The following is a 57,671-nucleotide window of genomic DNA, read 5'->3' as shown; positions in this document are numbered from 1 at the left end:
TAATTGGGGTTCGGTTAAGACTTCTTGGACTTTAAGCGGTGAGGCTGTATTTGCTGTAGGATTGAAATTTACCCAACGATTGGCAAATTCTATCCAAAAATCAAGCACTTGCTCGTGATAGACCTCAACACTCATGTTCTGTTGGACGGCAAGGGCATTTAACTTTTGTAAAATTTGCGGTGAAATATGGTTTAAATTGGCTTGTATCATGCTTGTTCCCCTTGATTATTTTTAACATAGGTGTATTTTAGCAGAAGTTTCAATGAGGTAAAAATCTACAATATTTTAATCCATAAAATTACTCAACACGACTTTCATCGCTGACAATTTCCGCACGATTTCCTCATACTCATCCTCAGCATTCGAGTCATACACATTCCCACCACAAGTCTGAGCATACGCCTGTTCACCTTTCATAAACAACGACCGAATCGGAATCGCAAAAATACAATCGCCATTAAACGAAAACTGCCCCAACGCCCCACCATACGCCCCACGCCCATCGGGTTCTAGCTCATTGATAATCTTAATCGCCTCAATCTTAGGCGCACCCGACAACGTCCCCGCAGGAAAATTACTGGCAAGGGCAGTAAACATATCATGCTTGGGGTCAAGAATCCCCACGATTTCGCTCGAAATATGCTGAACGTGCGAAAACCGCTTAATATCCATGAGATTTCGCACCTTGACCGTGCCGAACTGTGCCACACGCCCAATGTCATTGCGGTGCAAATCCACCAACATATTATGCTCGGCAATTTCTTTGGGGTCATTCAATAACGCCCTTGCCAATTGACGGTCTTGTGCCTCGTCCTTGCCACGTTTGGCTGTGCCTGCTAATGGAAAGGTTTCCATCTCGCCATTTCGCAGACGGAACAGCAACTCTGGCGATGCACCGATGATTTTCTGCTCACCAAATTTGACAAAATACATATGCGGTGACGGATTGACCTCACGCAGTTTGGCATAAATCGGCAAGCTATCGCCTGTGATGTGATAATGCGATTTAAAGCCCACTTCACATTGAAAAATCAGCCCTGCTTTGATGTCTTCTTTGACCTTTGCCACCGTGCTGGCGTGTTGGGCTTTGTTCATGCCATCGCCCAAAAATGCGACCGTTGGACGTTCATAATTGGGCGTTGGCGTGTCCAATAACGCCTTAATCTCGTCCATGCGGTTGCTTTGTTCAGGGGTATCATAATAAAAATAAAAAATTTCCCCAGTCATTTTGTCAAAACTTAAACCGTCTAAATATACGCCAAATTTAAACGGCTCAAACAGCTCGCTACTTTGCACGGTAAGGCTTGGCTCAAAAAAGTTAATGCTGTCAAAGCCCATAAAGCCCACCAAACCGCCTGTGTGATTGCGAGCGATGACGTGCTGTGGCGTGATGTCACGGAGTAGGTGATAAGGGTTATCACAAGGGTAGTTGAGCGTTTCGCCTGTGTGATTGTCGGTAATGGCTAAAGTATGGTGGTCACGAGCAAAAATGGTCTTGGCAGGGGCAAAACCAATGGCATGGTGGCGTGAGATATGGCTGTCTTCGCCCAACGATTCGAGCAAAAAACAAGTGTCGTATTTGGCTTCGATACGCTTGAATAACTCAAAAAAATCAATGTCTTGGGCGAGTTTTATAAGATTGGGTTTGCTAGGGATTTGCAGTTTGTTTGGGGATAAATGATTCATAAAAAATCGCTTGTTTCAGTGTTCTAGTATGTTGAAATATACTATTTATTGTAGCGGTATTTATGTATTTTAGCAATTTTTTTTGTGAAGGTTTGGTGAAAATAAGCCAAAAAAATAGCATGGCGTGAATCCATGCTATTGGGAATTTGATTCACGATACCTTGCCAGTCACAGAGGCGGTCGCAGTGGTTGTGCCTTCGGTTGACCCCATCCATTTTTTCTCAATATCAGTGAGTTTTCCTTGCTGTTTGAGTTTGGTTAGACCATCGTTGATTTTGCTTTGTAGCTCGGTGTTGCCTTGTTTCATCAAAATCACAGTTTGGGTACTAGGCTCATTAGCAGATTCTAAAGGTGTGACTTTAAGCTGATATTCTGGGTGATTTTTGACCATATAAGTCCATACAGGTTGGTCATAAATCGCCACATCTGCTTCTTTACGAGCGATTTTTTGTAATAATAAATAGGGCGTGGTTTCTTGCAGGACGGTGGCATTTTTGGCACTTTGAGCAATTTTTAGTGATTTACCACCATCGACAGCGGCAATTTTTAGGCCCACTAAATCATTAACCGATTGGATGTTATTTTTTGGGGTATAAACTGCAGACGTGGGGTTGTAAAAATACGATTGTGATAGGGCGTATTTTTGGTTACGTTCATCACTGTATGAAATGCCGGATACCGCTAAGTCGCTTTTGCCTGTTTCAACCTGTTGAAACATACCGTTCCAGCTTTGGGTTTGGAAGGTGACATCAAAGCCTTCCAACTCACCAATTTGCTTAATTATATCAATATCAATACCTTGTGGCTTGCCCTTTTCATCCATAAAAGCAAAGGGTGGGGTATTCCCTGTGATAGCGACCTTTAGCGTTGATGAGCCAGATGTGGGTTGGCTAGCCGTGTTTGAGGCTTGTTTTGAATGCTCATTTTTTGGTGCTTCGGTTTGGTTTTGAGGCTGGCTACAACTGGTAACAAGCATGGTCAAGCCAATGGCGATAGGTAATCTAAGATGTGCAGAAAATTTCATGTGATTACCCTTGACTTTGAAATAATAAGTGACGAAAAAATGGTGGCAAATTATAGCAATTTTAAATACTTAAATAACTATCTATCAAACGCATAACAGAGAACTGACTAGTTTATTTTTAAGTGTTGTAAAAGAGAATAAAAATTAAAAAGATTCTTATTAATAGAATTCTTTCCAAACCGCTGAGTAGCATGGGTGAGTAAAGCGTTAACCACGATATATTGTGGCAAAAGTTGGATATGGAAAGAGCTTTAATATTTTATTGAGTGGTAGGCAATCCCAAATCTACCTTTACTGAACTAAAATTAAATTAGGTAGTAACTCAGCAACTTGATGTTGGCTATACGCCTTCGCCCCTCGTGACACGGTAGCAATACCCACGCCCAGACGCTCGGCAATTTCACGTTGGGGCAAGCCTTGCTGAAGCAGTGCAAAAATTAACACACGGTTGGCAATTTCCAGTTGTTCTTTATCACTTAAAATCGCTGAGAGGATGTCGGTAATTTGATTGGTGGACTGGGTGTTGGCAATGAGGTTGATTAAATAATCATAAGCAATGGACTGGCGTTGGGCTGGCATGAATGTTCACTCCAAAAAATAAGGTAGTTAACATATCATGTTCTAGTACAATGATAAAGTAAAAAATAAAAAACCGCCCCCATCTGAGAGCGGTTTTTTGTAGCTAAAATCAACTCATTCTTAATTTATCAAACACCAATTCATTATGAGCATCGACATCCACTTTGATGGTATCCCCTGCGACAAATTCCCCTGCCAACAGTTTCACCGATAGCGGATTTTCGATTTCTTGCTGAATCGCACGTTTTAGCGGTCTTGCCCCAAACACAGGGTCATAGCCCACTTGCACCAACTGGCTCATCGCCTCATCCGACAGCATGATATTCATTTCACGTTCTTGCAAACGTTTACGCAGACGTGCCAACTGAATATCGGCAATACCTGCCATTTGAGCCTGTCCAAGCGGATGGAACACCACGATTTCATCAATACGGTTGATAAATTCTGGGCGGAAATGCTGATTGACTGAATCCAATACCGCCTCTTTGATGACCGCATAGCTTTCACCCTCTTGGGTGAGTTCTTGGATACGGTTTGAGCCAAGGTTACTGGTCATGATAATCACGGTATTTTTAAAGTCCACCACACGCCCTTGGCTGTCGGTCAAACGTCCGTCATCCAACACTTGTAGCAAGATATTAAACACGTCTGGATGGGCTTTTTCCACTTCGTCAAATAGCACCACGCTATACGGTTTACGGCGGACTGCCTCGGTCAATACCCCACCTTCTTCATAACCGACATACCCTGGAGGTGCACCGACTAGACGGCTGACACTGTGTTTTTCCATAAATTCTGACATATCAATGCGAATCATGGCGTTTTCATCGTCAAACAAGAAGCTGGCAAGCGATTTGGTCAGTTCGGTTTTACCCACGCCTGTTGGCCCTAGGAATAAGAACGAACCGCTTGGACGATTGGGGTCAGACAGCCCTGCACGGCTACGGCGTACCGCATCGGCAACGGCTTTGACCGCCTCATCTTGACCGACCACACGTTCATGCAGTTTGTTTTCCATAGTCAAGAGCTTTTCACGTTCGCCTTGCATCATTTTGGCAACAGGAATGCCAGTCGAGGCACTCACCACTTCGGCAATTTCGTTTTCGGTGACTTTGTTACGCAACAATTTAACATTGCTCATATCGCCATTTTGCTCGGCTAAATCCGACTCTTTGATACGTTTTTCCAGTTGCGGAATGGTTTCGTATTGTAGCTTGCTCATGGTTTCATAATCGCCCTCACGTTGGGCTTTGTCATAAGCAATACGGGCTTTGTCGAGTTCGTCTTTAAGCTGTTGGCTACCTTTGACAAGGGCTTTTTCAGCTTGCCAAACTTCATTCAAATCGGCATATTGTTTTTCTAAGTCGCCAATTTGATTATCCAATAATTGCAACTGCGATTTTGCCCCTGCATCGTCTTCATTTTTTAGGCTTTCTCGTTGCATTTTTAGCTGAATCAGACGGCTATCGAGTTTGCCCAATGCCTCTGGCTTGCTATCGAGTTCCATTTTTAGACGGCTGGCAGCCTCGTCAATCAAGTCGATGGCTTTGTCGGGCAACATACGGTCGGTGATATAGCGGTTACTCATCCGAGCGGCGGCGATAATGGCACTGTCTTGGATATCCACGCCATGATGTAACTCGTACCGCTCTTTTAGCCCACGCAAAATCGCAATGGTGTCTTCCACGCTTGGCTCATCGACCAAGACTTTTTGAAAACGGCGTTCAAGGGCGGCATCTTTTTCGATATATTGGCGGTACTCATCAAGTGTAGTCGCCCCTACACAGTGCAATTCACCACGAGCAAGGGCAGGTTTTAGCATATTACCTGCGTCCATTGCTCCGTCTGCTTTGCCTGCCCCAACCATGGTATGAATTTCGTCAATAAACAGGATGATTTGTCCGTCTGATTTTGCCAAATCATTTAACACGCCTTTTAGACGTTCTTCAAATTCGCCACGGAATTTCGCCCCTGCAATCAATGCCCCCAAATCAAGCGACAACACTTGTTTGTTACGCAGTCCTTCGGGTACATCACCATTGACGATTTTTTGGGCAAGCCCCTCGACAATGGCGGTTTTACCCACCCCTGGTTCACCGATAAGGACAGGGTTGTTTTTGGTGCGTCTTGACAATACTTGAATGGTACGGCGAATCTCGTCATCACGCCCAATCACAGGGTCAAGTTTGCCACTTTCCGCTCGTGCGGTGAGGTCGATGGTGTATTTGTTAAGTGCATCACGTTGGTCTTCGGCATTTTGTTGGTTCACTTTGTCACCCCCACGAATAAAGTTGATTACTTGGCGAAGTTTCGGCTCGTTTACCCCTGCTTTGCTCAAGATTTTGGCAGTATCGCCTGTTTCGGCAAGGGCGACCAGTACCCAGTCGATTGCCAAAAAGTTGTCGCCTGCTTTTTGGGCGTGGCGTTCGGCGAGGTTTAGCACTTTGACCGAGTTTGGACTAAGATTGACTTCGCCTGTGGGCGTGCCAATCACGGCTTGGCTGTCGAGTGATTTTTGTACTTCGGTTTTGAGGGTCGCAAGGTTCGCCCCTGCTTGCTCGTAGATGTTGGCGTTGCTTTCGTCACCGAGCAGAATCGAGAGGAGATGAATCGGCTCAATGCTGGTGTTGTCACGCCCAACGGCAAGGCTTTGGGCTTGCTGAACGGCGGATTGTAAGGCGTTGGTAAATTTGTCGAATTGCATTTGTTATTCCTTATTATGTTTTGATTAACTTTTATATGGTGTTGTGGGAATAACTTTCAATGTTAAAAATTAAAATTTTTTGTTTGTCAATGGGAATTTTGGTTAAAAATCAGTTACATTTCGCTACATTTTAATCCTTAACAATGTCATGGATTTGCAATATTCAATCGGTATTATATCAATCAAAGGAAAACAAAAAACGGCAAATAGCCGAATAAAAACGGACAATAATAACAAAATAACCATTACAATAAAAAACTCAGCTTGTCACCCAAAAGGATTTAATTCCCCCAATTAAATCCTTTTTATTTTTTTAAATTCTACTATACTAACCACTACATCATCCTCACCCATCCAAAAATTGCATGAAAATCTTGCGTTTACTCTCATCCTTACACCATAACGAAGACGAGCGAAGCATTCTGAAGCTCACTCGCTCGCTGGTCAAACAGGGGCATCAATCGCTTATCATCGCTAGCACTGACCCAAACCATGAATTTGCCGAGCGTCTAAAAGAGCAGGGCAGTAGCTACACTCAGCTATATCTTGAGAAAAATTCGTGGCTGACGCTGATTTCGGTGTTTGGTGTGTGGCGACAAATACGCCAATTTCGCCCTGATATCATTCACATTCATTCTCGTACGCCTGCATGGATTGTCAAATGGGCGTTAAATTTGATTGCCGAAGATTATCGCCCAATCACAGTGGCGACTATTTATGGTTATTATCCTGTTAATGCCTACAATAAAGCCATTTTTGATGTTGACCATCTGATTAGCGTGTCAAATAGTGTATCCGCCCATATCAAGCAACATCATAAAGAATACGATGATGGCAGGATTACTCGTATTTATCGAGGGGTCGATAGCCAAAAATACGTGTATCGCCACCAGCCGTCTGTGCATTGGTTGCATCAAGTTTTTGCGGAATACCCCGAGTTGGAGCATAAAAAATGGCTGATTTTCCCCTATGAAATTGATGGTCAGACAGGTCAACATTGGTTGATTGATATCATTGGTAATCTCAAGCACACCATGCCAAATCTTCACATTGTTATCATGGATGATGATAGCAATCCCAGTATGTATTTTGAGGAATTTGTTCAACGTTTGACAGCATTAAATTTGCAAAAATATATGACATTTATTGGCAAACGTGATGACGTGCGAGAGTGGCTATGCTCGGCAAGCTTGGTGCTAGGTTTGGCAAATGAGCCAGAAAGCATTGGCATGAGTGTGTTAAAGGCGGTGCATTTGGGTACGCCTGTAGTCGCATGGCATCATGGGATTTATAAAGAATTATTAAGACAACTGTATCCGCAAGGTTTGGTTCACCAACAAACCGCCCATGCGTTATGCGAAGTGGTGCAAGCACGGCTTGATGCCAAAGAACGCCCTGCATTGACCACCCAATTTAGCCAAAAACAAACGGTGGAACAAATTATCGCTTTGTACGAGCGGTTATTGGCGACACGTGAAAATTCTAAATAGCGTGTATAGTCGTTTAAACTAGAAATAACAGGACTTACGCATTTCACCAAATCGTAGGTTGGGTAGAGCTTGTGATACCCAACAATTTGAATGGTTTATGTTGGGTGTCATTCTTCCACCCAACCTACAAATGGCATTTTTGCGTAAGTCCTAAATAAGACAGTTTTGTAGGGGCGTATTGCATACGCCCAGAATTTCAAAGTCTTATTTTTGATTTAACTCACTATAAATAACGTGAGTTAGCTCGCTGGCACACTGGCAACCGTTTGCGTGGTTTGCGGTACAGGGATAGGTTTTAGGGTCTTTTCAAATTCTGGTAGCATTTTTTGCATTTGCTCACCGATGACAAATTGCGGTTCTGACGGCTCAAAGCCCATCATTTTTTCACGCCCAGCGATGGATTTTTTGGCTTCCTCAAAGGCAGGCAAAAACCGCTTAAGTTTTGGCAAACTTTCGGCAAAAAATGCCTGCCCAAAGTAAGTGAATTCGCTTTCATTATTACAGCCAAATGAGGATTTATCCTTGGCAGACGCCGTGATGACTAATGTGGTGGGCGACTGCAATTCATCAATAAACGACCCAGAATAACATGCCGAAATCACAATCACACGCCATTTTATCCCTGATTTATCAAGGGTTTGGCGTAACCAACTGGCATCGACATTGTCCAGTTGTAACGGTGGGTTGGACATTTCAAGGATATTATCCGCCCCATGCGAAGACAGCGTCAAAAACAGCACATCCTCCTCACGGTTCATCTTATTCGCCACCCCTTGCAAAGTCGTTTCAATACTGGTTTTGCTTGCGACTGGCAACACCTGCATGGTCATCGGATTATTGATGAGATTGAGTGACCGCCCTGCCATGCCCAGTTGTTGATTAAGCATTTCGGTGGTCAGCTCGATTTCGGAACGAAACACATCTTGCTCATGCCCTGCCACGCCCACAAAATACCAATCCGCCACCCCTTGACGCTGTGGAGCAAGCTGATTAAGTAAGGTTGGGAGCATGGTTTGTTGGGCATAAAATGCCGATTCGGTAATGAAGGGTTGTTCAGGGTTTTGTTGAAAAATCGGCTCGGATTGCACGTTTTTTTGCCACACGCTAAACACCGCAAATGCCCCTAGCATGATTAGCACACGCTCAAGCCACGACCAACGCAACTGATTACCAAAAATCCATAACAGCGACAAAGCTTGCCACACAAACAACAAAGTAAACAGCGTGGGTAAAATCTGATACGTCCATTCGGGCAACCAACCAAACTGCCCAAACCATTGAAACAGGCTTTGAAGCAATGCCATAAAGGTATCAGCGACAAGCCATAAAATCGCAGGGACAAAAATCAACATGGCATTGTGATGGCGTTTGGCAAGAATCAGCCCAGCCACTAACATCACCGTGGGCCAGACTAGATAGCTAATCAACCCTTGTTGGTTAAAATAGGTGGATTCGTCCGAAGCCATCCAAGAAAACAAAAAATTACTGGCAAGGGCAGTGATAGCAAATAATAAAAACTGCCAAACGCTCGGCTTGACCCAATAAAATGCCCGTTTTGAGCCAATCAACATAAAAGCGGTGGCTCGCAGATTGGCAAACACATTTTGCCAAAAGCGTTGAAGCGGACGTAAATCAAGATTGGATAATGAGGTGGGCAAGGGAGCTACACTTTGGACATGCTTGTCCAGATAAAAAGTCAATAATAAACCGCTTTCTAAACCACCATGTAGCGTGGGTTAGCAAAGCGTTACCCACGCTATATAAAAAAATTTTGGTTTGGAAAGAGCCTTAATCAGAAAATGCAAACTATTATAGGACTTACGTATTTAATCAAGTCGTAGGTTGGGTAGAGCTTGCGATACCCAACAATTTAAATAGTTTATGTTGGGTGTGATTCTTTCACCCAACCTATAAATGGCATTTTTGCGTAAGCCCTATATTATAAGGAGTTTTGCAGTGGCGTGCAGAAACCTTGACAATTTTATACAAAATCTTTGGGATAAACAATAAAAAAGATATCTTTTTATACCATGCTTTATATCAAAGACACTGGATTCCTGCATTCGCAGGAATGACGAATGTTTTTAATTACTCGTCACCCCTGTGAATACAGGGGTCTAGCGTCTTCAATAAGAAAGATAAAATTACAAATTACATAAATCTTCATTTAATGGCAAATTAAAATCTTGAAATAACCACTGCGGTGGCATAGCTTGATAATGAACCGCTTGTCGGCTAATGGCTTGGGTCAGCCATCGAATTTGCTCATCCAAAAATGCGGTATCATTCGCCAACGCATTAAACACCACCATGTCAACCGTCAGTCCTGCTTGCCAAATCGCTTGTAGTGTAAGCATGGCATGGTTAAGGCTACCTAGTTTGATACCCACCACCATGATGACAGGTAAGCCCAATTGCATGGCGACATCCGCCAACGTTTCACTCGCATTGATGGGGGTAAACCATCCACCTGCCCCTTCGATTAGTACCGTATCGGCAGGGTAAGTTTGCAACGTGGTTTGAATGGCGTTGACAATCGTATCTGCTTGTAATTCGACATTGTCTAGTTGACTTGCGATATGCGGTGAGCAAGGTGTGGCTAGGCAAATGGGGGCAATGGCAGACATCGGCAGTGTGACGGTGGCAAATTGGTTAATTTGCCGTGCGTCTTCGCTATATGGTTCGCCATTTGCATCGGTGGCTAGTCCTGCGGTGACAGGTTTGATGGCATACACGGCTTGACCTTGCTTGGCTAGGGCTTTGACAAGATTGGCAGTCGTGGTGGTTTTGCCAATTTCGGTGTCTGTGCCTGTGACAAAGTATGCCCCAATCAAGTTGAGTGGGGCGGTGTGAATCGTTGGTAATGCCATTATTTTTTGCCAGTTTTATGTTTAACAGTTTTGGTGGTTTTTTGCGTTGATTTGGTGATTTTTTCGATTTTTTCCATTAAGACAGGTAGTTTGGTAGTCATTAGGCGTTGTTGTGATTGTTGAGTAATTGCCATGACTTGTTGCATATTTTTGATATTAAACTGGGTTTGCTTGGCGACAATTTGTTGTCCCATTGGTGAGCTATAAAACGCTAACATCGCATCCACTTCTTGTTGGTTATACACCACTTTGGCGGATTCAATATACGCATTTTTAAACTGCTGACGCATGGCAGGGGTGTTTTGTTCGCTAATCAATTCTTGGGTAAATTGTTGTACGGCTTGTTGCATTTGTTGATTTTGCTCATCGGTTAATTTGTTATCTTTTGGCATTTGGGCAAAGGCTTTTTTCATCATATCTTCGACCATTGCAACCGACTGCTGATTCATTTCATCAAGAGATTTATCAAATTGCATGACTGTCAGCAGTTTTTCTAGCGACTCGATTGATGGCATTTGACTGACAGTTTGAGTAGCTAATTTGGTAGTTTGCGGTAAAATAATATCAGCTTGAGCCACTTGTGATAGGGGCATGATAGCGATAATTGACGTTAATAATGCAATTTTTGAAAATTTCATTTTGTTTCCTTTTAAGTTTTTGTATAAAAATCTGCTAAACTTTAGCACATATTTTCGCTAATTTAAAATAGGATAACCATGAAGATACAAAAAAACCAACCCACTATCGCTATTATCGGCTTTGGGGCATTGGGGGCATTATTTGCCAGCCTTATTGCTCCGCATTTACCCTTTGATAATCTTCGCATTGTCGCAGATAGTGAGCGTGTTAAACGCTACCAAACAGATAATTTATTGGTCAATGGCAAACCGTTATCGCTTAATTATATTACACCCAATGATACTTTTAAGAAAACCGACACGCCTGCTGATTTGGTGATTGTGTGTACCAAATTTTATCAATTAACAGACGTTTTACCATTAATTCAAAGTCAATTGGGTGAAAATACGCTAATCGTATCCGCACTCAATGGCATTGCCAGTGAAAAGGTATTGGCACAGCATTTTGGCAAACAGCGGATTGTATATTGTGTCGCCCAACAAATGGACGCTCGCAAAGTCGGCAATGAACTGATTTACCGTGATGCAGGGCAGTTGGTGATTGGGGCGATGAGCGATGATAAAGAAGAAGTCGTACGAGTGGCAAAAGTCGATACGATGTTTAACCAAGTCGATTTCCCCCATTCGGTAAGTGCGGATATGCCTCGCCAACTGTGGGGCAAGTTGATGTTAAATACAGGGGTCAATCAAACCGTTGCCCTGTATGAAGGCACGTTCAAAACCGTACAGGATGAGGGCGAAGCTCGTGAGATGTTTAAATCCGCCATGCGTGAGGTAATGACGGTCGCCAATGCCGAGGGCGTGGCGTTGACTGAAAGTGATTTTGAAATGTGGGTGACTATTATGGATAATCTTGACCCCAATGCCATGCCGTCCATGCGACAGGATTTAAAAGCAGGGCGACCCTGTGAGTTGGAGCTATTTGCAGGGACGATTCGAGCATTGGGTGACAAACATGGCATTGACACACCTGTTAATGACAGACTTTATCAAGGCATTAGCGAGTTGATGGCAAAACAACCGTCAAATAGCAAACCTTGCGATACGCTGATACATATTCATATTCCTAGCCAAACCTTGACGTTGACTCATCACGGTCAGTCCAATACCTATCCGATTTCGACTGCCAAAAATGGCGTGGGCGAACTGGAAAACACAGGCTGTACCCCTCGTGGACAGCACCAAATCAGCGAAAAATTTGGTGCAAATTTACCTATCAATAGCGTATTTGTGGCACGTCAAGCGACAGGCGAAATTTATAACTCACAACTGGCAGCAGCCTTTCCCAATCGAGATTGGATTTTGAGTCGGATTTTATGGTTGGCGGGTTGTGAAGCAGGGATTAATCAAGGTACAAACGAGCAAGGCGTGTGCGACACCAAAGCCCGTTATATTTATATTCATGGCACGCCAGACAGCGAGCCAATGGGTGTGCCGTTATCGCATGGTTGTATCCGTATGCGAAACCATGATGTGATTGATTTATTTGATAAAGTTAAAGTCGGTACACCTGTGATGATTGAGAATTAAGGATTAAGAATTAAGAGGATAGCTGTAGGGGCGTAATGCTTACGCCCAACCCTACAGCCTCATTATTGAATTTGCATCACACTCAACACCACAATCACCGCAAATAGATAACGTCCCACCCACACATTGTCCAAAAACGCCTTAAAGCATAATGCTCGCTGATAAGTGGCACATTGTTTATTTTGGCGATAAAACATCACCACCACAGGCAATAGGGTGGCTATTGCCCATAACCCAAAATAATGCCAAAAAATCATCGCCATACTTACCAAAAACACCGCTTGTAACAAGCTAATGATGGCAATATCATATTTACCAAACAAAATGGCGGTAGACTTTACCCCAATTTTCAAATCATCTTCACGGTCAGCCATCGCATACTGCGTATCATATGCCACCGTCCACGCCATATAGCCTGCAAATAATAACCAACACCAACCGCTTACCTGTACCTCAGGCGTTAGCACACTCGACACCGCCACATACGCCATCGGAATCGCCCAACCAAACGCCGCCGCCAAAAAAAACTGCGGTAAATGGGTAAAGCGTTTCATAAACGGATAAATAAATGCCAATGCCACCGCACCCCACGACCAAATAAACACAGGAATCGGCAAAAATACCAACAAACTGGCACTGACCCACGACAAAATCAAAAACACCCACACCGCCTCACGCTCGGTCAGCCGTCCCTCGGCAAGCGGTCTGCCCTTGGTGCGGTCAACATGACCATCGACTTTGCGGTCGGCATAGTCATTAATCGCACAGCCTGCTGCTCGCATCAAGGTCGCCCCCAATGCGAAAATCAGCACAATATGCCACGGTGGTAAACGCCCAAATTCTAACCCTGCCAAAAACACCGCCCACAGCGTTGACCATAGTACCAACTCAATGCCAACAGGCTTGTCAAAACGAGTAAGTTGAATATAGGCTTGGATTTTTTGGCGAGAAAAGTGTTGCTCAAAGAAAGTCAGTGTTGTCATGGTGCGGTAGGGTAGCTGATAGAAATAAGGCAATTATAGCGATTTTGAGGGAAAATAACATCTGTACAAATACAAGTCATGTTATGCCAAATCCAATCATTGTAGGGGCGTAATGCTTACGCCCTATTTGGGATTGTGTAGCCTTTGGGCGTATTCAATACGCCCCTACGACTTGAAATTTAGGGTTAAGTATTATAACGCCACGCCCACCATCAATATTTGATAATCCAAATCAATCGGCAAAGGGTTGTTCAAATATTGGCGTAATACGCTTGGACTCATCGCTGACTGTCCACTGACAGCACCGCCCATCTGTTTAAGTTCGGCAAGAAGGGTTTTTAGATTGGGATAAGTATGATGAAATGAACGCTCATCAAAAAATTGTACTTTGCCTTGTCGCTGTTGAATGAGTTGTTCAATCGCTAGTTGCCAATCTTGACTGGGTAAAAATGGATAAATCGGTAATTGCGGAAAACGCTCACTGACTTGGCGAAACGAGCCTGCCACAGGAATCGCCAAATATAAATAGCCACCTTTTTTTACCACTCGCCCCAATTCAAGGATGACTTTTGGTGTCGCCCAGTGTAAGGCAAAACTACTCATCACCACATCAACCGCATTATCAGCAAATGGCAGATTTTGCATATTTGTCAACATTGGAACAAAATTAGGCGACCTTAAATGGTTATCAGATAAGGGTGTATGCAATACCCCCATACAAGGTGTTAAATTTTTTACCAGATTTTGACAATTATTTTGCCAAATATCTAACATATTTTGACTATTGTCGACACCAATCAAGGTAGCTAGGTAGGGGCGTATTGCATACGCCCAATATCCATTATGTCTTACAAAGGGCGTATTCAACATGCCCCTACTCATATTATTTTCTTGCAAAACTTGTTGTAAAACCGCTTGGCTTAATTTACCAGTACCACAGCCGATATCTGCCCAAACTTCTTGCTGATGACCGTCATTGGCAAATGCCCTAATTTGCTGTGCCAAAGACAAAGCGACCTCAGATTGAATTGGGGTCGCTTGGTCATAAGAATTGGCAAATTTTTGAAATTGAGGTGCTAGCATGGTATTTTAGGGGTGAAAATTAGGGATGAACAGCATGAAATCAGCCCACTTTAACACTATTTACCAAACCTGCATAGTTGTAATTATCTTGAGTAAATAAATCCACCCCACAAGGTAAATTTTCAATCCAATCCAAAAATTCATTAATCATGGCTTTACCGACAAATGCTTTGCCATGCTGAGGGACAATCATTTCGACATCCAATTGACGTACCGCATTTGCCCAAAACTTGGTGACTTTATTACTCACCATATAACGCTCGTGAAAGCCTTTCATGGTTGGTAAATGGGCTTGAAAATTGGTCACTGGCACATGCGGGTCACCCATGACCGAAGCCCCCATGTCGCCTGAAAATAAAATCTTGCTGATGGGGTCATAAAATTGGAAATTACCTTCCGAATGCAAAAAGTGGGCAGGCAAAGCAAATAAATAGCTTTCGCCCAACCGCAATACCGCCCCTTCATCAGGCAAGGCAATAAGGCGTTGCAGATAACTCGATTGTAATCGACCTGTGGTGAAGGCAGAGTTTAGGTGGGGTAAAAAACGCTCCCACAATTTAGAAATTACCACGGTAGCTTCGGTGTGAAGCAACCAACGAGGCAATGAAGCGATGATATCTGGGTCTTGATGCGAGCCGATGACATAGCGGATATGACGCATATCGGTATGTTTGAGCATGGCAAGCGTCAAGGGGGTATACGTCAAATCACCACCAGGGTCAATTACTGCTCCGTTGGTTTCACCATTGTCGGTGTTGAGTACCAAAAATTGGTTTGACTGAATACCATCACCTTGTACAAGGTCGCTAAATACGATAACTTTGTGTTTTCCATTATCAAAGATTGTTTGTCCACTCATTGTTATATCTCATAATCAAAAGGCATTAAATACCATTCATTATATATCAAAGTCGATGAATATGCTGATTAAAACCCCATGTTCACATAAAATTTCTACTATGATAACATGAGTGATTCTAAAAATCCCTACTGTCATTAATGTTATTTTATTAGCCCCTTAATATTAGATAGTTTAACTAAAATAAGTTACAGTGTTATAAGGCGTTTAATGCTATCATAGCACCCAATTTTTTTGGGTATTGATGAGGCTATTTGAGCATGATTTTGGCATTAGAAACCGTGTTTGAGCAATGTTCTGTCGCCTTGCTTGAGCAAGATGGCAGGGTAGTGGGCGAGGCGACTGAGCTAGGTAATCGCTTACAAACCCAACAGATTTTACCCATGATTGAACAGTTATTGTCAACGCATGCGGTCAGCTTTGCCAATCTCACTGCCATTGCCTTTAATCGAGGGCCGGGAGCGTTTAGTGGTATTCGCATTAATACCGCTGTCGCTCAAGCCATCGCCTTTGCCCATGACTTGCCGTGTTTGCCTGTGTCTAGCCTACAAGCCTTGGCTCAACAAGCCTTCATGTTAAATCAAATGTGGGAGTCTGATGAGCAGTGTTATGCGTGTATTGATGCTCGGATGAATCAAGTGTATATGGGTGAATTTTATGCCCAACCTGTCACCCATCAACCATTAAAAGACCATGTATCTTCGGTAATGCTAGCAAGGGATGCCGAACAATTGCATGACTATGGCTATACTACTGCCAAAAACCACCCTGTTGTGGGGGATGGTGGGCAATTATTAACGATTAATGAAGGGCAAAAGGCTTTTTTGTATAATGAATCTAGTCGTCCGAGTGCTAGCATCATTGGGCAATTAGGGGCTTATTATTGGGCAAATGGTGAAGCGGTATCTGCCGAAAATGCCTTGCCTGTGTATTTACGCCACAATGCGTGGAAAACGTTAGCCGAGCAAGGTAAACGTTAAAAATTATTGTTTAAAAATTATTGTTTAAAAATATTGGAATGTTGTATGGATTTTTCATTGTTAATCAAAGCCGTTATCATGGGTATCGTTGAGGGTATCACCGAATTTTTGCCCATCTCCAGTACAGGGCATTTGATTTTGACCGATGCGTTACTTAATTTTTGGACACCCGAAAAAGCCGATTTATTTATTGTCGTCATTCAACTAGGGGCGATTTTGGCGGTGATTTATCTATATTGGGGGCGACTGTGGCGAGCCTTGATGGGCTTAATCACAGGCAAAGACCCAGAACGCAAAAATCCACGCCAGTTAGGGATTTCGCTGATTATTTCCACCATTCCGATTATGCTATTGGGCTTGATGTTTGACAAAATCCTCAAGGCATTGCTATTTAATCCCACGGTAGTGGCAATCATGCTGATTATCGGTGGTTTGATTATCTTTTGGGCAGAAAAACAACAACACCGCATCAAATACCACGAAGCCGAAGACATTGATATCAAAACGGCGGTGTGGATTGGCTTAATTCAGTGTTTGGCACTCATTCCGGGAACGTCACGTTCTGGCTCGACCATTATTGGTTCGCTATTTTTGGGTGTATCACGCAAAGCCTCAGCCGAATACTCATTTTTCTTGGGCATTCCTGTATTGGTGGGGGCAGGGATTTTGGATTTGGCAAAAAATCACAATATCCTCAGTGGCTCACAAGATTGGACAATTATGGCAGTCGGAACAGTCGTATCCTTTATTTTTGCCATGATTTTTATCAAATGGTTGGTGAATTGGGTCAGTACCCGTGACTTTACCATCTTTGCATGGTGGCGAGTGGTGGTGGGGATTTTGGTATTACTTGGGTCGTGGATGGGTTATATTCAATAAATAGTAGTTAGGTGCAAAGTATGAAAATGGTTGGTTTGGCTGAGGATAAAGCAATTTTTGATCAATTGGTGTCAATCAATCAATTATTTGGCTTAAATCTTGAACTATCATGGTATGAGCTTGCTAAAACCAACCAAAAAACCCTTAGCAATTTTGCGGTAGAAGCCAATATTTTTATCAGTATTATTAAGGGTTTACCAACACTGTTGTATTATAGCGGTGATAATAACGATAAAAACCAACAAAACTATGAACTGCTTAAAATATCCCCCAATTGGCAATCATTGACCAAACGCATTGTCAGTGCAGGACGCAAGTCTGAACTGCTACTTCAAGCGACCAAGCTGACATCGGCGATGCGTGCGATTGATATGACCGCAGGCTTTGGGCAAGACAGTCTGATTTTAGCAAGTACAGGGGCAAAGGTTGCCATGATTGAGCAAAATCCGCTGATGTTTTTACTATTACAATTTGAATATCAGCACATGCAACAAAACCCCAATTGGCAAAAGTTACTCAGCCGTTTAACGCTCCATTTTGGCAATGCCACTGATATTGTGCCAACGTTGGCTCAAGTGGATGTGGTGTATCTTGACCCCATGTTTCCGCCTGATAGCTATTCAGCAAAAGTAAACAAGAATATGCAGGTATTGCACCAACTCGCCGAACCACCGACCCACGATGAAGAACTAATACTGCTAAATATTGCTAAAAATCAATGTGTTGATGGGGGTAAGGTCATTGTAAAACGTCCCAAAAACGCCCCATTTCTTGCCAATCTACCACCACAAGATAGTATTGCGAATGAGGCGGTGCGATTTGATAGTTATGCTAATTAACCTCAGTTCGGTGTAAGATTTTAAAATAAAATATTCTAAAGGTAAGGTGCGTCATACGCACCTATTGAAGATTGATTTTGAATGGTGCGTAAAACGCACCTTACGAATTTAAATTATTTTAAAAATCATAGATTTATCAATAATAATGGCGTTTGTTATAGAACCGCTCCCTCCCCTGACAAGGGGAGGGCTGGGGTGGGGTGGTTCCTTACAACTTCGGAAATTCTAACGCCCAATGATTCACCAACGGATAGCGTCTTTCACGCCCAAATGCACGGTGGGTAATTTTCGTACCAATCGCTGATTGACGGCGTTTATACTCATTACGGTCGACCATCGTTAGCACTTTATGCACCACGGCTTTATCATAGCCTGCTTCAACAATCGCATCAAAGCCAAAGTCACGGTCAATGTATAATTCAAGGATTTTATCCAACACGTCATAATCAGGTAGGCTGTCTTGGTCTTTCTGGTCTGGGCGAAGCTCGGCTGATGGCGGACGAGTGATGACACGCTCTGGGATGACTGGGCTTTCTTCGAGGCGATTGCGGTAATTGGCAAGAGCATACACTTGGGTTTTGTACACGTCTTTTAGCACGTCAAAACCGCCTGCCATATCGCCATATAGCGTGGCATAGCCGACCGCCATTTCTGATTTATTACCTGTGGTAACGACCAAATGTCCAAACTTATTGGACAATGCCATCAAAATCACACCCCTTGCACGAGCTTGGATATTTTCTTCGGTGGTATCGGCTTTGGTATTAGCAAACATCGGTTCTAAGGTGTGACGCATACCTTCAACGGCAGGATGAATCGGACACACGGTATAAGACACATTAAGTCGGCGTGCTTGGGCTTGGGCATCTTGGAGGCTGATTTGCGAGGTGTACTCGTAAGGCATCATCACGGCATATACTTTATCCGCCCCCAACGCATCGACTGCAATACACAAGGTCAATGCCGAATCAATGCCACCTGACAAGCCCAATAAAATCCCTTTAAAGCCAGAATTATTGACATAATCACGCAGACCGACCACAAGGGCTTGGTAAGTTTCGGCAACTTGGCTCAATGCGAGTGGGGCTTTGCGTTGTTGCGATAATACGATTTGCTGGCGTGTTTCCCCAGTGTCGGATGTATCGGTTTGGGTATGGATTGAAGCGTATAGGACATGGGGCAAAAAGCGAGGGGCTTCGTGAGCCACATTACCTTGGGCATCCACCACCATCGAACCGCCATCAAATACCAAATCATCTTGACCGCCAACACTATTGGCATACACGATGGGTATTTGAAATTGGCTAGCACGTTGTTTTAGCAGGGCTTTACGCTGTTCTTGTTTGTTTTGTTCAAAAGGTGAGGCGTTTAGACTGATGACAATGTCTGCCCCTTTGTCTTTAAGGGCTTTGATGGGGGCTTCTTGCCATAAATCCTCACAAATTAACAAGCCAATGCTAACCCCTTGATAATCAAAGATAACTTGATTACGTCCCTTGCTAAAATAACGCCGTTCATCAAATACGCCATAATTGGGCAGGCATTGCTTGTGATAAAAGCCTTTTTGTTGCCCATTATGAATGATAGCAACTGAGTTAAACGTGCCGTGATGGTCAATATGCGGATAGCCGACCAACATCACGATATCTTTGACTTGGCTAAATAATTCAAATGCCAGTTTGACTCGTGAGGTAAGGCTTGGACGTAATAGCAAGTCTTCGGGGGGATAGCCTAATAGCGACAATTCAGGGAACACAATCAAATTTGCCCCTTTATCTCGTGCGTCTTCTGCCAGTTTGACCATTTTTTTGGCATTGGCAATCACATCACCCACGATAAATTGTTGTTGGGCGATGGCGATTTTTAGTCCCACTTCGGTTTTTGCTGGCTCAGACTGTGTCACCTCATTGACCGCATTTATTGGCGTGGGTTGAGGGGTTTCTGCGGTTGCTGGGTTTGATAAATCTGAGTTTGATAAATCCGAGCTTGTTAAATCCAAATTGGTTGAATTTTGGCTTGTTGGCTGTAAATTTTCTGTGCTTGACATTGTTAATTCCTTAAAATTCTTTTGATGTAATTTAAATAAAATAAAATTGGTGTAATTGGTTCAGTATCACAAATTTGCCCTTATCACATATATTGGGCAACATTCAGACGGTATGATTTTAATTTTGATAAAGATAGTTTATATTATAAGGATTTATAGGGCGTTTACAAATTTTATTTGGTATGAGCGAGTCTATTTCACATACAGCCATTGATTAAGGGTAGCAGATGTTTACGGTGATTTTTTTAATGTTGGTGATTGCTGGGTGTTCGTGGGTGGCGATGAAGTTGATGTACCCTCGACCCAAGCAAGGTTATTATCAGCCAAAAGCAGGGGAAAGCACAGCCCCTCGCCAGTGTGATTATTGTCATCACACGTTGGCAGAGTGGCGAGGGATTGTGGATGGTGAGCGGTTTTTTTGTAATGCCGACCATCAAGCGGACTTTTTGGCAGGCAAGACCTATCAGCCGTGAGCGATATCCGCCACACGCTGTAACATGGTGTTGACTTTATCCGAGGCTTCTTGGGTTTGGGCTTGTAGGGCTTCAAGCTGTTCGGATTTTTCGTAGAGGGTCAAGGCACACAGTACCAATAGCTCTTCTTGCGGTAGTTGGGGGGCGTGTCTACGCATGTCTTGTACGAAGTTTTGGATATAGTTGGAGGCTCGCTGTAGGGCGGGCTCTTCGTTACTTGGGCAGTTGATGGTGTAGCTACGTCCATTGATAAATATGTCAACTTTGCTCATGGTGTTGCTAGTCATGGGGTTTTCCTAATTTTCATTATCAATTTTGGCAAGGCGTTCGAGTACCAATTTGGTATGTTCGGCGGCCACTTGATTTTTTTCGATAAGTTTTTGGTTATTGTCAGTTAGGGCTTTGATTTGTAATTGGGCTTGTTCGTATTCGGTGCTGATGATGTGATGAGAATCGGCAAGCGATTGGTAGCGTTGTTCAAGGTCGCTGATTTTTTGGTTTTGGGTGTCCAATTCTTGTTGTAGACTTTGATTTTGTTCACGCTCAAGGTCAAGCTGATGCTGAACTTGGTCAAGCTCTTCACTACTGATGTGGGGCTGTGCTTTGAAGGTTTGGACTTGCTCATTGGCAAGCTGATATTTATCAACGACTTTTTCAAGTTTGGTTTGCAGTTGATTTAATTGGTCAATTAATTGGCTCATGGTCAGATGGTCTAGGTAGTTAATTGAAGAAAGGCGGTGAGATTTTTGTGGTTTTTGAACAACCATTGCTTTAATAATGCCATATTTGCCCCTATTTAGGCTAGTATTATCTCGTGTTTCCTGTGAATTTTTATGGGACAATGCGGTTTTGTTTTCGATGTTAGTTCGGTTTTTATAAGGTAAAGGTATCACGATGAATGATTATATTTCAGGTTGGCAGGATTGGGTCGAAGCGTTTGATGATTGGCATGATGTGAGTATTAGCGAGCTTCATGGCTTGGTGAGTGGTGTGGTCAGCGTGTGCGATGCTCCGAATGCCCAAACGTGGCAGGCGTTGCTGACTGAGCTGAGTTTTACCGAGCTTGAGCCAAAGGCGTTGCAATTATTGGAGGAAGAAGCCGAGGATTTGGTGGCTACGTTGACCGATGAGCAAGATAGTTATCAATTTATGCCGTTGTTGCCTGATGATGACCACCCACTGCATGAGCGTTTGACGGCACTCAAAAACTGGGCGAATGGCTTTATGACTGGCTTTGGCGTGACCAATAGCGACTTACGTCCAGAAGAACATGGGCTGTTTAATGATCTTGTGAAAGTGGGGGCGTTGGCAGTGGATGAGTTTGATGAGGCGTTGCAAGGCTCGGATAATCCAGAAGGTGAAGTGGAGTATATGGAGTTGCTCGAATTTGTGCGGATGATTCCTGTGAGTGTGGCTCAAGGTCGTGTGCGTAAATCGGTGGCTAAATTACCGTTGTTGGCAGGATTTGCGATGAATGCTCCGATTGGTGGTGTGTTAAAGCAGGGTGAAGAGGAGCATTTGGATTTTATCGAAAATGCCGAAACGTTTGATGATGAAGATATGGCGTGGGAAGCAGAAAAAGATGCCAATGATGACTTTGTCACCAATATGGTCATTGATGCGATGACTGGGAAAAAACCGTCTTAAATTTGGTTGGTAATTTGTAGGGTGGGTGATAGCCTAATCAACACCCTACATCACTCATGGAAGTAAATTCATGGTTTATCCTCAAGATACCCTAAACTGGTTAAAAAAACTCATCAGCTTTGACACCACCAGTCGCTACTCAAATTTGGCGCTGATTAACTATGTCGAATATTTTTGCCAATCGCTCGAACTGACGCCTTATCTCACTTTTAACGAGGCTCAAAACAAAGCCAATCTTTTCGTCACTGTACCAGCCACCGCCACAGGCAAATCTGTGGTGACAGGCGGATTTGTGCTATCGGGTCATACCGATGTCGTGCCTGTCGATGGGCAGGCGTGGGACACCGACCCATTTACCGCCACCATCAAAGACGGCAAAGTGTATGGGCGTGGGGCGTGTGATATGAAGGGCTTTATCGCCTGTTGCCTAAACCTGTTGCCACAAGCCGTGCAAGCTAGTCGCAATGGCACACTTGCCAAACCGATTCATTTGGCATTTTCGTTTGATGAAGAAGTGGGTTGTTTGGGTGTGCCGTTGCTGTTGGCGGATTTGCAGACACTTGGCATACAGCCTGAGTATTGTATTGTCGGTGAACCGACCATGATGCGATTGGTCACGGCTCACAAGGGCATACAAGTGTATCGTTGCCGTGTACATGGTAAATCGGTGCATTCGTCCTTGACACCGCAAGGCGTGAATGCGATTAGCTATGCCAGTCGCATTATTAATTTTATTGATGAATTAGCCGAAACACTCAAACAACGTACAGACCAAGATACTGCATTTGATGTGCCATTTTCGACATTGTCAGTCGGTACAATCACAGGCGGTACAGCGACCAATATTGTGCCGAATTTGTGCGAATTTACTTTTGATTATCGCAATTTACCACACATGAATGAGGTACAGGTGATTGAGCCTATTCGTGATTTTATTGCGACCCTTGAGCCAAAAATGCAAGCAGTGGCAAGCGAAGCCCATATCGAGCTGACTCGGCAAGAAAGCGTCCCTGCGATGACGGATAAGGACAGCGAGGCGTTGCAACAGTTGATTGTCAATTTGGTGGATGAAAAACTACGGCATAAAGTGGCGTATGCCACCGAGGGCGGGCAGTTTACCGAGGCTGGGATTCCCACGGTGATTTGTGGCTGTGGTAGTATCGAGCAAGCCCATAAACCCAATGAGTTTATTAGCCTTGAGCAATTGCAAAAATGTGATAAATTCTTGGGGGATATTTTGGCGAATTGTTTGACATAGAGTTTGCTAAGCTTTACAATTGTTTTACAAACGTAAAGAGGAAAACTTCATGGCAAATCTAAATATCCGTGTGGATGATACGACCAAACAACAGGCGTTTTTGGCTTTTGATAAGCTTGGCATTTTGCCATCTGATGCGATACGGACTTTTTTGGCGTATGTGGCAACCACAGGAAAAATGCCGATTAAACAGGTGATTATGTGTGATGAAGATGCTGATTTATACGACATTGTCAAAAAACGTATGACTGAAACTGATAAAATCCGTGCGACAACGTTAGATGAGCTTTTTGCATGACTGACAACCTTATACCAACTATTTATGCTGTCAAAGTGCATGATGACTTTACCAAAGAGTTAGCCAAGTTGGATAATGCCATCAAACAACAATTACGCAAAAAATTAGATAAAGTTGTACTCAATCCACATATCCCCAAAAATCGCTTACAGGGTGAGTTATCAAGCTGTTATAAAATCAAACTAAGAAAAGCTGGCATACGCCTAATTTATCAAGTTAATGATGATGAAATTTATATTTTGTTATTAACGGTTGGTAAACGTGCAGACAATGAGGCGTATGATACGGCAGTTAGTCGGTTGTAATGTTTAAAATGAAGAAAAAATATTGAAAAACTAGGTATTTAACTTCCACTTGATCTATAACAAACATTTATACAGCATCGCTATAAATACGCATTTGTATTTACATTTAAAAGTAATTATAATAAAAAGTATATACATACCAAAGGGGGATTTATGCAAATCAACCACGTAACCCAAACCACTAGCAAAATCGGCAAAGTCTTCAAAAGCGGTAACAGTCAAGCGGTGCGGATTCCTGCCAGTTTTCGCCTTGATACAGACCAAGTCAAAATCAGCCAAACCGAAAAAGGGCTTTTGTTAGAGCCGATTTTACCAACACAAGAGCCATCGCTCGATTTATCCAAGGGCGAGGCATTTTTGGCATTATTTAAGGGTTTTCCAGACGATTTTATCGAGGCAGTTGCCGAGCGTGATATGTCGCCACCACAAGAACGTGAACCGCTTTAGGAAAGACTGCCATGAAATATATGTTGGATACCAACATTATCAGTTATTTGATGAAAAACAATCCGCTATCAGTTGCCATTAAAGTCGCTCAATTAACCGATAATGACAAGATGATAATGAGTTTTGTGACGTATGCTGAATTGCTGAAAGGGGCGAAAGCGAGCCAACACGAATCTGTTATTTTGCAAAAATTGGCATTGATTTTACAGCGTGTTGGGGTGGTTTATCCGAGTGATAGCAAGGTATGTGAGCATTATGCCGAGCAGTTTTTGCAGTTAAAGGCGAAAGGCACACCGATTGGTAATAATGATTTGTGGATTGCGTGTCATGCGTTGGCAGAACAAGCGGTTTTGGTGACGCATAATGTCAAAGAATTTGAGCGGATTGTGGGATTAACTGTGGAAGATTGGGTGACATAAAAAATCTGCTAAAGTTAGCAGGTTTTTTAACGCTTAAATTAAAATAAAATCAAACTCTTTCCCATAAAATTTCAACAGGTGTACCAAGAATTTCACTAAACTTGGCTAAAGTTTCTTCGTTAAGATTTTCACCATAGGCGGTTGGGTCTTCAAACTCAAAATCTTCCCCATCTTCTTCTTTTGCTTCTTCGTACTCGGCATATTCTTCACTTTCAAAGAAACTATCATCTAAATCCAAATATTCGTATAAGATATGCGGTTCATAAGCGACAAGATAGTAATGAGTAGCAACTTTTTCGCCATCTACATCAATAGAAAATTCAGTTTCAAATTTTTCACTGCCATCGCTAATCACAGCGTCATAAACAGGACAAATTTCTTGCCAAAATGCCACAGCTTCTTGGTGTTGCTCTGGGTTTGGAATATAGTTTTTATCCACAGGTACAAGGTAAATACGGTTGTCGCTCATTATTGTTTCCTTTTTTAATTGATTGGATTAATTTTGTACCGAAGTACGAATTGAGTATAATGAAAATTTATGACAAAAGAAAGTTTGAAAATTAATAAAACGTCACTCAATGTCGCCTTGTTTTAAAAAGGATTTAACAATGTCAATCACCCTATTACCCCCCTTACCCCAATCTGTATTTGCCAACCGCCGAGCCAAACTCGCTGAGCAGATGACAAATGAAAGTGTCGCAATTTTAGCCACCGCTCCGACCCATATCCGCAATAACGATGCCGAATACAAATACCGAGCCGACAGTAGCTTTTTTTACCTAACAGGCTTTGGTGAGCCTGAAGCGGTCATGGTGCTCGAAAAAATCAATGACAGCGTCAAATACAGTTTATTTCTGCGTGAAAAGGATAAATTACGAGAGATTTGGGACGGTAAACGGGTGGGGCTTGAGCAAGCCAAAACCGATTATAAAGCCGATGAAACCTACGCCATTAGCAAATTGCATGAGATTATACCAACCTTGATTTTTGGCAAAAAACAGGTTTTCGCCCGTTTTGACAGCGATTTAATCAACTGGTTAGAACAAGCCAAACTCAAGCAACGTGGCGAGGGCGTGGTCGAAACCATTACCAATATTGACAGTGTTATCAATGAAATGCGATTGATAAAGGATGAGTTTGAAATCGCCTTGATGAAAGTCGCAGGGCAAATCAGTAGCCAAGGTCATATCCAAGCCATGCAAACTGTCGAGCCAAATATGAATGAGGGCAGACTAGAAGCCGAAGTCAATTATGCCTTTGCCAAATATGGCTGTGTTCCTTCATACAACAGTATCGTGGCAGGGGGTGACAATGCCAATATTTTGCATTATGTCGAAAACGACCAACCGCTCAACGATGGCGACTTGGTGCTGATTGATGCAGGGGCGGAATATCAGCATTATGCAGGGGATATCACTCGCACCTTTCCTGTCAATGGTAAATTTAGCGATGTGCAAAAACAAGTGTATAACATCGTGCTAAACGCCAATATCGAAGCCATCAAAAGCCTAAAAGTAGGGCAACACGGCAAGATTCACCACGAAACTGCCCTCAAAATCTTGACCCAAGGGCTGATTGATTTGGGGATTTTGACAGGCGAAGTCGATAAATTGCTTGAAGAGAAAGCCTATATGCCGTTTTATATGCACGGTACAGGGCATTGGTTGGGGATGGACGTGCATGACGCAGGACGCTATAACGGTGATGACGGCAATCCTCGTCCATTACAGGCAGGCATGGTGATTACGGTCGAGCCGGGTTTGTATTTGGCATGTGATAATCCGCTTGTCCCAGAGAAATATCGTGGGATTGGTATTCGTATCGAGGATGATGTGGTGGTCACCGATGGTGAGCCGTTGGTGTTGACTAGCGATGTGCCAAAAACGGTTGATGAGATAGAAGCTTTGATGAAGAAGTAGGTAGGGGCGTATTGCATACGCCCAATATGTCAAGGAACATCGATATGTTGCATTTTGAAAGTTTGGAAAACATACCAAAAAGTAAGGTGCGTCATACGCACCTTACTATTCGGCATGAAAAATTTATTCTGCCATATCTGGATGAGCCAAGTGTTCAAGTTTGGCTTCAGGCAAACTGGTCAACAAATGAATCCGCTGTGATAACTGACGTAACACATGGCTAAACGCCTCTTTTTCCGCCTCGCTATCCGCTGACACACTATCACTATCGCTGATATGCCAATGAGCCGTCATGGGGAACAATCCATCAAGTTCGCTATCTTCTTGCACCGATTGACATAGCCCAATCACCATATCAATCTTGGGAGCATCTTCACCCAAAAATTGTTGCACAGACTTGGGTTGAAGGTTTTCGACATCAAAGCCCTCATCTTCTAATACCTGTAGCGTATAAGGGTGGGCGTGGCGACTGGGTTCTAACCCTGCACTATAAGCGACAAAGCGACCTGCCCCTGCTTTATTTAAAATTGCCTCCGCCATCAAACTGCGACTGGCATTGTGCTTACACAAGAATAATACGCCATAAGGTTCAGCCATTGTTTACTCCTAAATAACAGTTTATCAAAAAATTCATGTCCAACTAATATCAAAACTTCCTCTCATTATATTGTAACCAAGTTAATAAAAAATGACCAGTAATGAGTTGGTAGAAGGGTTGGAGATAGTATAAATAGTAAATGATGGGAATGATTATCAGTCATGTTGGTGGTGAGGGGCGATTAATGATATGACTTTATGAGTATAATGAAAAGTTTGGCTAATAATAAAAATTATTTATCTAAAATTGTAATATTATAACTATTTGATTTTTATAAATAAAAATATAAATCATCAAATTTTGGTTAACTTTTTGTTTTTGACTCAAAAAAGAAAGTTTGACATTGTGGTGTGATTGATGAACAATCTATGGCATCGCAACACTAAGTTGCAAATTTTATCAATTCGTTACATTTAGCAAACAGGAGGGTATATGACGCAAGATCATCATTCTTCGCATTCCCAATGGAGTTCAAAGATTGGGTTTTTGATGGCAGCCGTTGGTTCGGCTGTGGGTTTGGGTAGTATTTGGAAATTCCCTTATATGACAGGGGAATTTGGCGGTTCTGCCTTTGTGATTTTGTTTATTGTCAGTATCACCCTAATTGGTTTTCCTGTGTTGGTCGCTGAATGGATGATTGGTCGCCGTGGTCAAAGCAATCCGATTGATAGCTTCCAAAAAGTCGCTGTGCAAGAAAATGCCAGTCAAGGTTGGCGTTGGCTTGGTGGCTTGGGTGTATTGGCATCGTTTTTGATTTTGTCATTCTATAGTGTGATTGGTGGCTGGGCGTTGAACTATATCGCTAAAACAGGCACAAATACCTTTCACGGTATGGACGGCAAAGCGACCGAGGCTGTGTTCAATGCGATGTTGGCAAGCCCATCAGAGCTGACGATTTGGCATACTGGTTTTATGATTTTGACGGCTCTAATTGTGGCTGGCGGTGTATCTGGTGGTATTGAGCGTGCGTCAAAATGGCTAATGCCTGCGTTGGCGGTGATTATGGTGGTGATTGTTGGCTATAATCTATTTAATGCAGAATTTGCCAAAGGATTCTGGTACTTATTTGACTTTAACTTCGCCAAAATGCAAGAAGTCGGCGTGGGTAAAGTATTGATTGCTGCCCTAGGTCATGCGTTCTTCTGTTTGTCACTCGGCATGGGTATCATGGTGGCTTACGGCTCTTACCTAAAAAGTGATGTGAATTTGCTATCTACCGCTCGTACCGTTATCGTGTGGGATGTGATTTTCTCATTGATGGCAGGTTTGGCGATTTTCCCAATTATCTTTAGTAATGGTCTTGACCCAGCAGGCGGGCCTGGTTTGGTGTTTGTGTCATTGCCGATTGCCTTTGGTAAAATGAGCGTGGGCTTGGTTGTTGGTACGCTATTCTTTATGTTGTTGACCTTTGCTGCCTTGACTTCATCTATCTCATTGCTTGAGCCAATCGTGGCATTATTGGAAGAAAAAACTTCATTGAATCGTATGCCTAGCACCATCATCGCTGCTGTAGCGACATGGTTATTGGGTATTGCGGCGTTATTGTCATTCAATGTATGGGGCGATATCACCATTTTACCAAAAATGAATATCTTCGATTCGCTTGACTATGCGACCAGCCGTATCATGCTACCATTGGTGGGCTTGGGTACTATGATTTTGGTGGCATGGCGTATGAATCAGCCAAACATCAAAGCCGAGCTTGGTTTGTCTGACAGCCAATGGTCAATTTGGCAAATTACCACCAAATACATTGCACCGATTGGGATTGTGGCGGTATTTATCGCACAAATCGTGGGTTATGGTGCGTAATCCTTCATCCATTATTTCCTAAGCATAAAAAAGCCCTCAATGTGATATTGAGGGCTTTTTTATGCTTATTAAGTCAGGGGTTATAATGAGAAACCAATTTGTGTAACCCCACCCCAGCCCTCCCCTTAGCAGGGGAGGGAGTATTTCTCCCCCTGTTACAGGTGAGAAGCACTGCTTCGCAAGAGAGGGGGTACAAAAAGAGGTTTGACGAATAAAATTAATCCGTCCCAAATTCTTGGCGTTTTTTGGCAAAGAATCTATCCAGTCTATCCATTGCTTCATTCAGCTCAAACGCATTTGGCAAAAATACCACCCTAAAATGGTCTGGGGCGTGCCAGTTAAAGCCAGTGCCTTGCACCATCAATACTTTTTCGGCTTGCAATAATTCCATCATAAACGCCATGTCGTCCTCAATCGGATATACCTCACGGTCGATTTTTGGAAAGCAATAAAACGCCCCTTGAGGCATGGTACAGCTGATGCCTTTAATCGCATTGAGGCGTTCGATAGCGATTTCACGTTGCTTATATAGGCGACCAGTCGGAGCGGTCAAGGCTTGCATACTTTGATAACCACCCATCGCTGTTTGGATAGCGTATTGGGCTGGCACATTGGCACATAGACGCATAGATGAGAGCATCTGTAGCCCTTCAATAAAGTCAGACGCATGGTCTTTTTTACCAGATATCATCAACCAACCTGAGCGAAAGCCTGCAATACGGTGCGATTTTGATAAGCCATTGTAGCTTAACACAAGGCAGTTTTTGGCAAGGGTACACAGCGGAATATGCACGGCATCATCATATAATACACGGTCATAAATCTCATCTGCCATTAGCACAAGGTTGTGCTTTTCTGCCAATGCCACGATTTTTTTGAGGTTATCGGTCGAGTACAACGCCCCTGTTGGGTTGTTAGGGTTAATCACCACGATACCTTTGGTATTTGGGGTGATTTTGGCTTCAATATCAGCAATATCGGGTTGCCAGTTATCGGCTTCATTACACAGATAATGTACTGCCTTACCGCCTGCCAAATTGGTGGCAGCCGTCCACAGCGGATAGTCAGGCATGGGAATTAGCACTTCATCACCATCATTGAGCATGGCTTGCATGGTCATCACAATCAGCTCGGACACACCATTACCGACATACACATCCGACACATCAACCGCTTCGAGTAGCCCCTTGGCTTGATAATATTGCAAAATCGCCTTACGAGCGGCAAAAATCCCTTGCGAATCGCTATAGCCAATGGCATTGGGTAGATTGACGGCGACATCGGATAAAATCTCTTGTGGGGCTTCCAGACCAAATGGGGCAGGGTTGCCGATATTGAGCTTTAAGATTTTATGACCTTGGGCTTCCATACGGTTGGCAGTTTGAAGCAGTGGGCCTCGGATATCGTAGCAAACGTTTTGCAATTTATCGGATTTATTTAACGCATTCATGGGACTTCCAGTTTGATTGACAGAAAAATGAGGGCCAGTGGTAGTGGGGGTAATTGCTAAATCGGTTGCATTGTCAGTGGTTGTTAAGCCAATCGATTCAGGCATTGGGGGTATAGAGTTTGATGTAGCGATATCACCAGAAAGCAAATAGCTTTCGCTACAGTCTAGTAGGCGAGCCAACACAGGCAATTTGGTCGAAACAATGCCATTATTGCCACGCTCCCAGTTGCTAATCGCCCCTCGGCTGACTTTTGCCCCTGCTTGGGTCATCAGTGTTGCCAGTTGTTCGGTGGTGAACCCCTTGGCTTTTCGCAGTTGCGTAAGGCGTTGACCTTGCTCAATAAATGCCTCATTGCCACGTTCTACCACGTCTTTATTTGCCGTTGGTGCAATGGATGGTTGAGAATTCATAAAAATTCGCTTAATATTGTTAAGAGTTATGGTGTAAGGACAACATAATAAATGGTGAATTGTCAGAATTTCTGACAATATACTTAAATATTAATATTATAGCCATAATTTAAACCTAACAAGTAGAAAAAGCAAGAATAACTTACATTATATCCCATTGATGAGGACATACCGTGAATAATTTTTATCAACTCACCGCTACCAATATCCAAGGTAAATCGTTTGATTTTGCCCAATTACAAGGCAAGGCAGTGCTAATCGTCAATACCGCCAGTCAATGTGGTTTTACCCCACAATATGCAGGGCTTGAGCAACTGTATCAACGTTATAAAAATCAAGGCTTGGTGGTATTGGGATTTCCGTGTAATCAGTTTGGCGGACAAGAGCCGAAAGGCGAGGCGAGTATTGCGGAATTTTGCGAGCTTAACTATGGCGTGACTTTTCCGATGATGGCAAAAGTGGATGTCAACGGTGACAACACCCATCCTGTGTATCAATTTTTGAAGACCCAGCCGAATGGCGATGGGCTGTTAGGCAATAAAATTAAATGGAATTTTACCAAATTTTTGGTCAGTCCACAGGGGGAAGTCGTGAAGCGGTATGCTCCGATGGCAAAACCAATGGATATTGCGGAGGATATTGAGCAAGTCATCGCCTAATTGTTTTGATAAAAATCATAGACAATAAAAAAGCCAATAATCAAAATTATTGGCTTTTTTGGCTAAATCACAAAATTATTTGATTTTAGCTTCTTTGAACAGCACGTGTTGACGAACCACTGGGTCAAACTTTTTGATTTCCATTTTGTTTGGCATGGTACGTTTGTTTTTGGTAGTGGTATAAAAATAGCCAGTACCTGCTGTTGATACTAATTTGATTTTATCACGCATGGTAAAACTCCATAACTATCGGTTGAAAGGGAAAATTAAGCAAGTTCAAAGACTTAACTTAGATTTTCTCGCCACGAGCACGCATATCGGCTAATACTTGGTCAATACCCAATTTATCAATGATACGCATACCTTTGGTTGATAAGCGAAGACGCACAAAGCGGTTTTCACTTTCTACCCAAAAGCGATGGTTATGAAGGTTTGGTAGAAAACGACGGCGGGTTTTGTTGTTTGCGTGTGAAACATTGTTACCTACCGCTGGGCGTTTTCCAGTCACTTGGCATACACGAGACATGGCAGACTCCTAATCGGTTTTGCATGAGGGTGGCTCATGCCTATCTATACTGGGCTGAAGACCTGTCAATTTGCCGTATGGGGAACTGTAGGTCATCAGAATGAATCTTTCGGATTTTATCGGCATCGTGTGACCTAAAAATCAAGTCAATGCCAAAAAAATCGCAGGTAAATTTAAAGCCGCTATTTATACCACAAGCCCCCAAAAAAAGCAACATTGACCCAAAAAAAAGCTATTTATTTTGTTAATTTACAATTTATCCTTCGACAAGCTCAGAATGAGCGGTTTTTTATATAGGACTTACGCAAAAATGCCATGTGTAGGTTGGGTGGAAGCATGACACCCAACATAAACCATTGAAATTGTTGGGTATCGCAAGCTCTACCCAACCTACGATTTGGTTAAATGCGTAAGTCCTATTATAACTGAATAACTGAAAATTTTTATGGTTAGTTATTTTAATTGTTAAATAATTAAGTTTTTGTAATGAATGTATGGTTAAAAGCTTATTTTTTAGTCAAAAAATTGTAAAATATTGTTATGGTTATTTTATGATTAAAATCAATAATTTTGGTATTTTAAAGGTGATAATTTTTAGAATTTTAACCTTGCTGTAATTTGAGTTTTTATGATTTTTTTGTTAATGTTATTGTTCATTTATTTTAATAAAAAAGATATCTTATGAATTCGATAAAACTTGACCGCTTCGGTCCTTTCCCAAGGGTGAATCGCCCTGTGTTTATCGTGTCAGCAGGGCTGATTTTAGGATTTATCCTGTTTGGGGCGTTGTTTAGCGAGTTGGCAAATACGGTGTTTAGCCAAATGCAGTCGTTTATTTCGCACCGTTTTCGTTGGTTTTTTATTGTGCTGATGAATGTGGCAGTGGTGTTTAGCTTGTATGTGGCGATTAGTCGCTATGGCGATATTCGGCTAGGGCATCAGACCGAACATCCTGAGTATAGCTTGTTGTCTTGGTTTGGGATGTTGTTTAGTGCGGGGATTGGTATTGGGCTGTTGTATTGGGGGACGGCAGAACCGCTGTATCACTTTATGTCGCCTCCGATGGGGCAACCAGAGACGGTGGAGTCCGCCAAGCAAGCGATGAGTATTTCGTTTTTGCATTGGGGGCTTCATGCTTGGGCATTGTACTGTGTGGTGGCGTTGTCGCTGGCGTATTTTCATTATCGCCGTGGCTTGCCGTTGCTGATTCGCTCGGTGCTGTATCCTTTGATTGGACAGAGAATCTATGGCAGATGGGGGCATACGGTCGACATTTTGGCGGTATTTGGCACGATGTTTGGTGTGGTGACTTCGCTGGGGCTTGGGGTGATGCAAATCAATGCAGGGTTTAGCAATGTGTTTGGCATTCCTAATAGCATTACCGTGCAGATTGTGCTGATTGCGTGTATTACGGCGATGGCGACCATGTCGGTGATGATGGGGCTGGATAAAGGGGTGAAGCGATTAAGTGATTTTAATATCGGTTTGACGGCTTTGCTACTTGGTTTTATGTTATTTTTTGGCCCTACGCAGTTTATTGTTGATAGTTTTATCGAGAATGTAGGGAATTATATCACCCAGTTGATTCCACTCGGATTTTGGAGTGAGGCGTATAGTGGTACGGATTGGCAAGCGAATTGGACGATTTTTTATTGGGCGTGGTGGGTGAGCTGGTCGCCGTTTGTTGGGATTTTTGTGGCTCGTATTTCACGTGGTCGTACGATTCGAGAGTTTATTTTTGGGGTGTTATTTATCCCTATGCTGTTGTTGTTCTTTTGGTTTACCACGTTTGGCGGAACGGCAGTCCACATGGAGCTGACGGGTAATTATGGCTTAATCGAGGCGGTTAAGGCAGATTATGGCAATGCGATTTTTAAGTTAATTGAGTATTATCCATTGACTCAGCCGTTGACCTTGTTGATTGTATTGATGATTATTTTGTGGTTTGTGACTTCGTCAGATTCGGCAAGTTTGGTGATTGATATGTTGACCGCAGGTGGCGATACCAATCCACCTAAAATCCAACGCTTATTTTGGGCAATCGCTCAAGGCGTGATTGCAGCTGTGCTGTTAGTGGCAGGTGGTTTGGGAGCATTGCAAGCGGCGGCGATTATTGCAGGCTTTCCGTTTGCGTTGGTGGTGTTTTTGATGATGTTTTGCCTATGGCGAGGTTTGAGCCGTGACCATTTGACGCTATATCGCAATCAACAATGGTATATGACCGAAGAATCTGCCGAGCATAATTCTGCCAATGAATTTGCTGATGAGCATTTGTTAAGCTATCCAAGTAAGATGGTAAAAAGTGCGGTGGCAAAAAATGATGAAATTAATGAGATAAAAGGATAATAATGCAAGGTTTTTTGACAAAATTACGGGCGTTTTTTGCCCTTGATATGGCGGCAGGTATCGTATTGGCGGTGTCTGCGATTGTGGCAATGGTGGTGGCAAATTCGCCACTCCATGATGCGTATGAGCATTTTTTGCATATTCCGATTTCGCTACAAGTGGGTAGTCTAAAAATCGACCATTCGCTATTGCATTGGATTAATGATGGCTTGATGGCGGTGTTTTTCTTTTTGGTGGGGTTAGAACTCAAGCGAGAAGTGCTGGTCGGTGAGCTATCCGATGTCAAAAAAATCGTGTTACCTGCCCTCGGTGCGGTGGGTGGTATGCTTGTGCCTGCGTTGATTTATGCAATTTTTAATTACCAAGACCCACAGCTATTAAAGGGTTGGGCGATTCCTGCCGCCACCGATATTGCGTTTGCGTTAGGGGTGTTGACCTTACTCGGTAGTCGTGTGCCGTTGTCGCTGAAGGTGTTTTTGGCTTCGATTGCGATTTTTGATGACATCGGGGCGATTTTGATTATTGCGTTGTTTTATTCCACAGGGTTAAATATGACCGCATTGGGTGTGGCAGGGGCGATGTTGGTGGTGTTGTTTATTATGAATCGCCTCAATGTCACTCGCATGAGTGCTTATACGTTAGTGGGTTTGGTACTGTGGGTGGCAATGCTAAAATCTGGTATTCATGCGACCATTGCAGGGGTGTTATTGGCGATGTTTATTCCGATGACGGATTTGGCAAACCCTACCGAATCACCGCTTGAAGACCTCGAGCATGATTTGCAAGAAACGGTGAATTTTATGATTTTGCCGATTTTTGCGTTTGCTAATGCAGGGATTTACCTTGGTGGCAGTGGCTTGTCATCTTTGACTCATAGTGTGCCGATGGGGATTGCATTGGGGCTGTTATTTGGTAAGCCAATTGGGGTGATGTTGCTTAGTTGGATTGGGGTGAAGTCTGGTTTGGCAAGCCTACCTGCTGGGGTAAACTGGAAACAAGTCTTTGGCGTGGCGGTGCTATGTGGTATTGGCTTTACCATGAGTTTGTTTATTGGTGGGCTGGCGTTTGCAGGGCTGACGGATAAGGTATTTGATGAGCGTGTGGGTATTGTGCTTGGTTCGCTGTTGGCAGGCGTGGTGGGCTATATTTGGCTTAATAAAGTATTGCCAATGGTGGAAAATAATGAGCCGTTACATAGTAAAGACCATAGTTATATTCCGTGATATAGTTGCCCTGTGATGAGTGATTACTGGCGGTCAGGGTCAATTTCCACCAATTCAGTCGGCTGAGTGACCAACGACCCATCGAGCAACGCATCTTGCTGAGGGGCAATCTCCTCCTCATCCGCAATCACCTGCCGTGCAACGTGCAAAATCAACTGACGCAACCAGCGATGAGCAGGGTGATGTTGTAACAGTGGCGACCACGCCATCGTCAACTCAAACTCAGGAATAAAGAACGGCGGTTCTTTAATCACAATACTATCATTGGTCGCCTGCATCCGAGCCACACGAGTGGGCAAAGTCGCAATCAAATCCTTATTTGCCGTCAACATCGCAGGCATTTGATAATGGCGAGTAAACACGCTAATTTGGCGTTTTTGCCCAAGACGCTGTAATGCTTGGTCAATCGACCCAAGTCCGCCAGACTTCTCTGGATTCACCCCAAATCCCACGCCCATGCCTGTTTTTGACACCCAAATATGTTGGGCTTTGAGGTAATTTTTTAGGTTAAAACGGCTGACATACGGACTATCTGCCGACAACAGACAGCTAAAGGTATCTCGCCACACCAACACTTGATGAAAGCTTTGCGGAATCTCATTAAAGCGATTAATCGCCAAATCCACACGCCCTTGTTCCATATCACGATACGATACATCCGAGGGGGTCAAAAAGTCCAAAATCACATTGGGGGCTTCACTCCGCAGCGCCTTGACAAGGCGAGGCACAAGGGTAGCCTCGGCATAATCCGAAGTCATAATGCGAAACACACGGCTGGACGTATAAGGGCGAAACTCGGTGCGAGGCTCAAGCAACTGGGTCAAATCCGACAACAACTCACGCACTCTGGGCTGTAACTCCATCGCACGCTCAGTCGGTGTCATCCCCTCGGATGAGCGAATCAGCAAAGGGTCATTAAACAGTTTACGCAGACGGCGTAAAATATTACTCATCGCAGGTTGGGTAATGCCCAGTTGTTCAGACGCACGAGTGACATTTTTTTCTCGCAATAAAACGTCCAAATGTACCAATAAATTCAAATCGACACGTTGTAAATTCATGTTATTTTCCAAGTAGGTTACTTGCCAAATTTATCAAAAGTTCAGTTTAGCCTTTAATTAGCAAAAATAGTGATTAATATTCACCCTGTTTTAAATCTCCCCCAACCCCTCTTTACGAAAGAGGGGGCTTCCCCCTGTATGTCAATCTGATACGAGGAATAAGTCGCCCTTTAAAAAGGAGGATTAAGACTTGCAATACTTACCTTGGTATATTTTTAAATCATTGATTTTTATTGAGTATTTATAATAAAAATACCAAAGATAATATTCATAAATTAGCTAAATTATCAATAAATCAGTATAGTGATGGAAGTCAGCTAATAAGACGACCCTTTGATAAACTTGTCTGATAATAGAACATTGCTTATCAAATCGCTTTTATGCTAATTTTAGCAAAATATTCACCATCACGGATAAAAATATCATATTTTTGTCAGAAAAAATTGTTATACTGATGGCACTTCAAGCCACACCTCGACCCAATCCAATAGGAGAATGCTATGACGACTTACGTTTCAGCGATTGACCACATCAAAGCCCTTAAAGAAAAATACGGCAACTGGCAAAACATCAGCGAAAATGACGCTGCTCGCTTGGTTGTACAAAACACTTTCAAAACAGGTTTAGACATCGCCAAATACACCGCTGGCATTATGCGTCGTGACATGGCAGCCTATGACGCTGATAAATCAAAATACACCCAATCTTTAGGTGCATGGCATGGCTTTATCGGTCAACAAACCATGTACGCTGTAAAAAAATACACAGGTTCTACCGAGCGTAAATATATCTACTTATCAGGTTGGATGGTTGCTGCCTTACGTTCAGAGTTTGGTCCACTACCTGACCAATCAATGCACGAAAAAACCGCTGTGCCAAAACTTATCGAAGAAATCTACACTTTCTTACGTCAAGCGGACGAAAAAGTATTAAACGATTACTTCCGTGAATTAACCGCTGCTCAAGAAGCGGGTCAAGACACCAAAGCTATCTTGGACAAAATCAACAACTTTGAAACTCACATCGTGCCAATCATCGCTGACATTGATGCAGGTTTTGGTAACGAAGAAGCCACTTACCTACTGACCAAACAAATGATTCAAGCAGGTGCGTGTGCGATTCAAGTAGAAAACCAAGTATCAGACGCTAAACAATGTGGTCACCAAGATGGCAAAGTAACTGTACCACACGAAGACTTCATTGCCAAAATCAATGCGATTCGTTACGCATTCTTAGAGCTAGGCGTAGATGACGGTGTTATCGTGGCTCGTACCGACTCTGAAGGTGCGTCATTGACCCAAAAACTACCAGTATCACGTGAAAAAGGCGACTTGGCTTCTCAATACCTAGACTTCCTAGAAGTTGAAGAAGTAACCATCGAAAGTGCTAAAGAAGATGACGTATTGCTCAAAAAAGACGGCAAATTGGTTCGCCCAGTTCGTACCGCAAACGGTCTATTCTCATTCCGTGAAGGCACAAACATTGACCGTGTTGTCCTTGACTGTGTCACTTCACTACAAAACGGTGCTGACCTACTATGGATTGAAACTCCTACCCCAGACGTAGCTCACATCAAATCAATGACTGACCGTATCGTCGCTCAAGTACCAAATGCAAAACTTGTTTATAACAACAGCCCATCATTCAACTGGACGCTAAACTTCCGTAAACAAGTTATCGCAAAATGGGAAAAAGAAGGCAAAGATACTTCTGCCTACGACAAAAACAACTTGATGTCAGCTGACTACGACAACAGCGAATTGAACACCGCTGCTGACGACCTAGCTCGTACATTCCAAGCTGATGCGTCACGTGAAGCGTGTGTATTCCACCACTTAATCACCCTACCTACTTTCCACACGGCTGCACTAAGCACGCACTTGTTGGCAAAAGGTTACTTCGGTGACAAAGGTATGTTGGCTTATGTTGAAGAAGTTCAACGTAAAGAATTACGTGAAGGCGTAGCTGCTGTTAAGCACCAAGCAATGGCTGGTTCTGACATCGGTGATGACCACAAAGAAATCTTCTCTGGTGAAAACGCCCTTAAAGCTGGCGGTGCGAAAAACACAGCTAACCAGTTTGGTCACTAATACTTAAGTGGTGATTGAATAAAAAACACCCTGTCAACTTGGCAGGGTGTTTTTTTATTTATTCGCTTCTGCGGTTGACGATTAGCCCAATAGAACGACCATAAAAGTAAAATAGCCTTGAGATAACCCTAAAAACCATTTATTATCAATCCATCAAGGTATTAATAGCCTCCCTCACAATACCATCGTGAAAAAGGACAACAACATGAAAAACTCGGATAATCTCGTTATATTTTTCCACGGCTTTGAATCGTCATGCGACACCGACAAATTTACCTGTATCAACAACCATGCCGAAAAACTCTGCGTTCCCATTGACTATGCCAAAGACTTTGACAATGCCGAAGCGATTTTTAGCAAAGTGATTGAAGAAAACTTGCCAAAATACGAATATATCGTATTAGCAGGACATTCATTGGGCGGTTATTTTGCCAATTTATTATCCCAAAAATATGGACTAAATGCTCTACTCATCGCCCCTTGCCTACGTCCTAGCCATTATTTGGGCGATAAAATCCCTCAAATCGCCGACCGTAACTTGGTCGCCGAGCCATCTAGCCAAATCGTATATGCGATGATTGAAAAAGACGATGAAGGGCTGGACTGGCACGATGCCGAGCAGTTATTGACAGGTAAAAACTATAACTTGCACTATTATGAAGGCGGTCATCATAAAATCTGCCGTGCAGGGGATATCAATATGAAGCTTGACTTCGCCCTTGAAGTGCCATATCGATTGAACTAAAAGGTTGATACGCCATTTAATCCATAACCAACTATTATCAAAGGGCGGATACGATACGCCCCTTTTACAATAAATAAAAACCAAATATTATTTATCTCATTATAAATCAAATTATAGGTAAAATTATGCGTTTATCCCTTGCCCTTTGTGTGGCGGTTGCCAGTATCACCAGTATTCCTGCGTTTGCCAATCCGAATGTACAGCCGATGTTTACCATGCTCACCACACCGAGTAACTGGACTTGGCAAACCTTTAACACCCTAGCGAATACCACCGCCAAAGGTGGGCTAAAAAAAGACCAAAATGTCGCCAATCGCTTTTATCTCGAGCGTGCTATCACAGGCTATACCAATGCCACCATCACAGCGTATGGTGATAAGTCCGCCCCTAATGAAGTGGTGTTTTATTCGGGTGGCTGGCGGACGACCAGTGATAAGGGCTTGCTCAAGCTATCGGATGTGGTGAACACCGCTGAGTTAACGCAAGTTAAGAGTAATTGTAATTTTGGGAAAATCGAGGATAAGTATACAGGTAAGGATACGCTTGGTAAGGCGTTTAAAGGGGTGAATTATATTGAGTCACAGACGATTTATAAATGGTCAAAAGGCACTGCCAAACCCCTGTATGTGGTGGCAATGCGTGGCGGTGGCTCTATGCAAACTTCGGTGCTAAATCAAGGGATGAATTCTACGGTGATTGTCGTGCCAAATGTGAAGGATTTGAATGGGGCGATTGCGTTGCATGGGTGGAATAAAGAAAAAAATGGTAAAAAAGTCACCTGTAAAGTTGGTTAAATGGGTGTAGTGAATCGTTTGGTTTATGATATGCTATTGATAAACAAAATATCGTGAGGGTAGCCATGATTGCAGATGCACAAATTTATGCCAATATCCAAAAACTGCCTGTTTCTATGAAAGTGGAAGTCAGTCATTATGTCGATTTTTTATTAGAAAAGGTCAAAAAATCGCAATCTAACGTACAGCCTAGTATTAGCGAGCAACAACAGCGTAGTGATGAGCTATACGAATTAATGACGAAAATTGCCAAAGAGGGTACGGTTTTTGACCGTGAAAATATTGATGTTAGGACTTACGCAAAAGACACTGGATTCCTGCATTCACAGGATGAGAGCCGTTAAAGCAAAACACTGTTTTGCAGGCTCGCAAGACGAGAGCTATGCCCGAAGTAACAAATATTAAAATTACTCGTCACCCCTGCGTAGGCAGGGGTCTAGCGTCTTTATTTAACAGGATAAATTAAAAATTTGCGTAAGTCCTATTGTAAAATAATACTTTGAAAGTGAGGTTAAAATTGAAAAATCAATTTTTTAAAACATGTTTGGTGATAGCGTTAATGATAGGTAATACAACAGGTTCTTATGCAGAACCTAGTGCAAAACTGCCATTTATAGGTACTAAGTCTTTTAATTTTGCAGGAGGAACTGGCACTGTAGAAACCGTTACTATCAAAAAAGATGGTACAGCGATTTTTAAATTTATAGGCAGTGTTTCATCGAGTGTCACATATAGAGGTAAATTTCAACCCATAATGACTATTGATAAAGGTGAGAGTTATTTAAAAATTACTTCTACTACTATTGAATTGTTAGATAAAAATAAGCAACCAATTTTTGGATGTGATGAAAATGGTATTTTTAGTGAAGATTATACAGAAAGGTGTATACAGGAGCTGTATTTAGAAAAGTGATTTAACAAAAAGCCCAAAATTAATTTTGGGCTTTTTAATATTAGGCTTCCAACATCGGCTTCAAAAACCGCCCTGTATGCGATGCCTCAACTTCCGCCACGTCCTCTGGCGTACCCTCAGCGATAATCTCACCACCGCCAGAACCACCCTCAGGCCCTAAATCCACAATCCAATCCGCCGTCTTAATCACATCCAAATTATGCTCAATCACCACCACCGTATTACCACGGTCACGCAAGGTATGGATAATATCTAACAACTTCGCAATATCATGGAAATGCAAGCCAGTGGTCGGCTCATCAAGGATATACAGCGTTTGCCCTGTATCACGCTTGGACAGTTCTTTGGCAAGCTTGACACGTTGAGCCTCACCGCCCGACAGCGTGGTCGCCGATTGCCCCAAACGAATATAGCCCAAACCCACTTCTATCAAGGCGTGCAAGCGTCTAGCAATCGCAGGAATCGCCTCAAAAAACCCATGAGCATCTTCCACCGTCATCTCAAGGATATCCGAGATATTTTTGCCTTTATAATGAATCTCAAGGGTTTCACGGTTGTAGCGTTTGCCATGACACACATCGCACGGCACATACATATCGGGCAAAAAGTGCATCTCGACCTTAATCAAGCCGTCACCTTGACAGGTTTCACAGCGACCGCCTTTGACATTAAAACTAAAACGTCCAGACTGATAGCCACGAGCTTTGGCTTCTGGCACTTGGGCGAACAGCTCACGAATGGGGGTGAATACGCCTGTATAAGTCGCAGGGTTACTGCGTGGCGTACGTCCAATCGGACTTTGGTCGATATCCACGACTTTATCAAGATGTTCTAGCCCTGTGATACTGTCGTAGCTTTCGGCAATGTGGGTGGTGGCGTTGTTCAGTTGCGTGGTGGCAAGCGGTAGCAAGGTGCGGTTTATCAAGGTCGATTTGCCCGAGCCAGACACGCCTGTAACACAGGTCATTACGCCAATCGGTAGGTTTAGCGTGACGTTTTTGAGGTTATTGCCATTTGCCCCAGTCAGCGTAATCATCAACGGTTTATCGGCTTCGCTGGTTTTGGTCTTTTTGGTTTTCTTTTCTGCCTCAGCTTTTTTCGCTTGATTCTTGGTTAAAGGAATTGCCGATTCTTGCATTTTTTCATATTTATCGGCATTAGCAGTTTTGGCTTGGTGACGGACTTTTGGCACAGCGATTTTCATTTTGCCAGACAGATACTGCCCTGTCAGCGATTCGGGATTTTTAGCAATTTCTTTGGCAGTCCCTTCGGCAATCACATGACCGCCATGCACGCCAGCCCCCACACCAATGTCAATGATATGGTCGGCAAGGCGAATCGCATCTTCGTCATGCTCCACGACAATCACGGTATTACCCAAATCTCGTAGGCGTGTCAAAGTCTGCAAAAGTCGGTCATTGTCACGTTGGTGCAAGCCAATGGACGGCTCATCGAGTACATACATCACGCCCATTAAGCCTGCCCCAATTTGACTGGCAAGGCGAATCCGCTGGGCTTCACCGCCAGACAGGGTTTCGGCAGAGCGAGCAAGGGTCAGATAATCCAAGCCGACACTCACCAAAAACTCCAAGCGTTCACGGATTTCTTTGATGATTTTATCGGCAATTTCGCCTTTTGCACCGTCCAGTTTGAGCTGTTGGTAATAGGCAAGGGCATCGCCAATCGACTGTTTGACAATGGTAAAAATCGTGGTGTCCGCCACTTCGACATGGCGAGCGATTTCATTAAGGCGTGAGCCGTGACAGGCATCGCAAGTGGCATCGGCAAGGTATTTGGCAAGTTCGTCACGCACAAGGTTGCTTTGGGTGTTGCGATAACGGCGTTCCATATACGGCAACACGCCCTCAAACGGCACGGTTTTGGTGGATTTTCGCCCACGTTCATCGACAAAGTTAAAGGTCATTTTCTCTTTGCCAGAGCCATGCAAAATGATGTCTTTGTGCTTTTTCGGCAGGTCTTGCCACGCCATTTCCATGTCAATGTCGTAATGTTGGGCGACCGTGGTCAGCAAGCCAAAATAATAGGCATGGCGTTTATCCCAACCGCTAATCGCCCCTTGATTGAGCGATTTATCGACATGGTGAATCAGCTTTTCGGCACTAAAATACTGGCGTTTGCCCAAGCCGTCACACACAGGACACGCCCCATACGGATTGTTAAAGCTAAACAATTTCGGCTCAAGCTCGGCAACCGCACGGTCACATACAGGGCAGGCGTGTTTGGCAGATAGGATTTTATCGTCAAAATTGCCGTCCATGTCATGCAAAATCGCAATGTCATTGCCCAGTCGCAGGGCGGTTTCTAGGCTTTCAGCAACCCGATTACCCAAGTCATCACGCACCTTAAAGCGGTCAATCACCACATCAATCGTGTGTTTAAAGGTCTTGGCAAGCGGTGGCACATCGTCAATGTCATACACCTCGCCATCGACACGCAACCGCACAAAACCTTGGCTTTTAAGCTGTTCCATCAGTTGAATATGCTCGCCTTTGCGGTCATCCACGACCCTCGCCAAAATCATCAACTTGGTATCGACAGGCAACGCCATCACGGTATCAACCATCTCGGTGACGGTTTGGGCGACCATCGGCAGGTGGTGTTCTGGACACATGGGCGTACCGACACGGGCGTATAGCAGACGCAGATAGTCGTAAATCTCGGTAATCGTGCCAACGGTGGAGCGTGGGTTGTGATTGGTGGATTTTTGTTCAATGGCAATTGCAGGGGATAAGCCCTCGATACTATCGACTTCTGGCTTGTCCATTTGCGATAAAAACTGGCGAGCGTAGGCGGATAGGCTCTCGACATAACGGCGTTGCCCCTCGGCGTATAGGGTGTCAAAGGCGAGGGAGGATTTGCCTGAGCCTGATAAGCCTGTGATGACGACGAGTTTGTCACGAGGGATGTCGATGTCGATGTTTTTGAGGTTGTGGGTTCTTGCCCCACGGATTTTGATAGAATCGTGTTGAGCCATTTGGGTGCTTCTTCTTATTAGTGGAAAGGGGGAATATGGGGTTGTTATGGGGTGGAGGGAGGGTGGTTTCAAGTAAAAATTATTCACTCGAAATCCAAAAAGTTTCTTACAAAATCTATAATGAAAGGCATAGCTGTATGTAGTGAAGTCAAAATAAAAAATATTAAGCCAAGAGTAGCAATTCCTTTTTTTATAATTGCTTTCGATTGGTCAACACCATTATTAAAATTATCTTTTGCAATTTCTATAAAATTAGGATTGTTAAATATTTGTTCTTTTATATCATGAAAAATATTTAATTTAATAGTTTTAAGTTGCTCGAAATTTTGCCAATCAAGATTTTTATCAGCAACATAAAGACATACGAGAGGAATAGTGATATACGAAAACAATTTAATAAATGTAAAGTTCAATTGTATGTCTTCATAGAAAGAAATATCATTTTTGTAATAATATACTTTACTAAAAATCCACTCTTGCACTACCATCATTGAAAAAGTTAAAGTCCAATATAAACTAAAAGCTACTGATGCTAATATAAAAAAGAAATAAATAGTTGCTATGGTAAAAAATAATACAATGGAACTTTTGAGAGCGTTTTCATCTTTACCTAATAAAAAAAATGAAAAAATACAAGGCAGTAATAGAATACAAATGGTTAAAAAAATGGATAATCCAACAAACACTTGTTTTATTATGATTAATGATAAAATCAAGAAGAATAGACGAAATATGAGAACTGGCTTTAAGTTAAGGTATTCAGCAAAAGTAAAATACATAAGGTTCTATACTCTAAAAAAATAAAGTTAGTAATAGAGATAATGCTAAGAATGGTATTTTTCAACTTTATTTTAAAAAATTAGTTTATTCTGATTTTTAATAGTTTTTTAAGCGTTGCTATATTGACAGCAGAAAAGGAGCAAGTCACCGCAATCGTCCAAAATGGCGACATACTTGCTGCATTTTCCCCAAAAAATCCCTATAATACGCCCATCTTCTTAATGAGAACAACGTATGAAATGTGCATCCTTTTTCGCAGGGGTCGGCGGCATCGACTTGGGCTTTGAACAAGCAGGATTTGCCACCATTTATGCCAATGAAATTGACAAATTTGCCGTCCAAACCCTCAAACAAAACTTCGACTTTACCATTGACCACCGAGATATTCACGATGTCAAAACCGATGAAATCCCCGACTTTGATATCATGCTTGCAGGTTTTCCTTGCCAAGCCTTTTCGGTCGCAGGGTATCGCCAAGGCTTTGATGACAAACAAGGGCGTGGCAACTTATTCTTTGAATTAGAACGGATTTTTACTGTCAAAAAACCCAAAATTATCTTTTTAGAAAATGTCAAAAACTTGGTCGGACATGACAAAGGCAACACCTTTAAAGTCATCTTGGACACCTTGCAAAGCCACGGCTACCATGTCAAACACCAAGTATTAAACGCCAGTGACTACGGCAATATACCGCAAAACCGTGAGCGGATTTATATTGTGTGTTTTTTGGATAAACAGGTGTTTGAAAAGTTTGAGTTTCCCAAGCCCATCCCACGCCAAACCAGCATTAGCGATATGCTTGAAGATGAAGATAGCATTGATAAGAAGTTTTATTACACCGATAAAACGCCATTTTTTGAGCAACTGACCCATGACATCAAGGACGCTAAAACTTTATATCAATGGCGTAGGCAGTATGTGCGAGAGAATAAAAACCAAGTTTGCCCCACGCTCACAGCCAATATGGGAACAGGTGGTCATAACGTGCCGCTACTGAATGTGCAGGGCTTGCCGACTACCATTCGTAAGCTAACGCCAAGAGAGTGTTTTAATTTTCAAGGTTTTCCCAAAGACTTTAACCTACCCACCACCACTAGCAATGCCAATCTGTATAAACAAGCAGGTAATAGCGTGGTCGTGCCTGTCATCGCTCGCATTGCTGAACAAATCAAAAAAGCTATAAGCTAACGCCCAGTTGGCTTGCCAAGGCTTTCAAATCCAAAACGGCAGTCGGTTGTAATTGATTGGGGATAATCATGTTTTCAATAATACGCAACCGAGGTCGTCTGCCACTTTGCTGTTGTTGCAAAATGGTTTGGGTTTTATTGACTTGAAGTTGTTGAAATTGCGAAAAATTCAGATTTAAGTCATACAGATACAATTGGTCTTCTGCCAAATTTAACCGTGCAAAAATCAAAATATCAAACTTGGTATCTGGGCTAAATGACGTTAAGTCGCTATTAAAATTTGAGGTAGCTTTGATTTCGACCAATTTGCCATTAAACGAGGCATCGCCGACATTTTTGGTGGTGGTTTTATTGTGCCATTCATAGCCGAGTTGATAACAAACCAAGGCTTTGGAAATAGCTTCAGGGAAGTTTACCGTGCGACTGGCAAAGGCTTTTAGGCTTTGGTTTAACACTTTCCAATGATGATAAGCTGTTAAGATTAATTTTAGGTCGTTATCGGTGACGTTATTGGTCGCTGTCATGGCTCATATTCCCTTGAAATGATAATAGGTCACTCAAGGAAATTTCTAACGCTTCACAGATTTTTAGCAAGTTAATGATAGTGATGTTTCGTTCCGCACGTTCCACCATGCCAATGTAGGTGCGGTGTAGATTGGCTTTGTCAGCGAGTTGCTCTTGTGATAGTTGGCAAACCAAGCGTTTATCACGAATGGCATTGCCAAGTTGGGTCAAGAAAGTTTCTGATTGAGTGGGTTTCATGTCAAGATTATAGGTAGCCTGCATACTATTCATCTACATACTAAACATAGCATTAAGTGGCTTGAATGATGAAGAATTTTTTTTGCCAACCCCAAAATCTTGCTATACTGTTACAAAGTAAAATCAAATAGCAATTGAGAAAATAACATGGCAACCCTAACCCCAGAACAAAACGACTTCCTAAAAAGCCACCACATCCCCCTCAACAAAACCTTTGACGCAAGCGGACTGTCAAGCAAAGAATACAAAGCCAAAATGAAAGAAAATGGCACACTGGTTGCCTATGGCGTACCGCCTTGCGAAAAAGGACACACCCTCCGCAACAAACAAGCCAACTGTATCCAATGCAACCCCCATGCCGTTGCCTCGCTCAAACGCCAAGCCACTGGCGGACAGCTTTACATCGCCACTGCCCCCACAGAGCAACTCCTTAAAATCAGCACCACCGATGACCCAACCATCACCGCTGACACGCTCACCCAACAGCTCAACGACCAACAACACGCCAATATCAATGATTGGCAAGTGGTGTATCTTGCTGAAGTCGCCTCGATTGGTGAAACCGAAAACCAACTCCAACAACACTTTGCCCAACACCAAGTCAAGCGTAAACTCACCGCACACAGCAAAGCGGTCAAAGCCAGTGAAATCTACGATATGGATATTGAGGATATCATGGATTTGGTCAATACATGGCAACTGTCCGCTAACTTTACAGATGAGCTAAAAATCCGACAATACCACGATAGCTTTGCCAATAAACGCCAACAGCAACAGCTTGAAGCCCAACGCCGACAAGATGAAAAATTGGCAAAACAACAAGCCGAAGCTGAAGCCCAACAGCAAGCCAAACAAGCCGAACTTGAGCAAAAACGCCAAGAGCAAGAACAAGCACGCCTTGCCAAAGAACAGCATAAACTTGAGCAACAACGCCTAAGAGATGAGCAAAAAGCCAAAAAACAGGCAGAACAAAAAGCCCATCTATTGGCTCAACAAGCCCACGCACAGCAACAGCAAACCCTGTTATCCACCAATAATACCAATACCGTCTTGAGCAAAACCCCCAAATCCACCACCCACCAAGGGGCGAATGCGATTTGGCAAAAACTGACACCAAATCAATGGCTGATGCTAGCAGTGGGGCTATTTGTGATATTAAGCTTGGTGTTATTTGGTATGACACGCTAAATTGCCAGTTTGCGAATGTCAAAAATGGGCTTATAATAGCGAGCTATTTTATTGTGTTGTCTGCATAGCGAAGCCCACATGACCCAACATCCTACCACCATGAATTCTGCCGAAAAACGAGCCATTATTGGGCTAGGGGGGATTTTTGCGTTACGCATGCTGGGGCTATTTATGATAGTGCCTGTGTTTTCGGTATATGGCATGCAATACGCCCATACGACCCCTTTCTTATTGGGGTTGGCGGTTGGTATTTATGGGTTGGGGCAGGCGATTTTTCAGATTCCCATGAGTTTTTTGGCGGATAAATACCCTCGCAAGCCGATTATCATTGCAGGGTTATTGGTATTTGCGTTAGGTGGGGTGATTTGTGCGTTAGCCACGGATATTTATACGGTGATTTTGGGACGCTTGATTGCAGGTAGTGGGGCGGTGTCGGCTGTGGTGATGGCACTCTTGGCGGATATCACACGAGAGCAACAACGTACCAAGGCGATGGCGACCATGGGCTTGACCATTGCCATGTCGGTGATGGTGGCATTTGGGCTAGGGCCGATGTTATCGCATATTTTTGATATTTCAGGGCTATTTTGGGTCACGGTATTATCAGCGTTACTGGCGATTGGGCTGTTATTTATCGTGCCGACACCCACTCGGGTATTGACGCATAATTTGGCGGATTATTCGGTCAAACAACAGTTTATTGACGTACTTAAAATTGGCAATATTAACCGTTTACATTTGGCGGTTTTTACCTTGCATTTATCCATGACCGCAATGTTTACTCTGTTACCACACCAGTTTAGCAAGGTATTGGGGCTAACTGTGGCACAGCAGGGCTATGTGTATTTGCCCTTGTTATTGCTAGGGTTTATCATTGCCGTACCCCTCATTATCATTGCCGAAAAAAAACGCCAAATGCGTCCTATTTTTTTGGCAAGTCTTGCGGTATTGGCATTGGGACTGGGCATTTTAGCGGTGAGTAGCCAATGGGCTGTGGGTTTGATAGTGGGTTTGGCTGTGTATTACATTGGGTTTAACAGCCTTGAAGCCACGATTCCCTCATGGATTTCTAAGCAAGCCCCAGTCGCCAACAAAGCCACGGCAATGGGCTTAAACTCATCGGCTCAGTTTTTGGGTGCGTTTGTAGGTGGGGCATTGGGTGGCATACTGCTAACCCAGTCGGATGGCATGGGTTGGGCGGTATTGGCAGGGATTAGTGTATTGGGATTATTGCTGATTTTGCCAATTAGTTCACCGCCTTATTTGACAAGCCTGACGCTGACCTTGCCAACAGACGTGGATTTGGCGGACTGGTCAAAACAGCTTCTTGCCATTGAGGGTATTGAAGAATTGGTGATGATGCAAAAAGAAAAAATCGCCTACCTCAAGTTGGATAAACAAAAACTCACCGAAAATACACGACAACAAATGTCGCAAATTATCGGTTATCCTCTCGCTATTTAAGCAAAAAATTAGTAAAGTAAACGTATTCTATTGTAAGGCATTTCGTTGTAAAATGCGTGAATCAACATAAATTGTTATTATTCTCATTCATTAAGGATTCAATATGCGTGGCGTGAATAAAGTCATTATCGTGGGTAATCTCGGTGCAGACCCAGAAGTTAAGCAGTTCCAAAATGGCGGTAGCGTCACTCGTATTGTGGTAGCGACTAGCGAGCAGTGGACAGACAAACAAACAGGCGAACGCCGTGAAGCCACCGAATGGCATCGCATTAGCTTGTTCAATCGCCTTGGTGAAGTGGCGGCTCAATACCTACGCAAAGGGAGTTCGGTGTATATCGAAGGTAGCCTACGTACCAATAAATATACCGACCAAAATGGTATCGAACGCTATGCCACCGAAATCCGTGCCGATAATATGCAAATGCTAGGTAGCAACCCAGCAGGGCAGGGGGCAAATAATATGGGTATGAATAATCAACAACCCAACCCTTTCCAAAACACAGGCTTCCAAACAGGGGGCATGCAAAACAACCCTTACCAAAATAACCCACAAGGCAATTATCCCAATAATTTTGCCAATCAAGCCCCAAATCCTTACCAATCTCAGCCTCAGCCAACCAACAATAACTTTGGACAGCCAAATCCCCAAGCAGGCATGGCGAATCCAAATGCAGGCTTTGCACCGTCCAATCCTGCCCCCACCGCACCTGTACCTGCCAAACCTCAAGCAGGGGCAGTGGATGACGATATTCCGTTTGCATACATCTCAAATCAATTAGTTGGAATTATATAAATAAGCATTTTGATTGATTACCAAAACCAAGACATATCCGCTGGTAGGGGCGTATCGCATACGCCCCAATAAAATCCCCCATCCACTGCCAATACGACAAAAAATCGTCATTCACCACAATTTGACATTACAACGACATAAAAATCAGTTATGATAAGCGATTTGATGATTGCAAATGTTTATAAAAAATAATGTTAAAAAGGTAATGTCCCTTGGCAGATGTGCTTCAATCTCGTCCGACAAAACTTTGGTGGCTAGTGGGCTTGGTCTTACTGTGTGTTTTTTTATTGATACAGTTGCCTGCCCAATGGTTGCTCAATAAGTTTTCGCCCAACAATCCCTATTTGCAACAAGTCAGTGGTAATCTTTGGCAAGGTCAAGCCAATTGGCAAGTGATGACACAGCCCAATGCCCCTTTGACAGGCACAGCCCAATGGCAATGGCAACCTTGGCATATATTGACAGGAAAATTTGGCAGTGCCGTCACCATTCGCACAGGTAAAACTGAGCTTAAAGGTCAAGTCAAACTCGGCAAAGACAGTTGGCAAGCCAATGATTTTTCTGGCAAAATCACCGCTGATACATTAAGGCAAATTGTCAATTGGCAACTGCCCGATACCCCCATTACCATCAAAGAAGTCAGTCTTGCCAAATCCAAACAGGGCTTTGATAAAGCGGACGGCACACTAAATTGGGCAGGGGGCGAGATGAGCTACCCCACGGGCGGACGAAGCTATAAAATGAATCTGCCAAATATGCAGGGTGGGCTAAGTGTGGATAAAGGCAATGCAGGACAATCTCCCAATACCACTAACGCCAACGTCAACAATGGCAATAATGGCAACGCCACGTCAACGAATGGACAACGTCTACATTTGGCACTCACCAACCCACAAGGGCAACGTTTTGGCGATTTTTATATTGATAATGACAATATGCTGGATGTGGCACTTACCCAACGTTTTTTGAAAAATATGCCAGAGTATAAAGGGCAGGGCGTAGATGATTCGGTTGTGGTGTCCATCCGCCAACCCCTTACCAGTATGGGGCAGTAGGTAGTCAGATGAAAAATAAACGTAGCCTATCGAGCAATGCCACAGCAGTTAATCTTACGAAGTTATTTGATGCCTTTTCCCCTTGGTTATTATTGGTTGCCATCGTGTGTTTGGTGTGGCTGATTGCCAAAGCTTTTTGGTTGGTGGTTGCCCCACCCAGACCGCCTGCCTTACCGCCAGTGCCAATGCAAGCCAGTGCCAATAGCCAGTTGGTGATGGGAAATGGGTTGGATATGTTTGCCAAACCGATGGCACAACAAGCCCCAACCGTCCCACCGCCAGATATTAAAGTGTTGGGCGTGACCCAAGCCGTTCCCAATAGCCTGTCATTTGCCATTATCAATAGTGGTGGTAAAACCCAAAGCTATCGAGTAGGGGCGATGATTGAGGGCAGTAACTACACGCTTGCTCAAGTCAACGCTGACCATATTATGATAGCCGACCCCAGTGGACAGACCATAAAAATTGAATTTGGCAAACCGTTTTCGCTTGACCAAAGTGATGCCATTCGTGCCAAAAACCAACCGCCAAGCCAAGCCACAGCGATGGATACCAGTGTTGCTCCCAGTTTTAGTGGCTTAGAGAATGGCTCGCCATCACCACAACCCAGTGGCAATATGGTGGGTGAAGACCGTGAAAATCCCTTTATCAGTCAGCCGAATAGCATTCAACCCACGCCAAGCCCTGCTAATAATCAAGCCGAAGGGGCAAAAAATGCGTTGGGGACAGCGGTGAATGGACTACAACAAAACCCCAATGGTTATCTTAGCCAAATGGGGGTCGCTGCCACAGGTAATGGCTATTTGGTAACGGACGGTATGCCAGCAGGGCTAAAAAATCGCCTAGGGCTACAAACTGGCGATAAAGTACTATCGGTCAATGGGCAAAGCGTGGGGCAAAACCCTGCCCAAGATGCCCAACTTTTGCAACAAGTGCAACAGGCAGGGCAAGCCCAAATTCAAGTACAACGAGGCGAACAAACCGTGACGGTGCGACAATCGTTTTAATTGGTTAAATAAATTTCTTAAAGCATTCAGCCGAAAAAGATTCAAGGTAAATTTGAAATGATGAAACAGTTTCAGCCAACCCCTTCCACCCAACGACTTCAGCCCAATTATCGTGGGTCAAAACGTCCTGTTTTTGCAAAATTGCTATTAACGACCGCCATCGCATTGACAATGACATTACCCACCCTGTCCAACGCCCAAACCGCCTATAAAGTGCATTTACAAGATGCCGATATCAAAGCCTTTATTGACCAAGTGGCAAGTATTACCCATAAAAACTTTGTGCTAGACCCTCGTATCAATGGCAATGTGACTGTGATTTCCAATAAACCTTTGTCTAGCCAAGAGGTGTACGAGCTATTTTTGGCAGTGATGAAAGTCAATGGTATCGTAGCGATTGACCGTGGCATTACCACCGAACTTGTCCCTGATACGGTCGCCAAGCAAGCAGGTATTGACGTGGATTTGCGAGGTAACACCGCTGGCGGACAGATGGCGACACGGATTTTTTATTTGAGCAATACCAGTGCCACCGATATGCTCAACGTGCTTCGCCCCATGATGCCCCAGTATGCCAACGCCGCCGTTGTGCCGAATGTCAATGCGTTGATTTTATCTGACCGAGCCGACAGCCTTAACCAATTTGCCAAATTGATTAGCGATTTGGATAGCAATATGAATGATAAACTTACCATCATACCGCTACGCCATGTCGATGCCAAACGCATGATGGAATTGTTAAGCTCACTCACAGGCACAAGCGGTGGCACAGTCGCCCCAAGCAATGGCAATCCACCACAGGGTGGGGCAGTGGCAAGCAGTGCAGGCAGTCTTATTAACATCATTGCCGACCCAGCGTCTGACCGCCTATTGGTCAAAGGCAGTGCCGAAATGACCGCCAAAATCCAACGCATGGTCGAACAGCTAGACACCGTTCCCAGTCAGCGTTTGAGTGGTTTAAGAGTGTTTCGGCTAAAATACGCCAGTGCCACCCACATTGCCGATATGCTTCGAGGGTTATTATCCAACCAATCGCTCAATAGTGCAGGCGACCCGACCAGTCTGCAAGCCAATTCGATGTTTCAATCTGGCTCAGATAATAACACCGCCAATTCCAATACAGCGTCTGCCTCACCTTCGCCAACAGGCTCGCCCATCAACACCGCCAGCACCAATACAGCAAGTAACAACAATACCGCCCAAGGTCGACCTTTTAGCATTATCGCTGACCAAACCCAAAATTCCGTCATCGTCAATGCCGAACCAAGTTTGATGCTAGAAATTGAAAACGCCATCAACCAACTCGACACACGGCGTGACCAAGTGTTGATTCAAGCCGCCATCATGGAAATTTCAGGCACAGATACCCAACAACTAGGCGTGCAATGGGCGATGGGCAATGCCAACAGTGGCGTGGGCGTGGTCAATTTTAACAACGTTGGGGCAAGTGCCATCAGCCTAGCTGCCGATGCGTTGGGGGGCGGTGTCGGTACGGCGGCCGCTTCGATTGCAGGGGCATTGTTAGGCGTGGGCGATAGCAAGGTTGACAGCAACGGCAATCGCCAGTTTTATGGAGCGATTTTGCAGGCCATCAATAAAACCGATGGGGGAAACCTGTTATCCATGCCCTCGATTTTGACCCTTGATAATGAAAAAGCCAATATTTTGGTCGGTCAAAACGTACCGTTTGTCACAGGCTCATATACCAACAGTGGCAATAATGCAGGCAACCCATTCCAAACCGTCAGCCGTCAAGATATCGGTATCAACCTTAACGTGATTCCGCATATCGGTGAGAATGGCTCAGTGCGTCTTGAAATTAGTCAAGAAGTGTCTTCGTTGGTCGAAAGTTCCTTACGCAATACCAGTGGCATTATCACCAATAAAAACTTGATTAAAACCACCATCTTAGCCGATGACCAACAAACTGTGGCATTGGGCGGTTTGATGCGTGATAACAGCACCTATGGACAACAAAAAGTACCGGGCTTAGGCGATGTACCTTTGGTAGGGAATTTATTCAAATCAAAAACCAAAAATTCAGATAAAACCAACCTCATTGTATTTTTACAACCCACCATCCTGCGAAACGGCACAGCGGTTGCCAGTGTCACCGAAAAGAGCCTCGATGGACTACGCACCATGCAATTGGTGATTGATAAAAATGGCACGCTTAAACAAGTACCGCTCAATGTTCCCAGTGCCTTCCCTAATACCACCCAACCTGTGCCTGTCGAAGTGCCTCGCAATGACTTGGCAACCCCTGCCTCACAAAGTCTTAGCAATGCCCCAGTGGTTTATCCCAGCTCAAACGTAAAAATACGGCAGACTACCGTCAACACCAATGCACCGATTGTGGTTGACATACCGAGCCAACCAGTGGCTAGCACACCGATTATCGCCACACCGCCAGCCGTTGACGTGGTCGTACCGCAAGCCACCCCACAGCCCATTAACCTAACCAAAAATGCACAACCTTAACACAATACACATGACAGGAAATCGCCATGACAACAACGACCTCTGAGAACCAAACCTTAGCCAATCAGCCAGTCCAACCGCTTTGGCAATTGGTTGCCCTCACCCCCCAACTGGGTGAATTGCAAGTGGCGATTGGCAAAAATCTTAGCCTAGGGCGTAGTGACACCAATGACATTGTGCTTGCCTTGCCCCAAATCTCACGCCAACACGCCAAAATCAACCGAGTGGGTAATAACCTATACATTCAAGACCTTGGCTCTGCTAATGGCACATTTATCAATGAACAACGGATTGGTAGCGAAGCCGTTCAACTCGAAAATAATGACGAAGTGGCATTGGCGGACATGGTGTTCAAAATCACCCAATCTGAGCCACACCCAACGGTAATGGATGAACCTACCGATGAGCTTATTGATAAGTCGATTGATAAGCCAATTGATAAACCTTCAACCACCACCGTCTACTCACCAACCCAAACCAGCACACAGCATGCCCATACCTTTGATGAGCATTCCACCCTTGCCACCTTGGTCGATACCCAAACGCCAGAAGACAAGCAACAAACCTACCAACAGACGCATCCAGACGTGCAACCAACCATTGAACCAACCGTTAACCCCACGGCTAAACCCATTGCCGAAGCACAAACCCAACCACTAACAAAGCAAACACAAAGCCCAACGGAAACCAATCATAAAAAAACCATGACACTGGTCATTGCCTTGATTGTGATTTTTGCTTTGATTGTGTTAGCTTCCTTATTTATGGGGAAATAACGGATAGAAAAATAACATTAAAACACCGTCAATGGTAAAATTATACAATATCCTTGCTATCCACTTTGAAACAATCGCCATTGATGGTGTTATCGCCTAAAATTTTTATTATTTTAAGTCATTGATTTTTAATCATAAAAAAAATAAATCAAAAATAAATGCAAAAAAATAAAAAAAACACTTGCAAGATTAAAAAAATTTGCTAAAATGCTCACCACTTTCAAGCGATACGCCGGCTTAGCTCAGTTGGTAGAGCAACTGACTTGTAATCAGTAGGTCGCCAGTTCGATTCCGGCAGCCGGCACCATCCTTTAACACATCGTGTTAAGCGTTCCTTGAAAGGCAAATATGGTGGGGTTCCCGAGCGGTCAAAGGGGACGGACTGTAAATCCGTTACGAGAGTTTCGAAGGTTCGAATCCTTCCCCCACCACCATTTACCTGCGATTGTTATCTATTTACTCCAATAAATTGTTAACAATACCCTATCAAATCAGATAGGTTGGCATTTTGCGGGTGTAGTTTAGTGGTAGAACTCCAGCCTTCCAAGCTGGTCGTGCGGGTTCGATTCCCGCCACCCGCTCCACTTATCATACAATCGCATATATGCTCATATAGCTCAGAGGTAGAGCACTCCCTTGGTAAGGGAGAGGTCCCGAGTTCAACTCTCGGTATGAGCTCCATTATATATGGTCAATCATTACCCATAATAATGTAGTAAAAATCTATAGCATTAATATATTTAATAAAGGCAACACAACTTGTGTTGCCTTTTAGTATTGCGAATACATAAAAACGCACATGAGTACCACCAAACACTAGCAAAGACGAATAATTTGTGATAAATTTGCTTTTTGCATCACTTGGCATTTGATAGTGAATCACTATACAAGGCATTGGAAATATAGTAATATATTGCCAGCAATTTACAATGAACAGAGGATTATATTATGGCAAAGGCCAAATTTGAACGTACCAAACCACACGTTAACGTAGGTACTATCGGACACGTTGACCACGGTAAAACCACCCTAACTGCAGCCATTGCAACCGTAGCCGCAAAACACAACGGTGGCGAAGCCAAAGACTATGCGTCAATTGACTCAGCTCCAGAAGAAAAAGCACGTGGTATTACCATCAACACAGCCCACATCGAATACGACACCCCAGCACGTCACTACGCACACGTAGACTGCCCAGGCCATGCTGACTATGTTAAAAACATGATTACTGGTGCCGCACAGATGGACGGAGCTATCCTAGTTGTATCTGCAACTGATGGCCCAATGCCACAAACACGTGAACACATCCTACTATCACGCCAAGTTGGTGTACCATACATCATGGTATTTATGAACAAATGTGACATGGTAGATGACGAAGAACTACTAGAATTAGTAGAAATGGAAGTACGTGAACTACTATCAAGCTACGACTTCCCTGGTGACGACACCCCAATCATCAAAGGTTCTGCCCTTGAAGCCCTAAACGGCAAAGACGGCAAATATGGTGAGCCAGCCGTGCTAGAACTACTAGACACCCTAGACAGCTACATCCCAGAACCAGAACGTGCGATTGACAAACCATTCCTAATGCCAAT

55 protein-coding genes, 4 tRNA genes and 1 pseudogene (1 of these 60 running past the window's edge) are annotated in these 57,671 nt (G+C 43.5%); 36 read left to right on the top strand and 24 right to left on the bottom strand.

The window, feature by feature from the left end; genetic code table 11:
• The 5 genes from ACK1U4_RS05975 to clpB all read right to left on the bottom strand — a co-directional run.
• On the bottom strand, positions 1 to 210 hold the 5' portion of the coding sequence (locus ACK1U4_RS05975) for a hypothetical protein (RefSeq protein WP_419400706.1). It extends 159 nt beyond the left edge of the window; only the first 210 of its 369 coding nucleotides appear in the window; its start codon is at positions 208 to 210; the stop codon falls past the left edge of the window.
• A 75-nt stretch (positions 211 to 285) separates the two neighbouring features.
• The gene (locus ACK1U4_RS05970; RefSeq protein WP_419400705.1) at positions 286 to 1,686 is read right to left on the bottom strand and encodes an anthranilate synthase component I family protein; all 1,401 of its coding nucleotides are present in this window, start codon (positions 1,684 to 1,686) and stop codon (positions 286 to 288) included.
• A gap of 151 nt (positions 1,687 to 1,837) precedes the next feature.
• Entirely contained in the window at positions 1,838 to 2,710 is an 873-nt protein-coding gene (locus ACK1U4_RS05965; RefSeq protein ID WP_419400704.1) for a substrate-binding periplasmic protein, read from the bottom strand.
• Between the two features lie 291 nt (positions 2,711 to 3,001).
• The gene (locus ACK1U4_RS05960; RefSeq protein ID WP_419400703.1) at positions 3,002 to 3,289 is read right to left on the bottom strand and encodes a Trp family transcriptional regulator; all 288 of its coding nucleotides are present in this window, start codon (positions 3,287 to 3,289) and stop codon (positions 3,002 to 3,004) included.
• Between the two features lie 109 nt (positions 3,290 to 3,398).
• The gene (gene clpB, locus ACK1U4_RS05955; protein ID WP_419400702.1) at positions 3,399 to 5,993 is read right to left on the bottom strand and encodes an ATP-dependent chaperone ClpB; all 2,595 of its coding nucleotides are present in this window, start codon (positions 5,991 to 5,993) and stop codon (positions 3,399 to 3,401) included.
• Between the two features lie 365 nt (positions 5,994 to 6,358).
• Here clpB and ACK1U4_RS05950 point away from each other — a divergent pair, with 365 nt between their 5' ends.
• Complete coding sequence (locus ACK1U4_RS05950) at positions 6,359 to 7,483, top strand: glycosyltransferase (RefSeq protein ID WP_419400701.1); 1,125 nt, start codon at positions 6,359 to 6,361, stop codon at positions 7,481 to 7,483.
• Positions 7,484 to 7,722: 239 nt separating this feature from the next.
• On the opposite strand, the gene ACK1U4_RS05945 is transcribed toward ACK1U4_RS05950, so the two are convergent.
• The 3 genes from ACK1U4_RS05945 to ACK1U4_RS05935 all read right to left on the bottom strand — a co-directional run bounded on the left by ACK1U4_RS05945 (position 7,723) and on the right by ACK1U4_RS05935 (position 10,991).
• Complete coding sequence (locus tag ACK1U4_RS05945; protein WP_419401832.1) at positions 7,723 to 9,141, bottom strand: C13 family peptidase; 1,419 nt, start codon at positions 9,139 to 9,141, stop codon at positions 7,723 to 7,725.
• Between the two features lie 486 nt (positions 9,142 to 9,627).
• A complete protein-coding gene (bioD, locus tag ACK1U4_RS05940) occupies positions 9,628 to 10,353 on the bottom strand; it encodes a dethiobiotin synthase (RefSeq protein WP_419401831.1) in 726 nt (241 codons plus the stop codon).
• A complete protein-coding gene (locus ACK1U4_RS05935; RefSeq protein WP_419401830.1) occupies positions 10,353 to 10,991 on the bottom strand; it encodes a DUF2059 domain-containing protein in 639 nt (212 codons plus the stop codon). The genes bioD and ACK1U4_RS05935 overlap by 1 nt, the downstream gene beginning before the upstream one ends.
• Before the next feature lie 78 nt (positions 10,992 to 11,069).
• On the opposite strand from ACK1U4_RS05935, the pseudogene ACK1U4_RS05930 reads away from it, so the two are divergent.
• Positions 11,070 to 11,990: pseudogene (locus ACK1U4_RS05930) on the top strand (ketopantoate reductase family protein); the annotation flags it as partial.
• A gap of 9 nt (positions 11,991 to 11,999) precedes the next feature.
• Positions 12,000 to 12,521 (top strand): L,D-transpeptidase family protein, encoded by a 522-nt coding sequence (locus ACK1U4_RS05925; protein WP_419401833.1) that lies wholly within the window; start codon positions 12,000 to 12,002, stop codon positions 12,519 to 12,521.
• Between the two features lie 62 nt (positions 12,522 to 12,583).
• Here the strand turns inward: ACK1U4_RS05925 and ubiA are convergent, their stop codons facing one another.
• The 3 genes from ubiA to ACK1U4_RS05910 form a co-directional block, all read right to left on the bottom strand.
• The gene (gene ubiA, locus ACK1U4_RS05920) at positions 12,584 to 13,504 is read right to left on the bottom strand and encodes a 4-hydroxybenzoate octaprenyltransferase (protein ID WP_419401829.1); all 921 of its coding nucleotides are present in this window, start codon (positions 13,502 to 13,504) and stop codon (positions 12,584 to 12,586) included.
• Positions 13,505 to 13,696: 192 nt separating this feature from the next.
• The gene (locus ACK1U4_RS05915; RefSeq protein WP_419401828.1) at positions 13,697 to 14,587 is read right to left on the bottom strand and encodes a methyltransferase domain-containing protein; all 891 of its coding nucleotides are present in this window, start codon (positions 14,585 to 14,587) and stop codon (positions 13,697 to 13,699) included.
• Positions 14,588 to 14,627: 40 nt separating this feature from the next.
• A complete protein-coding gene (locus ACK1U4_RS05910) occupies positions 14,628 to 15,446 on the bottom strand; it encodes an MBL fold metallo-hydrolase (protein WP_419401827.1) in 819 nt (272 codons plus the stop codon).
• A 260-nt stretch (positions 15,447 to 15,706) separates the two neighbouring features.
• Here ACK1U4_RS05910 and tsaB point away from each other — a divergent pair, with 260 nt between their 5' ends.
• Genes tsaB through ACK1U4_RS05895 form a run of 3 tightly spaced genes read left to right on the top strand, consistent with a single transcriptional unit; the run spans position 15,707 to position 18,144 of the window.
• Positions 15,707 to 16,426 carry a tRNA (adenosine(37)-N6)-threonylcarbamoyltransferase complex dimerization subunit type 1 TsaB gene (gene tsaB, locus ACK1U4_RS05905; RefSeq protein ID WP_419401826.1) on the top strand — a complete coding sequence of 240 codons (720 nt, stop codon included), beginning with the start codon at positions 15,707 to 15,709 and terminating at the stop codon, positions 16,424 to 16,426.
• 45 nt (positions 16,427 to 16,471) lie between these two features.
• Positions 16,472 to 17,305 (top strand): undecaprenyl-diphosphate phosphatase, encoded by an 834-nt coding sequence (locus tag ACK1U4_RS05900; protein ID WP_419401825.1) that lies wholly within the window; start codon positions 16,472 to 16,474, stop codon positions 17,303 to 17,305.
• 20 nt (positions 17,306 to 17,325) lie between these two features.
• Positions 17,326 to 18,144: a class I SAM-dependent methyltransferase gene (locus tag ACK1U4_RS05895; RefSeq protein ID WP_419401824.1), complete on the top strand. Its 819-nt coding sequence runs from the start codon at positions 17,326 to 17,328 to the stop codon at positions 18,142 to 18,144.
• Between the two features lie 208 nt (positions 18,145 to 18,352).
• On the opposite strand, the gene ACK1U4_RS05890 is transcribed toward ACK1U4_RS05895, so the two are convergent.
• Positions 18,353 to 20,191 (bottom strand): NAD+ synthase, encoded by a 1,839-nt coding sequence (locus tag ACK1U4_RS05890; protein ID WP_419401823.1) that lies wholly within the window; start codon positions 20,189 to 20,191, stop codon positions 18,353 to 18,355.
• A 227-nt stretch (positions 20,192 to 20,418) separates the two neighbouring features.
• Here ACK1U4_RS05890 and ACK1U4_RS05885 point away from each other — a divergent pair, with 227 nt between their 5' ends.
• Entirely contained in the window at positions 20,419 to 20,664 is a 246-nt protein-coding gene (locus tag ACK1U4_RS05885) for a hypothetical protein (protein ID WP_419401822.1), read from the top strand.
• On the opposite strand, the gene ACK1U4_RS05880 is transcribed toward ACK1U4_RS05885, so the two are convergent.
• Together ACK1U4_RS05880 and ACK1U4_RS05875 are read right to left on the bottom strand one after the other, a co-directional pair.
• On the bottom strand, positions 20,655 to 20,951 hold the full coding sequence (locus tag ACK1U4_RS05880; protein ID WP_419401821.1) for a cell division protein ZapA: 297 nt from the start codon (positions 20,949 to 20,951) through the stop codon (positions 20,655 to 20,657). The genes ACK1U4_RS05885 and ACK1U4_RS05880 overlap by 10 nt on opposite strands.
• Positions 20,952 to 20,960: 9 nt before the next feature.
• Positions 20,961 to 21,365 carry a hypothetical protein gene (locus ACK1U4_RS05875; protein ID WP_419401820.1) on the bottom strand — a complete coding sequence of 135 codons (405 nt, stop codon included), beginning with the start codon at positions 21,363 to 21,365 and terminating at the stop codon, positions 20,961 to 20,963.
• A 193-nt stretch (positions 21,366 to 21,558) separates the two neighbouring features.
• Between ACK1U4_RS05875 and ACK1U4_RS05870 the strand changes: the two genes are divergently transcribed.
• The 6 genes from ACK1U4_RS05870 to ACK1U4_RS05845 all read left to right on the top strand — a co-directional run bounded on the left by ACK1U4_RS05870 (position 21,559) and on the right by ACK1U4_RS05845 (position 25,038).
• Positions 21,559 to 22,311, top strand: coding sequence for a UPF0149 family protein (locus tag ACK1U4_RS05870; protein WP_419401819.1), 753 nt, complete (start codon positions 21,559 to 21,561; stop codon positions 22,309 to 22,311).
• Positions 22,312 to 22,381: 70 nt separating this feature from the next.
• On the top strand, positions 22,382 to 23,569 hold the full coding sequence (argE, locus tag ACK1U4_RS05865; protein WP_419401818.1) for an acetylornithine deacetylase: 1,188 nt from the start codon (positions 22,382 to 22,384) through the stop codon (positions 23,567 to 23,569).
• Positions 23,570 to 23,618: 49 nt separating this feature from the next.
• Complete coding sequence (locus ACK1U4_RS05860) at positions 23,619 to 23,867, top strand: type II toxin-antitoxin system RelB/DinJ family antitoxin (protein WP_419401817.1); 249 nt, start codon at positions 23,619 to 23,621, stop codon at positions 23,865 to 23,867.
• Positions 23,864 to 24,172, top strand: a complete 309-nt coding sequence (locus tag ACK1U4_RS05855; protein WP_419401816.1) for a type II toxin-antitoxin system RelE family toxin — start codon at positions 23,864 to 23,866, stop codon at positions 24,170 to 24,172. Before ACK1U4_RS05860 ends, ACK1U4_RS05855 begins: the two co-directional genes overlap by 4 nt.
• Before the next feature lie 153 nt (positions 24,173 to 24,325).
• Entirely contained in the window at positions 24,326 to 24,619 is a 294-nt protein-coding gene (locus ACK1U4_RS05850; RefSeq protein WP_419401815.1) for an antitoxin, read from the top strand.
• Positions 24,620 to 24,630: 11 nt separating this feature from the next.
• A complete protein-coding gene (locus ACK1U4_RS05845; protein ID WP_419401814.1) occupies positions 24,631 to 25,038 on the top strand; it encodes a type II toxin-antitoxin system VapC family toxin in 408 nt (135 codons plus the stop codon).
• Between the two features lie 49 nt (positions 25,039 to 25,087).
• Here ACK1U4_RS05845 and ACK1U4_RS05840 read toward each other — a convergent pair whose 3' ends face one another.
• The gene (locus tag ACK1U4_RS05840) at positions 25,088 to 25,507 is read right to left on the bottom strand and encodes a hypothetical protein (protein ID WP_419401813.1); all 420 of its coding nucleotides are present in this window, start codon (positions 25,505 to 25,507) and stop codon (positions 25,088 to 25,090) included.
• Between the two features lie 139 nt (positions 25,508 to 25,646).
• Here ACK1U4_RS05840 and ACK1U4_RS05835 point away from each other — a divergent pair, with 139 nt between their 5' ends.
• Positions 25,647 to 26,957, top strand: coding sequence for an aminopeptidase P N-terminal domain-containing protein (locus ACK1U4_RS05835; protein ID WP_419401812.1), 1,311 nt, complete (start codon positions 25,647 to 25,649; stop codon positions 26,955 to 26,957).
• Between the two features lie 123 nt (positions 26,958 to 27,080).
• Here ACK1U4_RS05835 and ACK1U4_RS05830 read toward each other — a convergent pair whose 3' ends face one another.
• A complete protein-coding gene (locus tag ACK1U4_RS05830) occupies positions 27,081 to 27,554 on the bottom strand; it encodes an arsenate reductase ArsC (protein ID WP_419401811.1) in 474 nt (157 codons plus the stop codon).
• 433 nt (positions 27,555 to 27,987) lie between these two features.
• Between ACK1U4_RS05830 and ACK1U4_RS05825 the strand changes: the two genes are divergently transcribed.
• Positions 27,988 to 29,367, top strand: coding sequence for a sodium-dependent transporter (locus tag ACK1U4_RS05825; protein WP_419401810.1), 1,380 nt, complete (start codon positions 27,988 to 27,990; stop codon positions 29,365 to 29,367).
• 217 nt (positions 29,368 to 29,584) lie between these two features.
• Here the strand turns inward: ACK1U4_RS05825 and ACK1U4_RS05820 are convergent, their stop codons facing one another.
• A complete protein-coding gene (locus ACK1U4_RS05820) occupies positions 29,585 to 31,228 on the bottom strand; it encodes an aminotransferase class I/II-fold pyridoxal phosphate-dependent enzyme (protein ID WP_419401809.1) in 1,644 nt (547 codons plus the stop codon).
• A 173-nt stretch (positions 31,229 to 31,401) separates the two neighbouring features.
• Here ACK1U4_RS05820 and ACK1U4_RS05815 point away from each other — a divergent pair, with 173 nt between their 5' ends.
• Positions 31,402 to 31,887, top strand: coding sequence for a glutathione peroxidase (locus ACK1U4_RS05815; protein ID WP_419401808.1), 486 nt, complete (start codon positions 31,402 to 31,404; stop codon positions 31,885 to 31,887).
• A gap of 75 nt (positions 31,888 to 31,962) precedes the next feature.
• Here ACK1U4_RS05815 and rpmG read toward each other — a convergent pair whose 3' ends face one another.
• Together rpmG and rpmB are read right to left on the bottom strand one after the other, a co-directional pair.
• Positions 31,963 to 32,118: a 50S ribosomal protein L33 gene (gene rpmG, locus ACK1U4_RS05810; RefSeq protein WP_036587286.1), complete on the bottom strand. Its 156-nt coding sequence runs from the start codon at positions 32,116 to 32,118 to the stop codon at positions 31,963 to 31,965.
• A 58-nt stretch (positions 32,119 to 32,176) separates the two neighbouring features.
• On the bottom strand, positions 32,177 to 32,413 hold the full coding sequence (gene rpmB / locus ACK1U4_RS05805; RefSeq protein WP_419401807.1) for a 50S ribosomal protein L28: 237 nt from the start codon (positions 32,411 to 32,413) through the stop codon (positions 32,177 to 32,179).
• A gap of 681 nt (positions 32,414 to 33,094) precedes the next feature.
• Between rpmB and ACK1U4_RS05800 the strand changes: the two genes are divergently transcribed.
• Positions 33,095 to 34,759: a BCCT family transporter gene (locus tag ACK1U4_RS05800; RefSeq protein WP_419401806.1), complete on the top strand. Its 1,665-nt coding sequence runs from the start codon at positions 33,095 to 33,097 to the stop codon at positions 34,757 to 34,759.
• A 2-nt stretch (positions 34,760 to 34,761) separates the two neighbouring features.
• Entirely contained in the window at positions 34,762 to 35,982 is a 1,221-nt protein-coding gene (gene nhaA, locus ACK1U4_RS05795) for a Na+/H+ antiporter NhaA (protein WP_419401805.1), read from the top strand.
• Between the two features lie 23 nt (positions 35,983 to 36,005).
• On the opposite strand, the gene ACK1U4_RS05790 is transcribed toward nhaA, so the two are convergent.
• A complete protein-coding gene (locus ACK1U4_RS05790) occupies positions 36,006 to 37,043 on the bottom strand; it encodes a LysR substrate-binding domain-containing protein (RefSeq protein WP_419401804.1) in 1,038 nt (345 codons plus the stop codon).
• A 500-nt stretch (positions 37,044 to 37,543) separates the two neighbouring features.
• Here ACK1U4_RS05790 and ACK1U4_RS05785 point away from each other — a divergent pair, with 500 nt between their 5' ends.
• The 5 genes from ACK1U4_RS05785 (at position 37,544) to ACK1U4_RS05765 (ending at position 41,585) form a co-directional block, all read left to right on the top strand.
• On the top strand, positions 37,544 to 39,133 hold the full coding sequence (locus tag ACK1U4_RS05785) for an isocitrate lyase (protein WP_419401803.1): 1,590 nt from the start codon (positions 37,544 to 37,546) through the stop codon (positions 39,131 to 39,133).
• 205 nt (positions 39,134 to 39,338) lie between these two features.
• On the top strand, positions 39,339 to 39,878 hold the full coding sequence (locus ACK1U4_RS05780; RefSeq protein ID WP_419401802.1) for a YqiA/YcfP family alpha/beta fold hydrolase: 540 nt from the start codon (positions 39,339 to 39,341) through the stop codon (positions 39,876 to 39,878).
• A gap of 125 nt (positions 39,879 to 40,003) precedes the next feature.
• On the top strand, positions 40,004 to 40,672 hold the full coding sequence (locus ACK1U4_RS05775) for a hypothetical protein (protein WP_419401801.1): 669 nt from the start codon (positions 40,004 to 40,006) through the stop codon (positions 40,670 to 40,672).
• Positions 40,673 to 40,737: 65 nt separating this feature from the next.
• Positions 40,738 to 41,016 (top strand): DUF2281 domain-containing protein, encoded by a 279-nt coding sequence (locus tag ACK1U4_RS05770; protein WP_419401800.1) that lies wholly within the window; start codon positions 40,738 to 40,740, stop codon positions 41,014 to 41,016.
• A gap of 173 nt (positions 41,017 to 41,189) precedes the next feature.
• On the top strand, positions 41,190 to 41,585 hold the full coding sequence (locus ACK1U4_RS05765; RefSeq protein WP_419401921.1) for a hypothetical protein: 396 nt from the start codon (positions 41,190 to 41,192) through the stop codon (positions 41,583 to 41,585).
• 40 nt (positions 41,586 to 41,625) lie between these two features.
• Here the strand turns inward: ACK1U4_RS05765 and uvrA are convergent, their stop codons facing one another.
• Both uvrA and ACK1U4_RS05755 read right to left on the bottom strand, forming a co-directional pair.
• A complete protein-coding gene (uvrA, locus tag ACK1U4_RS05760) occupies positions 41,626 to 44,580 on the bottom strand; it encodes an excinuclease ABC subunit UvrA (RefSeq protein ID WP_419401920.1) in 2,955 nt (984 codons plus the stop codon).
• Positions 44,581 to 44,663: 83 nt separating this feature from the next.
• Positions 44,664 to 45,359 carry a hypothetical protein gene (locus tag ACK1U4_RS05755; RefSeq protein ID WP_419401919.1) on the bottom strand — a complete coding sequence of 232 codons (696 nt, stop codon included), beginning with the start codon at positions 45,357 to 45,359 and terminating at the stop codon, positions 44,664 to 44,666.
• Positions 45,360 to 45,594: 235 nt separating this feature from the next.
• Between ACK1U4_RS05755 and ACK1U4_RS05750 the strand changes: the two genes are divergently transcribed.
• Positions 45,595 to 46,548: a DNA cytosine methyltransferase gene (locus ACK1U4_RS05750; RefSeq protein ID WP_419401918.1), complete on the top strand. Its 954-nt coding sequence runs from the start codon at positions 45,595 to 45,597 to the stop codon at positions 46,546 to 46,548.
• On the opposite strand, the gene ACK1U4_RS05745 is transcribed toward ACK1U4_RS05750, so the two are convergent.
• Entirely contained in the window at positions 46,538 to 47,071 is a 534-nt protein-coding gene (locus tag ACK1U4_RS05745; protein WP_419401917.1) for a Bsp6I family type II restriction endonuclease, read from the bottom strand. The two genes, ACK1U4_RS05750 and ACK1U4_RS05745, sit on opposite strands and share 11 nt — an antisense overlap.
• Positions 47,055 to 47,333 carry a helix-turn-helix domain-containing protein gene (locus ACK1U4_RS05740; RefSeq protein ID WP_419401916.1) on the bottom strand — a complete coding sequence of 93 codons (279 nt, stop codon included), beginning with the start codon at positions 47,331 to 47,333 and terminating at the stop codon, positions 47,055 to 47,057. The genes ACK1U4_RS05745 and ACK1U4_RS05740 overlap by 17 nt, the downstream gene beginning before the upstream one ends.
• Positions 47,334 to 47,456: 123 nt before the next feature.
• On the opposite strand from ACK1U4_RS05740, the gene ACK1U4_RS05735 reads away from it, so the two are divergent.
• From ACK1U4_RS05735 to ACK1U4_RS05680, 12 genes are all read left to right on the top strand, one after another.
• Positions 47,457 to 48,497 carry a hypothetical protein gene (locus tag ACK1U4_RS05735; RefSeq protein ID WP_419401915.1) on the top strand — a complete coding sequence of 347 codons (1,041 nt, stop codon included), beginning with the start codon at positions 47,457 to 47,459 and terminating at the stop codon, positions 48,495 to 48,497.
• A 99-nt stretch (positions 48,498 to 48,596) separates the two neighbouring features.
• Positions 48,597 to 49,961 carry an MFS transporter gene (locus tag ACK1U4_RS05730; protein WP_419401923.1) on the top strand — a complete coding sequence of 455 codons (1,365 nt, stop codon included), beginning with the start codon at positions 48,597 to 48,599 and terminating at the stop codon, positions 49,959 to 49,961.
• Positions 49,962 to 50,064: 103 nt separating this feature from the next.
• Entirely contained in the window at positions 50,065 to 50,754 is a 690-nt protein-coding gene (gene ssb, locus ACK1U4_RS05725) for a single-stranded DNA-binding protein (RefSeq protein ID WP_419401914.1), read from the top strand.
• Between the two features lie 221 nt (positions 50,755 to 50,975).
• Complete coding sequence (gene gspN / locus ACK1U4_RS05720) at positions 50,976 to 51,809, top strand: type II secretion system protein N (protein WP_419401922.1); 834 nt, start codon at positions 50,976 to 50,978, stop codon at positions 51,807 to 51,809.
• Positions 51,810 to 51,817: 8 nt separating this feature from the next.
• Positions 51,818 to 52,816: a type II secretion system protein N gene (locus tag ACK1U4_RS05715; protein WP_419401913.1), complete on the top strand. Its 999-nt coding sequence runs from the start codon at positions 51,818 to 51,820 to the stop codon at positions 52,814 to 52,816.
• 57 nt (positions 52,817 to 52,873) lie between these two features.
• Positions 52,874 to 55,297 (top strand): type II secretion system secretin GspD, encoded by a 2,424-nt coding sequence (gene gspD, locus ACK1U4_RS05710; RefSeq protein WP_419401912.1) that lies wholly within the window; start codon positions 52,874 to 52,876, stop codon positions 55,295 to 55,297.
• 26 nt (positions 55,298 to 55,323) lie between these two features.
• Positions 55,324 to 56,073 carry an FHA domain-containing protein gene (locus tag ACK1U4_RS05705; RefSeq protein WP_419401911.1) on the top strand — a complete coding sequence of 250 codons (750 nt, stop codon included), beginning with the start codon at positions 55,324 to 55,326 and terminating at the stop codon, positions 56,071 to 56,073.
• 231 nt (positions 56,074 to 56,304) lie between these two features.
• Positions 56,305 to 56,380, top strand: a tRNA-Thr gene (locus ACK1U4_RS05700).
• Between the two features lie 43 nt (positions 56,381 to 56,423).
• Positions 56,424 to 56,507, top strand: a tRNA-Tyr gene (locus ACK1U4_RS05695).
• Positions 56,508 to 56,583: 76 nt separating this feature from the next.
• Positions 56,584 to 56,657: transfer RNA gene (locus ACK1U4_RS05690), tRNA-Gly, on the top strand.
• A gap of 22 nt (positions 56,658 to 56,679) precedes the next feature.
• Positions 56,680 to 56,754, top strand: a tRNA-Thr gene (locus ACK1U4_RS05685).
• Positions 56,755 to 57,021: 267 nt separating this feature from the next.
• Positions 57,022 to 57,671 (top strand): GTP-binding protein (locus tag ACK1U4_RS05680; protein WP_419401614.1); only part of this gene is annotated, 650 nt, incomplete at its 3' end.

This window comes from Moraxella sp. TY6, from assembly GCF_048551375.1.
Classification (GTDB): Bacteria; Pseudomonadota; Gammaproteobacteria; order Pseudomonadales; family Moraxellaceae; genus Faucicola.
Note: the sequence above shows the minus strand (reverse complement) of the source record. Positions and strands in the feature narration are given on the sequence as shown.

Excerpts from the sequence above, each read along its gene's own strand:
- ACK1U4_RS05970 (WP_419400705.1), bottom strand. The coding sequence starts at position 1,686 with ATGAATCATTTATCCCCAAACAAACTGCAAATCCCTAGCAAACCCAAT.
- ACK1U4_RS05965 (WP_419400704.1), bottom strand. The coding sequence starts at position 2,710 with ATGAAATTTTCTGCACATCTTAGATTACCTATCGCCATTGGCTTGACC.
- ACK1U4_RS05960 (WP_419400703.1), bottom strand. The coding sequence starts at position 3,289 with ATGCCAGCCCAACGCCAGTCCATTGCTTATGATTATTTAATCAACCTC.
- clpB (WP_419400702.1), bottom strand. The coding sequence starts at position 5,993 with ATGCAATTCGACAAATTTACCAACGCCTTACAATCCGCCGTTCAGCAA.
- ACK1U4_RS05950 (WP_419400701.1), top strand. The coding sequence starts at position 6,359 with ATGAAAATCTTGCGTTTACTCTCATCCTTACACCATAACGAAGACGAG.
- bioD (WP_419401831.1), bottom strand. The coding sequence starts at position 10,353 with ATGGCATTACCAACGATTCACACCGCCCCACTCAACTTGATTGGGGCA.
- ACK1U4_RS05935 (WP_419401830.1), bottom strand. The coding sequence starts at position 10,991 with ATGAAATTTTCAAAAATTGCATTATTAACGTCAATTATCGCTATCATG.
- ACK1U4_RS05925 (WP_419401833.1), top strand. The coding sequence starts at position 12,000 with ATGGCAAAACAACCGTCAAATAGCAAACCTTGCGATACGCTGATACAT.
- ubiA (WP_419401829.1), bottom strand. The coding sequence starts at position 13,504 with ATGACAACACTGACTTTCTTTGAGCAACACTTTTCTCGCCAAAAAATC.
- ACK1U4_RS05915 (WP_419401828.1), bottom strand. The coding sequence starts at position 14,587 with ATGCTAGCACCTCAATTTCAAAAATTTGCCAATTCTTATGACCAAGCG.
- ACK1U4_RS05910 (WP_419401827.1), bottom strand. The coding sequence starts at position 15,446 with ATGAGTGGACAAACAATCTTTGATAATGGAAAACACAAAGTTATCGTA.
- tsaB (WP_419401826.1), top strand. The coding sequence starts at position 15,707 with ATGATTTTGGCATTAGAAACCGTGTTTGAGCAATGTTCTGTCGCCTTG.
- ACK1U4_RS05900 (WP_419401825.1), top strand. The coding sequence starts at position 16,472 with ATGGATTTTTCATTGTTAATCAAAGCCGTTATCATGGGTATCGTTGAG.
- ACK1U4_RS05895 (WP_419401824.1), top strand. The coding sequence starts at position 17,326 with ATGAAAATGGTTGGTTTGGCTGAGGATAAAGCAATTTTTGATCAATTG.
- ACK1U4_RS05890 (WP_419401823.1), bottom strand. The coding sequence starts at position 20,191 with ATGTCAAGCACAGAAAATTTACAGCCAACAAGCCAAAATTCAACCAAT.
- ACK1U4_RS05885 (WP_419401822.1), top strand. The coding sequence starts at position 20,419 with ATGTTTACGGTGATTTTTTTAATGTTGGTGATTGCTGGGTGTTCGTGG.
- ACK1U4_RS05880 (WP_419401821.1), bottom strand. The coding sequence starts at position 20,951 with ATGACTAGCAACACCATGAGCAAAGTTGACATATTTATCAATGGACGT.
- ACK1U4_RS05875 (WP_419401820.1), bottom strand. The coding sequence starts at position 21,365 with ATGAGCCAATTAATTGACCAATTAAATCAACTGCAAACCAAACTTGAA.
- ACK1U4_RS05870 (WP_419401819.1), top strand. The coding sequence starts at position 21,559 with ATGAATGATTATATTTCAGGTTGGCAGGATTGGGTCGAAGCGTTTGAT.
- argE (WP_419401818.1), top strand. The coding sequence starts at position 22,382 with ATGGTTTATCCTCAAGATACCCTAAACTGGTTAAAAAAACTCATCAGC.
- ACK1U4_RS05860 (WP_419401817.1), top strand. The coding sequence starts at position 23,619 with ATGGCAAATCTAAATATCCGTGTGGATGATACGACCAAACAACAGGCG.
- ACK1U4_RS05855 (WP_419401816.1), top strand. The coding sequence starts at position 23,864 with ATGACTGACAACCTTATACCAACTATTTATGCTGTCAAAGTGCATGAT.
- ACK1U4_RS05850 (WP_419401815.1), top strand. The coding sequence starts at position 24,326 with ATGCAAATCAACCACGTAACCCAAACCACTAGCAAAATCGGCAAAGTC.
- ACK1U4_RS05845 (WP_419401814.1), top strand. The coding sequence starts at position 24,631 with ATGAAATATATGTTGGATACCAACATTATCAGTTATTTGATGAAAAAC.
- ACK1U4_RS05840 (WP_419401813.1), bottom strand. The coding sequence starts at position 25,507 with ATGAGCGACAACCGTATTTACCTTGTACCTGTGGATAAAAACTATATT.
- ACK1U4_RS05835 (WP_419401812.1), top strand. The coding sequence starts at position 25,647 with ATGTCAATCACCCTATTACCCCCCTTACCCCAATCTGTATTTGCCAAC.
- ACK1U4_RS05830 (WP_419401811.1), bottom strand. The coding sequence starts at position 27,554 with ATGGCTGAACCTTATGGCGTATTATTCTTGTGTAAGCACAATGCCAGT.
- ACK1U4_RS05825 (WP_419401810.1), top strand. The coding sequence starts at position 27,988 with ATGACGCAAGATCATCATTCTTCGCATTCCCAATGGAGTTCAAAGATT.
- ACK1U4_RS05820 (WP_419401809.1), bottom strand. The coding sequence starts at position 31,228 with ATGAATTCTCAACCATCCATTGCACCAACGGCAAATAAAGACGTGGTA.
- rpmG (WP_036587286.1), bottom strand. The coding sequence starts at position 32,118 with ATGCGTGATAAAATCAAATTAGTATCAACAGCAGGTACTGGCTATTTT.
- rpmB (WP_419401807.1), bottom strand. The coding sequence starts at position 32,413 with ATGTCTCGTGTATGCCAAGTGACTGGAAAACGCCCAGCGGTAGGTAAC.
- ACK1U4_RS05800 (WP_419401806.1), top strand. The coding sequence starts at position 33,095 with ATGAATTCGATAAAACTTGACCGCTTCGGTCCTTTCCCAAGGGTGAAT.
- nhaA (WP_419401805.1), top strand. The coding sequence starts at position 34,762 with ATGCAAGGTTTTTTGACAAAATTACGGGCGTTTTTTGCCCTTGATATG.
- ACK1U4_RS05790 (WP_419401804.1), bottom strand. The coding sequence starts at position 37,043 with ATGAATTTACAACGTGTCGATTTGAATTTATTGGTACATTTGGACGTT.
- ACK1U4_RS05785 (WP_419401803.1), top strand. The coding sequence starts at position 37,544 with ATGACGACTTACGTTTCAGCGATTGACCACATCAAAGCCCTTAAAGAA.
- ACK1U4_RS05780 (WP_419401802.1), top strand. The coding sequence starts at position 39,339 with ATGAAAAACTCGGATAATCTCGTTATATTTTTCCACGGCTTTGAATCG.
- ACK1U4_RS05775 (WP_419401801.1), top strand. The coding sequence starts at position 40,004 with ATGCGTTTATCCCTTGCCCTTTGTGTGGCGGTTGCCAGTATCACCAGT.
- ACK1U4_RS05770 (WP_419401800.1), top strand. The coding sequence starts at position 40,738 with ATGATTGCAGATGCACAAATTTATGCCAATATCCAAAAACTGCCTGTT.
- uvrA (WP_419401920.1), bottom strand. The coding sequence starts at position 44,580 with ATGGCTCAACACGATTCTATCAAAATCCGTGGGGCAAGAACCCACAAC.
- ACK1U4_RS05755 (WP_419401919.1), bottom strand. The coding sequence starts at position 45,359 with ATGTATTTTACTTTTGCTGAATACCTTAACTTAAAGCCAGTTCTCATA.
- ACK1U4_RS05750 (WP_419401918.1), top strand. The coding sequence starts at position 45,595 with ATGAAATGTGCATCCTTTTTCGCAGGGGTCGGCGGCATCGACTTGGGC.
- ACK1U4_RS05745 (WP_419401917.1), bottom strand. The coding sequence starts at position 47,071 with ATGACAGCGACCAATAACGTCACCGATAACGACCTAAAATTAATCTTA.
- ACK1U4_RS05740 (WP_419401916.1), bottom strand. The coding sequence starts at position 47,333 with ATGCAGGCTACCTATAATCTTGACATGAAACCCACTCAATCAGAAACT.
- ACK1U4_RS05735 (WP_419401915.1), top strand. The coding sequence starts at position 47,457 with ATGGCAACCCTAACCCCAGAACAAAACGACTTCCTAAAAAGCCACCAC.
- ACK1U4_RS05730 (WP_419401923.1), top strand. The coding sequence starts at position 48,597 with ATGAATTCTGCCGAAAAACGAGCCATTATTGGGCTAGGGGGGATTTTT.
- ssb (WP_419401914.1), top strand. The coding sequence starts at position 50,065 with ATGCGTGGCGTGAATAAAGTCATTATCGTGGGTAATCTCGGTGCAGAC.
- ACK1U4_RS05715 (WP_419401913.1), top strand. The coding sequence starts at position 51,818 with ATGAAAAATAAACGTAGCCTATCGAGCAATGCCACAGCAGTTAATCTT.
- gspD (WP_419401912.1), top strand. The coding sequence starts at position 52,874 with ATGATGAAACAGTTTCAGCCAACCCCTTCCACCCAACGACTTCAGCCC.
- ACK1U4_RS05705 (WP_419401911.1), top strand. The coding sequence starts at position 55,324 with ATGACAACAACGACCTCTGAGAACCAAACCTTAGCCAATCAGCCAGTC.